Below are 57,671 nucleotides of genomic sequence, written 5' to 3' on the forward strand. Positions count from 1 at the left end.
ACGGGCGCGGGCGCGCGCGGCGGACACCCTTCCTTCGGAGCCCGGGCCCCGAAGGATTGGTCATCGGCGGAAAGGATTCGGCGGAAGTGATTCCGGGGGCCTTGAGGAGCTACCCGATCTGGTAGTAAAGTTTCCTAACACAATCGGGAACGCCTCAACTACCCTAGGGAGGCCTTGTGTTCACCCCCCAGCGCAAGTCTTTGGCGATAGCCGTCGTCCTCGGCAGCACGCTCCTCGCCGTACCGGTCACCGCCCACGCGACCGCCCCCGCATCCGCGCCCGCCGCCTCCGGGTCGCCGGTCGCCGCCGCCGCGGCCGTCGGGCTCGACGATCCGGCGAAGAAGGACATCGCCATGCGGATCGTCTCCAGCGCGGAGAACTCCTCCCTGGACTGGAAGGCGCAGTACAAGTACATAGAGGACATCGGCGACGGCCGCGGCTACACGGCCGGGATCATCGGATTCTGTTCCGGCACCGGCGACATGCTCGACCTCGTCGAGCACTACACCCAGGTCAAGCCGGGGAACGTGCTCGCCAAGTACCTCCCCGCCCTGCGCCGGGTCGACGGCAGCGACTCACACGCCGGCCTGGACCCGAACTTCACCGGGGACTGGGCGAAGGCGGCCCGGGACACCGAGTTCAAGAAGGCCCAGGACCACGAGCGTGACCGGGTCTACTTCAACCCCTCCGTCAAGCAGGGCAAGTCCGACGGCGTCGGCACGCTCGGCCAGTTCATCTACTACGACGCCATCGTCATGCACGGCGACGGCACCGACTCCGCCAGCTTCCGCAACATCCGCAAGCGGGCCCTCACCAAGGCCAAGCCCCCGGCCCAGGGCGGCAACGAGACCACGTGGCTGAACGCCTTCCTCGACGCCCGCGTCTGGGCGATGAAGCAGGAGGAGGCGCACAGCGACACCAGCCGCGTCGACACCGCCCAGCGGGTCTTCCTGAAGAAGGGCAACCTGAACCTCAACACCCCCCTCGACTGGAAGGTCTACGGCGACCCCTTCCACATCGGCTGACGCGCGCCCAGCGGTCCGGTCCCGTCCCCTCCCGGGGCCGGGCCGCGGTGTCGCGCCGGGGTAACGATCCGGGTAACGATCCGTGCGGCTCCCGCGGTGGCGAGGAGGCGTGCGGCGGGGACTTTCCGGACTTCCCCGGACACCCGCGCCACTTCAGCGCCCCCGCCGCGGATCCGGTGCCGGAAATCACGAGGTGTGGCCGATTCGCGCCCCCGGGAACTGGCTTGACCCCGCCATAAAGGGAGCTTAAGTTCTGCCCCGGCTTGCTCCACCAGGACGGGCCCGATCCACCGTCCTCTGGGGGGACTCATGAACTACTACACCGACGTTCTGAAGAAGTACGCCGTCTTCTCCGGCCGCGCCCGCCGCCGCGAGTACTGGATGTACGCCCTCATCCACGTTGCCATCGTCGTCGTCCTCGCGATCCTCGACGCCGTTCTGGGCATCGCCCCCGTGCTCGCCGGCATCTACGTGGTCGGCACCCTCGTGCCGTCCCTGGCGGTCACCATCCGCCGGCTGCACGACCTCGGCAAGTCCGGCTGGTGGGCCCTCATCGCCCTGATCCCGATCGTCGGCGGCATCTGGCTGCTCGTCCTGACGGCCACCGAGGGGCAGTCGCAGGCGAACGAGTACGGCGAGAACCCGAAGGCCGTCCACGCCTGACCCATCCGGCCCGCGGGCCGTCGTGCTGAGCGCCGCCGTGGCCGGAAACAGCCGCGGCGGCGCTCTCGCCGTTCCAGGGCACGCGTGACGTGCGTCTCCCACGCTTCACGGCAGGGGGCTGTCCAGACCGGCCCGATCACGAGATATCTTGATGTCGAGCAATGTTGCAGACGAGAGACGCAGACTGTGGAGCGGAGCATCCGGTGACTGACTCGACCATCATCTACACGCACACCGACGAGGCCCCGGCCCTGGCGACGCATTCGTTCCTGCCTGTGATCCAGGCGTACGCGTCGACGGCCGGAGTGCGCGTCGAGACCCGTGACATCTCCCTGGCCGGTCGGATCATCGCCAGCTTCCCCGAGCACCTGGAAGAGGGCCAGCGCATCGCCGACGCCCTCGCCGAGCTCGGCGAGCTGGCGAAGACCCCCGGCGCCAACATCATCAAGCTGCCCAACGTCTCGGCCTCGATCCCGCAGCTCAAGGCCGCGGTCGCCGAGCTCCAGGGCCAGGGATACGCGCTTCCGGACTACCCGGACGACCCGAAGACCGACGAGGAGCGCGAGACCCGCGCCCGCTACGACAAGATCAAGGGCAGCGCCGTCAACCCGGTCCTGCGCGAGGGCAACTCCGACCGCCGGGCCCCGGCCTCGGTCAAGAACTACGCCAAGGCCCACCCGCACCGCATGGGTGCCTGGACCGCCGAGTCGAAGACCAACGTGGCCACCATGGGCGCGAACGACTTCCGCTCCACCGAGAAGTCCACCGTGATCGCCGAGGCCGGCACGCTGCGCATCGAGCACGTCGCCGCCGACGGCTCCACCACCGTCCTGCGCGAGTCCGTACCGGTCCTCGCCGGCGAGGTCGTGGACGCCTCCGTCCTGCACGTGGACGCGCTGCGCACCTTCCTGAACGACCAGATCGAGCGTGCCAAGGCCGAGGACGTCCTGTTCTCCGTGCACCTCAAGGCCACGATGATGAAGGTCTCCGACCCGATCGTCTTCGGCCACGTGGTCCGCGCCTTCTTCCCGAAGACCTTCGCGCGCTACGGCGAGACCCTGGCCGCCGCCGGCCTGTCCCCGAACGACGGCCTGGGCGCCATCCTGAACGGCCTGGGCGCACTGCCCGACGCCGACGCGATCAAGGCCTCCTTCGACGCCGAGACCGCCGAGGGCCCGGCCCTCGCGATGGTCGACTCGGACAAGGGCATCACCAACCTGCACGTCCCGAGCGACGTCATCGTCGACGCCTCCATGCCGGCCATGATCCGTACCTCCGGCCACATGTGGGGCCCGGACGGCGCCGAGGCCGACACCCTGGCCGTCCTGCCGGACAGCAGCTACGCCGGTGTCTACCAGGTCGTCATCGACGACTGCCGCGCGCACGGCGCCTTCGACCCGTCCACCATGGGCTCGGTGCCGAACGTCGGCCTCATGGCCCAGAAGGCCGAGGAGTACGGCAGCCACGACAAGACCTTCGAGATCGCCGCCGCGGGCACCGTCCGCCTCGTCGACGCCGCGGGCGACACGGTCCTGGAGCAGGAGGTCGCCGCCGGCGACATCTTCCGCGCCTGCCAGACCAAGGACGCGCCGATCCAGGACTGGGTCAAGCTCGCCGTCACCCGCGCCCGCGCCACCGGTGACCCGGCCGTCTTCTGGCTGGACGAGGACCGCGCGCACGACGCGCAGCTCATCACCAAGGTCAAGACGTACCTCGCCGACCACGACACCGAGGGCCTGACCCTCAAGATCCTCTCCCCGGTCGAGGCCACCGCCTTCTCCCTGGAGCGCATCCGCCGCGGCGAGGACACCATCTCGGTGACCGGCAACGTGCTGCGCGACTACCTCACCGACCTGTTCCCGATCCTGGAGCTGGGCACCAGCGCCAAGATGCTGTCGGTGGTCCCGCTGATGAACGGCGGCGGCCTCTTCGAGACCGGCGCCGGCGGCTCCGCGCCCAAGCACGTGCAGCAGCTCGTCAAGGAGAACTACCTGCGCTGGGACTCGCTCGGCGAGTTCCTCGCGCTGGCCGTCTCCTTCGAGCACCTCGCGACCACCACCGGCAACGCCCGCGCCCAGGTGCTGGCCGACACCCTGGACCGCGCGACCGGCACCTTCCTGGGCGAGGACAAGTCGCCGAGCCGCAAGCTCGGCGGCATCGACAACCGCGGCAGCCACTTCTACCTCGCCCTGTACTGGGCGCAGGAGCTGTCCCGGCAGATCGACGACCCGAAGCTGGCCGCCGCCTTCGACCCGCTCGCCAAGACGCTGGCCGAGTCGGAGCGGACCATCGTCGACGAGCTGATCGCGGTACAGGGCTCCCCGGCCGACATCGGCGGCTACTACCAGCCCGACGCCGCCAAGGCCGCGAAGATCATGCGCCCCTCGGCGACCTTCAACCAGGCCATCGCCACCCTCGGCTGAAGCAGGTAGCCGTCTCCGGACGGCAGTGACACGACGTTCCGCCCCGGCCGGCCCCGTGCCCGGCCGGGGCGGACCCGCGTCCGGCGCCGGCCGGGCCGTGCGCTAGCGTTCGCCACCGGTGATCCAGGGGGGTTCTGTGGCACGCGGTTCCGACACGTCCTGCGCGGGCATCGGCTGCGCGGGCTTCCTGCTGCTGGCGGTCGTCGTGCCGACCGTCGGGTACCTGCTGGCGCTCCCGCTGGTCCTGCCCGACCTGCTGGCCGAGCAGACACCGCCGCAGCGGCTGCACGGTTTCGGCCAGTACCTGGTCGTCTACGCCTTCCCGGTCCTCACCGCGCTGGCCCTCGCGCTGTACGCGGGCCGGGGCCGGCGCCGGCGGTCCGTGTGGTGGCCGGCCCCGGTGCGGGCGGCCGGCCTGCTCGCCGCGGTCGCCCCGGTGCTGTGGTGGGTGGAGGGCAGGGTCGGTGACCTCCCCGCCTGGAACGTGCGGGCGGTCGCCGAAGGCACGGCCGCCGGGCTGGTGGCGCTCGCCTTCGTGGGCGCCGTCCGCAGGTGGGGCGGCTCCCGCTGGCTGGGCGGCGGCCGCCCGTGGGGCGGTTTCCGGCTGCGGCGGCGGACCCCGGCCGATCAGCGCAGACCGGCCGCGGGGGAGATCTGGCTCGCCATGGTCCCGCTGCGCGAGGACCCCGAACGGCAGCTGCGCCACTACTGCGTGGTGCTGGCCACCCACGCCGGTCACGCGGACGTCGCCCAGATCACCAGCAAGGACAAGGACGGACGGTCCGACCACATCTGGCTGCCCAACGACGGCTGGGACACCACGTCCGGCCGGGACCACTGGGTGGAGGTCGGCCGGGAGCCGCGCCGGGTGGAGTACGGGCTGTTCCTCACCTCCCGCCCCCAGGGGTCCTGCCCCGCCGAGGTGTGGCGGGAACTCGGCCGGCGGCCGGGCTGAGGCCTGCGGCGGGCCGGGGGCCGGTCCGGGAGCCGGGCCGTCCGGTCCCGGGTCAGAGGTCGGCCGCGACGCGGAAGCCGATGTTCCCGGCCGAGCTGTCCGGGGTGTTGCGGGTGCGGGCGGCGACCCGGTAGCGGTTGCAGTACGAGTCGTGGCACATGTGCGAGCCGCCCCGCATGGACCGTTCGGGCCCGCCGGGCCGGAAGGACTTGGCGGGGGCCGTGCCCGCGTAGCCGTCCGCGCGGGTGTTGTGCGCGGGGACGGTCTGCTTGGGCTGGTCGTCGGTGACGATCAGCAGGATGTTGGGCCGGGCCGCGGCCGTCGTCGTGCCCGCCGGGCGGGCGAAGGCCGTGACGGACGTGGCGGAGGCGGCCACCGCGGCCGCGCCGGCGAGGAAGCCGCGCCGGCCGACGCCGCCTACGGGGCGGGACGCGCGGGGCGTGCCCGGTGCGCCGGGGGTGCCGGGGGTTCCGGACGCGCGGGGGTGCTCGTGCTCGCTCACGAAGGGTCTCCTGTACGTGCGGGGGCGGGTGACGTACGTACCTGGGCCCCGGCAGCCGTACGTCGCCGGAACCCGCAGGTCAGACCCTAAGGGCGGGCTGTGGCAGCACGGTGGCGGCCTCATGGCGGCTGTGTGCCGCGTACGTAACGCGGTCCGGTGTCGGAGCCGGGTCAGAGCCGGGTCGGAGCCGGTGTCACCACCGGTGTCAGAGCCGGTGCACCCGCTCCTGCCCGATGCCGAGCGGGGACCGTCCCGCGGCGAGGATCCGCAGCCCCGGTGCCACGGAGAGCAGGTCCCGCAGCCAGGCCCGCGCCTGCGGGCCGAGCAGGTCGGCGCCGTCGAGGACGAGCAGCATGTCCCGTTCGGCCAGCCATGACGCGGCGTTCGCCGTCCCGCACGGCGGGAGGGGCGTTTCGGGTACGCGGCCGAGCGCGGCCGTGAGCTCCCGGGTGCCGTGGACCCCGGCCGACGGCTCGAAGGCGACGACGGCCACCCCGTCATAGAAGTTGGACGCGATCCGCCGTGCGATCTCCCGCACCAGCAGGCTGCGCGGCTCGCGGAACCCCCCGGTCACGGTCACCACCCGCCCCCTCCGGACGGCGGTGAGCAGCCGGGACAGCTCGGCGGAAGTGGCAGCCAGTGTCCCCGTGGATCCGGTTTCCCCCATCGGCACGATGCCCCCCATTGCATGCGTGACCAAGCGCGGCAAGCGTGCTGGTTCGAGCCGCGTGTCGACGATTATGCGCCAGCTGAGCCGGAAGGCCAGGGGAATGTCGCATTCCGGAGAAGGGCCCCGCAGAGCGACCGGCCGCGGTGGCGGACGGGGACGGGGGAGCCGGTCGCGACACGGGGTCCGCCGGCCCGGTCCGCCCTGGTCCGGTGCCGAACGGTGCCGTCCTTCGCCGTCCTTCGCGGTCCTTCGCCGTGCTTCGCCGTGCTTCGCCGTGCTTCGCGGTGCGTTCCGTACGCGACCGGCGTCCGCCGGATGCGGGAGCGCACGTAGACGACGCACGGCGCCGGGCTCCGGGCCGCGAACTCCCGCGGCCCGGCGGGCCCCTGGGCAGGGCGCGACGCCCGGCCGGCCGGCCCGCGGCGCGCAGGGAAGGGAAAGGAGTTGCGCGTGCGTGGGCGCGAGGTCGGGAAGGCGGCCGTGCCCGCGCCGCGCCGGGGTCGTCACCGCACCGGCCGGATTAGCCCCGGCAAAGCGGTCGGCGTAGTTCCCGTGCGCCCCGTGACGTACGTGTCCCCGTTCCGGCGCCTGGGAACGGTTGTCCGGACGGCGGCAATGGGCTCTACTGCTGTGCAGCCCCCACTCGGGGCATATTCCCGGGGAGGGACCACGATGACAGCGGACCGGCGAGCAGGGCGACGGACCGGCCGGCGGGCGGACCGGGCGGCGCAGCCCGTCTCGCACCGCCGCAGACCGGCGCTCAGGAGACGGGGCCCGCTGGTCGCCCTCGTGTCCGGCTTCCTCCTCGTCGGCGTCTGCGCCGCCACCGGAATCGCCTGGGACCCCACGGCGGCCGACGTGCGCGGCAGTTCGGCCCCCGTCGCCGGCGTCCCCTGGTCGGCCGGCCCCGACGCCGGCCCCGGCACCCCGGCGCCCGCCACCCCGGAACCGGCCCGGAGCCCCACCCCGGGTACGTCCCCCGGCGGCACGGGCGCCCCCGGGGGCGCCACCGCCGGCACCGGGGGCGTCCGCACCGCCGGAGCGCTGCCCTTCGACATGCCCCAGCCGGCGGCCCTCCGCTCGGGCGCCGCGGGCAAGAAGCTGGTGTTCGCCCACTACTTCACCCCGTACCCGCTCTCCCTCGACAACGTGAGCGCGGACGCCGACTACTACACCCGCAACTACCTGAACCCGGACGGCGAGAGCGGCAAGCACGAGCGGTACGGCGGCCTGCTGCGCGACCGGCCGCTGCCCGTCCAGCCGAAGAGCGGCGACTGGGAGTACGCCAACCTCCAGCAGGAGGTGCGCACCGCCCGCGCGGCGGGCATCGACGGGTTCACGCTCGACATGCTCTCCCTGTCCGGCAAGAACTGGGAGCGCTCCAACCAGCTGATGGCGGCGGCCCGTTCGGTGGACCCGGCCTTCAAGATCATGCTGATGCCGGACATGACCTCCCTGAAGACCGATGATCCCGGCGTGCTCGCCGACGCCATCGCCGCGCTCGGATCCGCGCCCGCCGCCCACCGGCTCCCGGACGGCAGGCTCGTCGTCTCGCCCTTCAAGGCCGAGGCGAAGAGCGCGGCCTGGTGGACCGAGGTGATGGGGATCCTCAAGTCCAGGCACGGCACGCGCACGGCCTTCGTGCCGCTCTTCCTCGACTTCGGCGCCCACAGCGGCGACTTCGCCCCCATCAGCCACGGCTTCTCCGAGTGGGGCAGCCGCAGTTACGTCGGCCAGGAGAGCAACACCCGCGACGTCAAGCGGGCGCACGACATGGGCAAGATCTGGATGCAGCCGGTGTCCGTCCAGGACGCCCGCCCCAACCAGGGCATCTACGACGAGGCCGGCAACACCGCGACCCTGCGCGCCACCTGGAAGCACGCCATCGACGACGGCGCCGACTGGGTCCAGCTCGCCACCTGGAACGACTACTCCGAGGGCAGCCAGTTCGCCCCCTCCCTGCACAACGGCCACGCCTACCTGGACCTGACCTCGTACTATCTGACCCGGTTCAAGACGGGCGCGTGGCCCGAGATCGTCCGGGACACCCTCTACCTCACCGCCCGCACCCAGTTCGCCCAGGCCGACCCGACGGGCGACCAGTCGCTCCTGATGTCCCTGCGCAAGGGCAGCGCCGCGCCCCGCGACACGGTGGAGGTGCTCAGCTTCCTCGCCGGACCCGCCGTGGTCCGTACGGCCGTCGGATCCGCGAAGGACTCCCACGAGGCCCCCGCCGGGGTCCACTCCGAACTGCTGCCGCTGAAGGCGGGCGCGTGCTCCGCCGAGGTGGTCAGGGACGGGAAGACCGCGACCGGGGTGGAGCTGCCCTACCCGGCGGACCGCACCGTGCAGGTCCAGGACCTCCAGTACCACGCGGCCACCAGCGGCCGCGGGACGTAGGCCCCGGGCCGTCCCTTCGCCCGGGAGGCCCCGCCGGTTCGGCGGGGCCTCCCCCCGTTACCTGGCGGCTGCCGGCCCCGGCCCCGGCGGTGGCGGGGACCCCGGCCCGGCCGGGCCGCCGCGCCCGACCGGGGGAGGCGTTGGGGGCTACCGGCGGCGGCCGCGCCGGGAGAGGATCACCACGACAAGCCCCGCCCCGCCCTGGGAGGCCCCGTGCCCGATCCCGTCCGTCCCGAGGGGGGCCCGGCCGGGCCCCCGCCCGCCACCGCACCGCAGCCCGGCGGCCGCCCGGCCGGCGAGCGCCCCGAGGGCCCGCCCGGCGGCGGCCGGCCGACGGTCCCGGCACGGGTGTTCCCGGGCGCCGAGGGGCTGTTCCGCCTCGACCCCGCCGTCGCGCACCTGAACCACGGCTCGTTCGGCGCGGTCCCCGTCCCCGTCCAGGAGGCGCAGGCCGCGCTCCGGGCCCTGGCCCACGCCGACCCCGACGCGTTCTTCCTCGGAGTCTGCGACCGGCTGGCCCAGGCCCGCGCCCGGATCGCCGCGCACCTCGGCGCCGACCCCGACGGGCTCGCCTTCATCGCCAACGCCACCGAGGGGGCCAACCTCGCCCTCGACGCGATCCCCTTCGCCGCCGGCGACGAGATCCTGGTCACCGACCACGGCTACGGCACCGTCGTCGCGGCCGCCGCCCGCCGCGCCACGGTCACCACCGTCGCCCTCGACCCCCTCCTGCCCGACGAGGACGCCGTACGCGAAACCGTGCTGGCCGCGCTGACGCCCCGTACCAAGGCGGCGCTGCTCGACCACGTCAGCTCGCCCACCGCCCGCCTCATCGCCTCGCCCCGGCTCCTCGCCGACCTCCGGGAACGCGGAGTCACCACCGTCGTCGACGGAGCCCACGCCCCCGGCATGCTCGCCGACCCCCTCGCGGGCGGCGCCGACTTCTGGTTCGGCAACCTCCACAAGTGGGGGTACGCCCCGTCCGGCAGCGCGGTCCTCGCCGTCGCCCCGGAGCACCGCCACCGCGTCCGCGCGCTCGTCCCCTCCTGGGAGGACCAGCACGGGTTCCCCCGCTCGGTCGAGTACCGCGCCACCGCCGACTACACCGGCTGGCTCGCCGCGCCCGAGGGCCTGGACCTCCTCCAGCGCCTCGACGCGGCCCGGGTACGGGCCCACAACAGCGCGCTGGCCGCCCACGGCGCGTCCCTGCTCGCCGAGATCCCCGGGATCACCCCGCTCCCGCACGGCGAGGGCCTCGCCATGCGGGCGCTGCTGCTGCCGGCCGGCACCGCCGAGACACCCGAGGACGCCGTGGCCCTGCGCGAGGAGATCGCGGCACGGCTGCGCGTGCGGGTGCTGGTCTGGCCCCGGCCGGGCGGCGGCGGCATCCGGATCTGCGGGCAGGTCTACAACCGGCCCGAGGAGTACGAGCGCCTCGCCGCCGGCCTGCCCGCCCACCTCGGCCGCGCCTGAGGGGGCGGGGGTCCGCTCACCTCAGCCGCGCCTGAGCAGGTAGGTGTCCATGATCCAGCCCTTGCGGGCGCGGGCCTCGGTGCGCAGCTCCTCGATCCGCCCCGCGACCTCGCCGAGCTTCCCCGACACCAGGATCTCGTCCGGGGTGCCGACGTAGGCCCCCCAGTAGATGAACAGGTCCTGGTCCAGGTGGGCGGTGAAGGCGTGCCGGGCGTCCAGCATCACCACCACGTCGTCCACCCCCTCCGGCCAGCCCTCGGCCAGCCGCCGCCCGGTGGTGATCTGCACCGGGCGGCCCACCCGGTTCAGGTTCGTGCGGTGCCGGGCCAGCAGCGAGGACACGCTGCTGATGCCCGGCACCACCTCGTGCTCGAACGCCACCCGGCCCTTCTCCAGCACCTCGTCGAGGATCGCCAGGGTGGAGTCGTACAGCGAGGGGTCGCCCCACACCAGGAACGCCCCGGTCTCGCCCTCGGCCAGGTCCTGCGCGATGAACCGCTCGAACAGCTCGGCCCGCGCGCTGCGCCAGCCGTCCACCGTCGGGGCGTAGTCCGCCGGGGTCCGGTCCCGGTCCGGGTCGCGGCCCTCCACCAGCCGGTGCCCCGGGCGGGCGTGCTCGTCGAGCATCGCCCGCCGCAGCCCCGTCAAATCCGCCTTCTCCTCGCCCTTCTCCAGGATGAGGAACGCGTCCGCCGCCCTGATCGCCTTGACCGCCTGGAGGGTCAGGTGGTCCGGGTCGCCCGCGCCTATGCCGATCACTGAGAACTTCTTCACCCCGCTATTCTGCCCGTCATGCGCGTCGCCCTGTTCGTCACCTGCGTCAACGACGCGCTGTACCCGCGCACCGGCATCGCCGTCGTCCGCCTCCTGGAGCGGCTCGGCGTCACCGTGGACTTCCCGGCGGCCCAGAGCTGCTGCGGGCAGCCGCAGTACAACACCGGCTTCCGGCACGAGACGGAGCCGCTGGTGCGGCGCACCGCGGAGGCCTTCGCCGGGTACGAGTACGTGGTCACCCCCTCCGGCTCCTGCGCCGCGATGATCCGCGAGCACTACCCGCGCATCGGGCGCAAGGCCGCCGCCGAGGGCCGCGGCGACGCACTGGCGGAACTGGCCGCCGCGCTGGCGCCGCGCGTGTACGAACTGACCGAGTTCCTCGTCGACGTGCTCGGGGTCAGCGACGTCGGCGCCCACTTCCCGCACACCGTCACCTACCACCCCTCCTGCCACGGCCTGCGGGCCCTCGGCCTCGGGGACCGGCCGCGGCGGCTGCTGGCCGCCGTCAAGGGCCTGGACCTGGTCGAACTCCCCGGAGCGGAGGAGTGCTGCGGCTTCGGCGGGACCTTCGCCGTCAAGAACCCGGACGTGTCGGCGGCCATGGGCACCGACAAGACCGCCGCCGCGGCCGCCACCGGAGCCGAGGTGCTGTGCGGCGCCGACAACTCCTGCCTCGCCCACCTGGAGGGCCTGCTGCGCCGGGCCGGCTCCCCGCTGCGCACCCTGCACCTGGCCGAGATCCTCGCCGCGACCGAGCGGGAGCCCCTCCGATGACGGCCACGCACCTGGGCATGCCCGCCTTTCCGGCCGCCGCGCGGGAAGCCGTACGGGACGACGTGCTGCGCGCCAACCTCCGCCGCGCCACGCACACCATCCGCGACAAACGGGCCCGCGCGGTCGCCGAACTCGCCGACTGGGACCGGCTGCGCGCCGCCGGGAAGGCCGTCAAGGACCACACCCTGCGCCACCTCGACCACTACCTCCTCCAACTGGAGGAGGCGGTCACCGCCGCGGGCGGCACCGTTCACTGGGCGGCCGACGCCGACGAGGCCAACCGCATCGTGACGGACCTGGTGCTCGCCACCGGGGAACGGGAGCTCGTCAAGGTCAAGTCCATGGCCACCCAGGAGACCGGCCTCAACGAGGCCCTGGAGGCGGCCGGGATCGCCGCGTACGAGACCGACCTGGCCGAGCTCATCGTCCAGCTCGGCCACGACCGGCCCTCGCACATCCTGGTCCCGGCCATCCACCGCAACCGCGCCGAGATCCGCGACGTCTTCCGCGCCGAGATGGGCGGATGGGGCCGGCCCGCGCCCGACGGGCTCGGCGACGACCCGCGCGAACTCGCCGAGGCCGCGCGCCTGCACCTGCGGGAGAAGTTCCTGCGCGCCAAGGTCGCCGTGTCCGGCGCGAACTTCATGGTCGCCGAGACGGGGACCCTGGTCGTCTTCGAGTCCGAGGGCAACGGCCGCATGTGCCTGACCCTGCCCGAGACCCTGATCTCCGTCGTCGGCATCGAGAAGGTCGTCCCCACCTTCCGCGACCTGGAGATCTTCCTCCAGACCCTGCCGCGCTCCTCGACGGCGGAGCGGATGAACCCGTACACGACGATGTGGACCGGCACCACCGACGGCGACGGACCCGCCGCCTTCCACCTCGTCCTCCTCGACAACGGCCGCACCGACACCCTCGCCGACGAGGTCGGCCGCCAGGCCCTGCGCTGCATCCGCTGCTCCGCCTGCCTGAACGTCTGCCCCGTCTACGAGCGCGCCGGCGGCCACGCCTACGGCTCCGTCTACCCCGGCCCCATCGGCGCCATCCTCAGCCCCCAACTGCGCGGCACCGACAGCGAGATCGACGCCTCCCTGCCGTACGCCTCCACGCTGTGCGGGGCCTGCTACGACGTCTGCCCGGTCGCCATCGACATCCCCGAGGTCCTCGTCCACCTCCGCGAACGGGTCGCCCAAGGCGGCCCGGTGACCCGCGACGGCATCCGCGTACGCCTGCGCCCCGCGCACGGCCGCACCGCCGAACGGGCCGCGATGCGCGCCGCCCGCCTGCTCCTGGACCACCCGGGCGCGCTGCGCGCGGGCGAACGCCTGCTGGCCCGCGCCCGCCGGATGCGCCCGCGCCGCCTGCCGGGGCCGGGCCGGGCCTGGACCGACACCCGGGAGCTGCCCGAGCTCCCCGCGGAATCCTTCCGCGACTGGTGGACCCGAGAACGGGGGACCCCGCAGTGACCTCACGCGACGTCGTCCTGGGCCGCATCCGCCGGGCGCTGGGGGAGCGGGGCCCGGGTCCGCGGCCGTCCCCCGGCCCCGCGGGGGCCGCGGAGATCCCCCGGGACTACCTCGCGGTGCACGGCGCGCGGACCCCGGCCGAGACCGTGGACCTCCTCGCCGCGCACCTCGCCGAGTACCGGGCGCGGGTCCACCGCACCGACGAGGACGGCCTGCCCGCGCTGCTGGCAGACCTGCTCGCGCGGCGCGGCGCCCGGACCGTACTCGTCCCGCCCGGCCTGCCCGCGCACTGGCTCGCGGCGGCGGAACCGGCGCACGTACAGGACCGCGCCGAGTCCACGGCGCGGCAACTGGACGCCGTGGACAGCGTGGTGACCGGCTGCGCCCTGGCCGTCGCCGAGACCGGCACCCTCGTCCTCGACGGAGGCCCCGAGCAGGGCAGGCGCCGGATCACGCTGATCCCCGACCACCACATCTGCGTCGTCCGCGTCCCCGGCCAGGTCGTGGACTCCGTACCGCGGGCCGTGGCCCTGCTGGACCCCGCCCGCCCGCTGACCTGGATCTCCGGACCCTCCGCCACCAGCGACATCGAGCTCGACCGCGTGGAGGGCGTCCACGGCCCCCGCACCCTGGACGTCGTCCTGCTCGGCGCACAATAGGCGCATGCCCTCCCACATCGCCCTCACCGCGCTCCTCGTCCACGACTACGACGAGGCCATCGACTTCTACACCAGGGCCCTCGGCTTCGACCTCGCCGAGGACACCGCCCGCCCGGACGGCTCCCGCTGGGTGGTGGTCCGCCCGCCCGGCGCCAAGGAGTCCGCACTGCTGCTGGCCCGCGCCAAGGACGACGCCCAGCGCCCCCGCGTCGGCGACCAGACCGGCGGCCGCGTCGGCTTCTTCCTCCACACCGACGACTTCGCGCGCGACCACGCCCGGATGACCGCCGAGGGCGTCCGCTTCCTGGAGGAGCCGCGCCACGAGGCGTACGGCTCCGTCGCCGTCTTCCAGGACCTGTACGGCAACCGCTGGGACCTACTCCAGCCCGCCGCGTAGCCCCGGCGCCTCGGCGGCGGCGTCCACGGCCGCCCCGCCGTCCACCCGTTGGGCCAGCTCCCCGGCCCACCGGACCAGGCCCGGCACGTCGACCCCGTACGCCGCCCCGTCCAGCCCCTCGATCCCCGCCGCCCCGCGCCGCAGCAGCCGCGCCCCGCCGACCGCGTTCCCGCGCGCGGCGTGCGTCAGCCCGACGGCGAGCTGGGCGAGCCCCCGCCACAGCGGCGCCGCGGCCACGGGCCCGGACTTCCAGGCGTCCTCGAACACCTCGTGCGCGTGGAAGGGCATCCCGGCGTCCAGCAGCCGCTGGGCCTCCCGGACCGTCTGCGCGGGCGACCGCACCACGCCCTCCGGCTGCCGTCCCACGCCGCCCGCCCCGTAGGCCAGCGGCCGCCCCAGCCCGTCCCTCGGCCGCGCGCTGCGCGCGCGGCCCTCCTCGTCCCGATCCCGTGTGTTCACCCGCCCATCCTCGCGGCCGCCGATTACCCGTGCATGCACACCCCTCTGCGTGGGGTAATGTTCTGCATGTGCCGCCGGGACGGGGGAAACCCCAGGTCGGAAGCACATCGGGACGTGGCGCAGCTTGGTAGCGCACTTGACTGGGGGTCAAGGGGTCGCAGGTTCAAATCCTGTCGTCCCGACTCGAGAGAGTCGCAGTTCGAGGGGCCGCTTCAGAGAAATCTGAAGCGGCCCCTCGGCCGTTTTCCGGACCCGTGCGGGGGTGGGTTCCGATCGTCCGTGCGGGGCAAGCGCAAGGTGGGGGATCCCGCTCCGCGCCGCGCACCGGCCGGGCGGCGGGCGAACCGGCGACGAGAGGAGCGGCTGTGAGTGAGGCAGGTCCGTTCGTGGTCTTCGCGAACTTCCTCTCCGACCTGGCGGTCGACCTCAACGAGGGCCGGGTCCTGGCGCAGTGGGCGCAGCAGGCACCGCGGAAGGCGTGGCTGCTGCGGCCCGGCGACGTGCTGATCACTCCCGTACCGCTGGGCCGGGAGTTCCTGCGGTACGTGTACGACCTGACGCAGGTGTCTCCGGATTCGGTGACGGTCGTCGAGGTACCCCCGTCCGGCGCCGTCCCCCTGGCGCGGGCGGTGCGCGAGGCCGGACTCGCCGAGCACGTCCGGGCCCTCGCCGGCGACCGGGGCGCGGCGCTGCTGCCGACCGCGCTGGACGCGTCGGCGATCACCTTCGCCCGGGACCTCGGCCTCACGGTGCACCCCTACCCGACGGTCGAGGCCGCCGAAGCCGCGCTGAAGACGACCATGCTGCTCAACACGAAGGCCGGGTTCCGCGAGACGGCCGGACACCTGGGCATGCGGCTGCCCGCGGGGCGGGTGTGCCGGCGCCCCGAGGTAGAAGGGGTGGTGCGGGAGTTCCTGCGGAGCTACGAGGGGGTCGTGGTCAAGCCCGACCGCTCGGCGGGAGGCCACGGGATGCGCTTCCTGTCCCGCGACGACCTGAACGGCGGCGCGTCCCTGGTCCTGGACACGGTCGGCGGCCCCCTGGGGACGTGGGTCGTGGAGGAACGCCTCGACGTGGCCGAGTCGGTCAGCGTCCAGCTGGACACCACCCCCGCCGGGACGCGCGCCCTGTTCAGCGGGGCGATGCGTACGACGCGGGGCTCCTTCACGGGGTACGTCTCGCCGCTGCCCGCGTCCTGCGCGCACGTGGCCGGCGAGCTGGAGGCCTGGGGGACGGCCCTGGGCGGCCATCTGGCCGGCCACGGCTTCGCCGGACCGTTCGGGCTCGACGCGCTGGTGGACGCGCGGGGCGAGGCGTACGCGAGCGAGAGCAACATCCGGCGTACGGCCACCACCACACCCCACGCCATGGTCGTCCGGCTGACGAAGGCGCAGGCCGCGGCGGGCGCGCCCGCGGCCTGGTCGGTGGCGAAGGGGCGGACCCGGCACCCGTTCGACTTCGAGGGGGCCCTCGGACGGCTGCGCGAGCACCACCTCGCCTTCGATCCGGCGAGCGGCGAGGGCGTGGTCCTCTACGCGGACGCCCCGCCCGACGGCCGCTCATGGCGGTACGCGGTGATCGCCGGAAGCACCGCAGACGTGCGGGAGCAGGAAGCCGCGCTGGCCGAAGCCCTCGAGTTCGAAGTCCGCTGACCCCGCCCCGCCCACTGACCCCGCCTCCGCTGCCCCGCACGGGCGGGTGTGAACCGCACAGCACGACGCCGGTCCCGGCACCCGAGAGGGGTGCCGGGACCGGCGTCGCAGGTGCCCGATCAGGCGGGGCGGCCGCCGAACGGGGCGCCGGTGCCGTAGTACGTGCCCAGCTCCTCGTGGTAGCCGGCGTTTCCGAGGTGCTGGTCCCGGTGGAACTCGGGGGCGTCCTTGATCTGCTCCTTGGTGCGGTCGACGTAGACCTTCTTCTCCTCCGCGTCGATCCGCACGACCGTGCTCGCCGGCAGGAGGACCTCCTTGCCGAAGATCCATACGCCGGTGTCCACGACCAGGTAGGCGTCACCGACCTCGTCGGAGTGCTTGTCGACCTTGCCGATGCCGCCATCGGTCGCCTCGACCTTGTAGCCGGTCAGGTCCGTACCGGCCAGGTGGCCGGCGGTCGACGTGTAGCTCCACACATGCTCAGTCACGCGAAAACAACTCCTCTTGTACAGCGGGGGACGGCGGGGAGATGAATTCCCCGCCCGGTCCTCCTCGTTCCGTGCGTCGTATCGCGGCGGTCCGTGTGTTCCGCCTGAACTCCGCATGCCCCGCATTCACTCCTCCACACACCCCGGATCAATTTCCGGTTCCGGGACGGTGATGTACGGATATCCGGGCCGTACACGACGACATGGCGGTGGCCTGCGCCCCCTTCGTGAAGGGGGCGCAGGCCACCGCCATGCAGTGTCCGAACTGCCAAGCCGTCGTCGCGGCGGCTACCAGCGGTACCAGCGGCCGCTGCCGCTCTTGGGACGGGCGACAAAACCGATCAGCCACAGGATCAGGACTGCGATAGCGACCCACCAGAGAATCTTCAGTGCGAAACCCGCGCCGAAGAGGATCAGTACCAGCAGAAGAACGAGAAGCAGGGGAACCATAGTTATCAACCTCCGAAGCGCCTTCTGCCCGACCGAACCCAGGACATGCATGGGATTCCCCTTTTGTTTCCACCTCCAGGGAGGGAGGACACAGAGGGGGCGGATCCCGCCGGTTTGTCGGCGCCGCGTGCGGAGGCGGGTGGGCCCCGTACGCCGTACGGCTCAACCGGCTGCTCGGGCGGCCCCCCCCGGCGGGGAGAAGACACCTCCCGCCGGGGCGAATTGAGCCGATCGGGTCCTGTATTCGGCTGATCCTCTGAAGATCGACGGGATTCCGGGTGGGGCGCCGCACCGAGGGCAGTCGCCCCCTGTCGCCCGTCGCCGCGTCGCCGCGTCGCCACGTCGCGAGCGAGCCGACGGGCCGACGCGCCGACCGAGCACAGGAACAGGACCCGTGATGAGCCCCACCAGCCCCAGTACCAGCCCCAGTACGACGGCGACGGCCACGTCGATCGCGCCCGGCCCTGCCCTGGTTGCCGGTCGCGGCGGGCTTTCCGGCGCCGTGGTGGAGGCGCTGCGTCACGGTGGCCCGCCGGACTACGCCCCGGGAGCGGTATTGAAGGCCGACCCGTGGGGGGAGGACCTCCAGCTGGCCCTCTACCTGCTCTACGAACTGCACTACCGGGGCTTCGCGGGCGTGGACGACGAACGGGAATGGGACCCGGACCTGCTCCGGCTGCGCCAGGCCCTGGAAGCCCGCTTCCTGCACGCCCTGCGCACCGATCTGTCCGCGGCGCCCGCATCGGTGGACGAGGCCTTCGCCCCGCTGCTCGTGGAACCCGCCGACCCCGCCGGCAGCCTCAGCCACCGGCTCGCGACCCGGGGCGAGCTGTGGCAGCTCCGCGAATACGCCGCCCTGCGCTCCCTCTACCACCTCAAGGAAGCCGACCCGCACCTGTGGGTGATCCCCCGGCTGACCGGCCGCGCCAAGGCCGCCATGGCCGCCATCGAGTACGACGAGTTCGGCGCGGGACACCCCGACCGGATCCACGCCCGGCTTTTCGCCGGCCTCATGAACGACCTCGGCCTGGACCCCGCCTACGGCCGCTACCTCGACCAGGCCCCCGCACCCCTCCTCGCCACCGTCAACCTCATGTCCCTCTTCGGCCTGCACCGCGCCCTGCGCGGCGCACTCGTCGGCCACTTCGCCTGCCTCGAGGTCACCTCCCCACCCGGCTCCCGCCGCCTGGCCAAGGCCATGCACCGCTGCCAAGCCGGCCCCGCCGCCGAACACTTCTACACCGAACACGTCGAAGCCGACGCCGTCCACGAACACGTCGTACGCCACGACGTCATCGGCGGCCTCCTCACCGACGAACCCCACCTCGAACCCGACATCGCCTTCGGCTGCGCCGCGACCCTCCACCTCGAAGACCGCCTCACCCACCACATCCACACCGCCTGGGAACAAGGACACTCCTCACTCCGCACCCCGCTGCCCGAGCGCTGACGGCTCCGCGCCCGGCGGACGCGGCGCCGGATGGCGCGGTCACCCGGATGGCGCGGTCTCCCGTACGGCCGGTCCACCCGTACGGGCGCGTGCCCGGAGGGTTTCGGGCGTGCAGGACCGGTTACGCGCTCCTTATGACGCCTACGAAGCCGGCGGACCCGCCCACCGGGCAGGTGCCCCATAGCCTGAGTCCCCCGATCCCCGCTGACGGCCCCCTGCCCAAGGACCACACCCAGGCGATCCTGGAGACCACCAAGCTGGTGGCGGCGCTGCTGAAGCGGTCAGGGCCGCCGTTCGCGCTCGCCGGCAGCGTGGCCGCGTTCGCCCACGGACTGCCGGCCCGGTTCCAGCACGACACCGACTTCTGTGTCCGGCCCGAGGACGCCGACGCGGCCGTCAAGGCCCTGGAGGAGGGCGGGATCGAGATGCGCCGGGCCCCCGAGGACTGGCTCGTCAAGGGCCGCTCCGGCGGGGAGGAGATCGACCTGATCTTCGAGCTGGCCCGGCGGCCGGTGAGTACGGAACTCCTGGAGCGGGCGGACGTCAAAGCGGTGGACTCGGTGTGGATGCCCGTCCTCGCACCCACCGACCTCATGGACAGCCGGCTCGCGGCCCTCTGCGAGCACTACTGCGACTTCGGCGACCTGCTGCCCATGGCGCGCATGCTGAGGGAGCAGATCGACTGGGTCCGGCTGGACCGCGCCTACCGGTCGGAACCGCTGCCCGACGCGTTCCTCCACCTCCTGGAGCGGCTGCGCGTCATAGACGACCGCGGCGCCGCACGGTCCGCGCACGACGGGCCGGCACGGAAGGGAACCTCATGACCTCGCACGACATGGTGGAGTACCGCATCGCGCACCTGCTCGACCGGCTGGCCCGCGAGGACCTCGCCGAGCTGGGCGTACGGGTCGAGGCCCACGGAGCGGGCGTCCTGGTCCGGGGCGGCGTCTCCAGCCCCGAGTGCCGGGCGGAGGTCCTGCGCTTCGCCGCGGAGGAGCTCGCCGGGCTGGAGTGGCGCGAGGACGTCACGGTCTGCCGCCCCGGCCCGCCCGACCACTCCGAGGAGCTGTCGTGATCCGCGTGGCAGCCGTCGGGGACATCCACCTCGGCCCCGGCAGCGCGGGAGCCCTCCGGCCCGCCTTCGCCACCCTGGGCGACTGCGCGGACCTCCTCCTGCTGGCCGGCGACCTGACGCGGCACGGCACCCGCGAGGAGGCACGGGTCGTCGCCGGCGAGGTGGCGGGACTCGGCGTCCCCGTCATCGCGGTGCTCGGCAACCACGACTATCAGAGCGACCAGGAAGAAGCCGTCGCGCAGGAGCTGACCGCCGTCGGAGTCCACGTCTTGGAGGGCACGGGAACGGTCCTCGACGTCGGCGGTACGAAAGTAGGCGTCGCCGGGACCAAGGGCTTCTGCGGGGGCTTCGCCGGACGCAGCGGCAGCGAGTTCGGCGAACCGGAGATGAAGGCGTTCATCCGGTACACCCGCACCTGCGCCGACGGGCTGGCCGGGGCACTGCGCGAGCTCCGGGAGGGCGGCTGCGACCTGCGCATCGCCCTCACCCACTTCGCACCCGTGCCGGACACGCTCGCGGGCGAGCCGCTGGAGATCTACCCCTTTCTCGGCAGCTACCTCCTCGCGGAGGCGATGGACGAGGCGGGAGCGGACCTGGCCGTCCACGGACACGCGCACTCCGGTACCGAGCACGGCATGACGGCGGGCGGAGTCCGGGTGCGCAACGTGGCGATGCCGGTCATCGACCGGGCCTTCGCCGTCTATCACCTTCCGGGCCGCGTGGAGGCGCCGGCGGGTCCGTGACGGCCCGCACGGTGGCGGCCCCGCCCTTGTTCCGCGGGCGGGGCCGCCACCGTGTGCCGGAGCGTGCTCCGGGCCGTCCGGCTCCAGGCCGTCCCGGCTCCGGGGGGACGTGCGACGGGGCCGGGACCGCGGTGCGGTCCCGGCCCCGTGCGCGAGAGGCGTCAGTGCTTGAAGGTGTCCTTGACCTTCTCCTTGGCTTCGCGCGCGTCGCCCTTGGCCTGCTCGGTGCGACCCTCGGCGGTCAGTCGCTCATTGCCCGTCAGGCGGCCGGCGGCTTCCTTGAGCTTGCCCTTGGCCTGCTCGCCCTTGGCCTCGGTCTTCTGCTCACCAGACATTGCCGATCACTCCCTGTGCGGTAGAAAACGTCTTACGCACCCTCGTATGACCGGCGAACTCTCCTTGAAACGGGCCGGTCCGGCCTTTTCCTCCGGCGCCGTGTCAGGAGGGCGGGTACGGGGCCGCGGAGGCTTGTCCGGCGAGCCGCGCGACGAGGCGCCCGTCAGGCGCCCGGTACGAGTGGGTGTTCCCGCGGTTGGTGGGTAGTCGCGCCGTGACAGCGGCGTACGCGAACGAGGAAGGGACACCCCGATGACCGACCAGCCCCACAGTCACGAACCCACCCCCTCGCCCGAGGAACCGCGCAACCGGACGGAGCACACCCGGGACGAGTTCGGCCGGCGCATCGAGGCCCTGGCGGGCGTGGCGGGCGAGGCCGACGTCACGGCGCGGGCCGAGGAGGCGGCGGCCGGGGCACAGGACAGGGCCGTCACGGCGAAGGAGCAGGCCGTGCGGAAGGCGGCGCTGGTCACCGACCAGATCCGCGACACGGCGGGACAGGCCGCGCGCCTGGTGAAGGACACGACCCCGGACGCCGTACTGGACCAGGCGGCTCACGCGTCCCGGCTGGTGGGCCAGGCCACGGCCCGCGCGGGCCGGTTCGCGGCGGAGAACACTCCCGAACCGGTTCTCGACAGGGCCGGGCAGGCCGCATCCGTGGCGCGGGCCAACAGGACTCCGCTGCTCGCCGCCGGCGCCTTCCTCGTCGTGTTCCTGCTGGTGCGGCGTGGCCGGGGGCGCAAGTGAACGCGGCCAAGATCGCCTACAAGCCGGTCGGACTGGCGCTGGGCGCCGCCAGCGGCATGATCGCGGGGATCGCCTTCAAGCAGGCCTGGAAGCTGATCGAGGGGGAGGGTGACGCCCCCGACGCCACCGACGAGGACCGCTCCTGGAAGCAGATCCTCATCGCCGCCGGCCTCCAGGGGGCGATCTTCGCCGTCGTCAAGGCCACCGTGGACCGGTCCGGTGCCGTGGCGACGCGGCGTGTGACGGGCACCTGGCCGGGCTGAGCGCCGACCGCCGCCCGCCCCCGGAGGGGCGGGCGGCCGGCCGGGTGCGCGGCGCCGTACGGAGCGGCGGAGCCCTGCGCCAACCACGGGCCCCCGGAGGCGGCCCCGCGCACGCCGCGCACCCCGAACGCGCCGCACATGCCGCTCGCCGCGTTTCACCTCAGGGCCCGGCCGGACTTCCCCCCGGCCGGGCCCTGCCCGCGTGGTGTGCCCCGCCGGGCCGCCGGCGCGGGTTCAGCGGGCCAGCAGCTCGTCGAGGAACGCGTCGGCGTCGGAGGTCTCGGCTCCGGGTGCGGCGACCGCGTACGTCTCGTCGAGGAACCGGGCCATCGCGCGGGCGTCGAGGAGCAGGATCGCCCCCTGCCCGCCCGGGGAATCCCGCAGTTCCACGCGGACGGCCTCGCCGTCGGGCGTCCACTGCGGCCGGAACGCGACGTCTCCCTCGCCCACCGGGCGGTGGAGGCCCTCGGCCGGCATCTGGCGGTCGAAGCACCAGGACGGCAGGCCCGCGTACCGGGTGACGAACCGCGCCCGCACCGCGTACGGGTCGGCGCGGTCACAGGAGAACCGGCCGAGCAGGGGGACGACGTCCCCCGTAGCCGCCTGGAGGCGGACGCTGATCAGGGCGGCCACAGGGGACATCAACACGGGCCTCCGGGAAGGGGCTGCTCAGCCGCCTCCCGTGTGCCCCTTCTCCGGCGAGCCACGCTGCGCCGTCCGACTGAACCGCCGAACCGGGCTGTTGAGCCGCGCTTCCGAGCGGTACGGCTGAGCAGCGCCCATCAGCGGCGCCGTCCCCGCACGGGTGGTGCACCGCCCCGGCTCACGCCGGTTCGGTGGCCTCGGTGAACGTCGCCACCACCGGTCTCAGTGCTCTGTCCCACTCGGGCATGCGCCACCTCCGGGATGCCGTATGCCCGGTCGGGCCCGGTCAACGCGGCCACGGCCGGACCTGCGGCGGAACCGGGCTCAGCGCCTCAGGACAGGTCCATGTGCAGCCGTACGGTGGTGCCGTGCTCGTGGGTGTCGATCTCCACGAGGTCGCACAGCTGGCGCACCGCCCACAGCCCGTGGCCCCGTCGCCGGGCCGGGTCCGGCGGAAGGTAGCCCGCGTACCAGTCGGCTCCGGTCCGGCCGGGGTCGGTGACGTCGCACACGATCCGGTGACCGGAGCGCCCCAGCGTGAGCAGGCCGTGGCCGGCGCCGTGCTGGACGGCGTTCGTGGCGACCTCGTTGACGGCGAGCACGAGCCGCCGCGCCCCGGAAGGGGACATGCCCAGGGAGACGGCGGCCTCCGCCACGAAGGCCCGTGCCCGGCCCAGATCGGCCCCGAACCGCTGCTCGGCGGCCGCCCGGCCCGGTGCCGGAAACGGTGCCACCGGCCGCTTCCAGGCCCCGCCCGGCGTGGTCGGCGCGACGTAGCGGTCGCTCGGCCGCGGGCCCGGGCCGGTCACCAGCTGGGGGTGGGTCCGCAGGGCGTCCCGGACCACCGGGGCGGGCAGGGACCGGGTGTCGTAGGGGCACACGATCCATGCCGGGCAGGGGGCGAAGGCGAGGTTGATCGCCGCCTCGTACCGGGTCCACTCCGCCGTCTCGACCGCGTCGCGACCGTGCCACACCGGTTCCCCGATCACCCGCACCCGCCGGTGCCCGCCCTTCACCGTGTGCCGCTCGACGTAGCGGTGGTACGCGCTCAGCGTGCGGCCCGGACTCCGGTACCAGCGGTCGGACGGGACGAACTCCACCTGGCCGGCTGCATCGCCCAGCTCTTGGCGCAGCAGGTCGATGTTGGCTTCGGTGGTCACCGCGAGGACGGCGTCGTCCGCGTGGAGGCCGTCCAGGCAGAACGGCACGGTCGAGGCCAGGAACGCGTCGTCGGTGCCGTAGACCAGCGCCTGGTGGATCAGGAGCGAGCCCTCGTCGGGCCGAGGGACCGGGGGGACCGGGGGGACCGGGGGGACCGCCGGGGGGATCAGGGTCATGACGCCGTCTCCCGGGCGGTGACGATGAGGGACGGGGTCTCGTCCCAGCCGACCATGCCGACCACCTGGCACAGCAGCGGGGCGAGGTCCACCACGTGCAGCCGGCGATCCGCCGGAAGCCGCCCGGCCGCGTGAGCCAGCGCCCGTACGCCGGCCAGGTCGATGAACTCCAGGGCGCTCATGTCCACCCACACGTCCCCCGACCAGTCCAACGTGGTCTCCAGCGCGGCGGCGAGCGCGTCGGTGGCGCGGTAGTCCACCGTGCCCACGACCCGCAGGGACCGCTGCCCGGCCCGGAAGCCGGGCACCAGCCGCAGACCGGGGGCCGAGTACAGCTCGTCCATTTCCACGGCGCCGGGGTGGCAGCGGTCGAACGCGTCCAGCGCGTGCGGACCGAAGCGGCGGGCGTCGTACTGGCAGATCGCCGACGCCGGCTGCCCGGCGAACACCTCCGTGACCCGCCTCTCGTACCGTTCGAGCTGATCGGTTCCGGGTACGTGGCGCAGTGCCCAGCCCATCTCGCCGCTGACCCGGAAACCGCGGTACCCGGCCGTGAGGGAGTCCCGCACCTCCTGCCGCAGGGCGCGGGCCAGGGCCTCGGCGTCGAACGAGCCCGCCGCCAGGTAGCTCTCCTCGGCGGTGGTCACCCGCAGCTGGCCGCTCGCCAGCGCCCGCTGCGGATCGGCGCCCGCCGAGCCGAACCAGCTCAGCACCTCACGGGGATCACGCCGGTCGGCGAAGTACAGCACGCGCTCCCCGAGCTCCAGCCCCGCGGACACGTAGGCGGTGACCACCCGGCGCTGCTCCGCGTCGTCGGCGAACGCCAGACACAGGTGGTCACCGTGGGCCATGTCCTGGACCCGGCGTTCCCTGTCCGCCCGCGTGGTCATCGGAGAGCCACAGTCTTCACCGTTCCATCCCCAGCCCCGCCGGTGCCCGTTACGGCTCCGCTGCGTGGAGCCCCGCCGGACACTCTAGGGGGTGTCGTCAAACGCCTTCCTGCCGTGCGGCGCCCCTCACGCACGCCCGCCTTTCGGCCCGGTGCCCGGCGGGCACCGGGCGCGGGTGGCCCGGCTGCTCACCGGTCCCGTACGTGCACCGGCGGCCGGGGGCATAGCCTGGCTCGGGCACGCTCGAACCTTCGGGCGGATCCTGGGTAGAGGGAGATGGGGCAGGGATGGTCGAGCCGGCGGTTGCAGCGACGGGCGTGAAGGTGTCAGGGGCGGTGGGAGAGCCGGAGCTGCGTCAGCTCCTGGCCGGCCTGACGGCCGTCCGGGACGGTGATTTCGGCACCCGCCTGCCCGACGAGGCCGACGGACTGCTGGGGGAGATCGCCACCGTCTTCAACGGCATGGTCGACCAGCTCTCCCTGTTCACGTCGGAGGTGACCCGCGTCGCCCGCGAGGTCGGAACCGAGGGAACCCTGGGCGGTCAGGCCGAGGTTCCGGGCGTCTCCGGAACGTGGGCCGACCTGACGGACTCCGTCAACGCGATGGCCGGCAACCTCACCACCCAGGTACGGGACATCGCCCAGGTGGCGACCGCCGTGGCCCGCGGTGACCTGTCGCAGAAGATCGACGTGGCGGCCCGGGGCGAGATCCTGGAGCTGAAGGACACCGTCAACACGATGGTCGACCAGCTGTCCTCCTTCGCGGACGAGGTCACCCGGGTGGCGCGCGAGGTCGGCAGCGAGGGACGGCTCGGCGGTCAGGCCGAGGTGCCCGGCGTGGCCGGAGTCTGGCGCGACCTGACCGACTCGGTGAACTTCATGGCCGGCAACCTGACCGACCAGGTCCGCAACATCGCGCAGGTGACGACGGCGGTCGCCAAGGGCGACCTGTCGCAGAAGATCGCCGTCGACGCCCGCGGCGAGATCCTGGAGCTGAAGAACACCATCAACACGATGGTCGATCAGCTGTCCGCGTTCGCCGACGAGGTCACCCGCATGGCCCGGGAGGTCGGTACGGACGGCCGGCTCGGCGGGCAGGCGGACGTGAAGGGGGTCTCCGGCACCTGGCGGGACCTGACCGACTCGGTGAACTTCATGGCCGGGAACCTCACCGCGCAGGTCCGCTCGATCGCGGAGGTCGCCACCGCGGTCGCGCAGGGCGATCTCTCGCAGAAGATCCGGGTCGACGCGCGGGGCGAGATCCTGGAGCTGAAGACGACGATCAACACGATGGTCGACCAGCTGTCGGCGTTCGCCGACGAGGTCACCCGCGTCGCCCGGGAGGTCGGTACGGACGGCCGGCTCGGCGGGCAGGCGGACGTGAAGGGGGTCTCCGGCACCTGGCGGGACCTGACCGACTCGGTGAACTTCATGGCCGACAACCTCACCGCGCAGGTCCGCTCGATCGCGGAGGTCACCACCGCGGTCGCGCAGGGCGATCTCTCGCAGAAGATCCGGGTCGACGCCCGGGGCGAGATCCTGGAGCTGAAGGAGACCATCAACACGATGGTCGACCAGCTGTCCGCGTTCGCCGACGAGGTCACCCGCGTCGCCCGGGAAGTGGGCACCGAGGGCAACCTGGGGGGCCAGGCCACCGTACGGGGCGTCTCGGGCACGTGGAAGGACCTTACGGACAACGTCAACGTGATGGCGTCGAACCTGACGGGGCAGGTGCGGTCCATCGCCCAGGTGGCGACGGCCGTGGCCCGTGGCGACCTGTCGCAGAAGATCATGGTGGAGGCGAAGGGCGAGGTCGCGGCGCTGGCCGGGGTCATCAACACGATGGTGGACACGCTGTCCGCCTTCGCGGACGAGGTCACCCGCGTCGCGAGGGAGGTCGGAACCGAGGGCCGGCTCGGGGGCCAGGCGCGGGTGCCCAACGTGGCGGGGACCTGGAAGGACCTCACCGACAACGTCAACTCCATGGCGAACAACCTGACCGGGCAGGTCCGCAACATCGCTCTGGTCACGACGGCGGTCGCCAACGGTGACCTGTCCAAGAAGATCGACGTCGATGCCCGGGGCGAGATCCTGGAGCTGAAGACGACGATCAACACGATGGTCGACCAGCTGTCCTCCTTCGCGGCGGAGGTGACCCGTGTGGCGCGTGAGGTAGGCAGCGAGGGCAGGCTGGGCGGTCAGGCCGAGGTCGAGGGCGTGTCCGGTACCTGGAAGCGGCTGACGGAGAACGTCAACGAGCTCGCCGGGAACCTGACCCGGCAGGTCCGTGCGATCGCCGAGGTCGCCAGCGCCGTCGCCGAGGGCGACCTGACCCGCTCGATCACCGTGGACGCCTCCGGTGAGGTCGCCGAGCTGAAGGACAACATCAACTCGATGGTCGGCTCGCTCCGCGAGACGACCCGCGCCAACCAGGTACAGGACTGGCTGAAGTCCAACCTGGCGCAGATCTCCGGCCTCATGCAGGGCCACCGCGACCTCGCCGTCGTCGCCGAACTCGTCATGGACGAACTGGCGCCCCTGGTCGACGCCAGCTACGGGGCCTTCTACCTCGCCGAGGAAACCGACGGCGAGACCTGGCTCTCCCTGATCGGCTCGTTCGGACGGCCCGCCGACCGCCCCGCCGCCCAACGGGTGCGATGCGGGGAGACCCTGGTGGGACAGGCGGCGCGCAGCCGCCGCATCCTCACCACCGACAACCTGCCGCCCGGCTACCTGATCTCCTCCGGACTGGGTGCGGCCACGCCCGCGAACCTCATCGTGCTGCCCATCCTCGTCGAGGACCAGGTCCTCGGGGTCATCGAGCTCGCCACCTTCAGCAGCTTCACCCCCGTGCACCGCGACTTCCTCGGACGCCTCATGGAGACGGTCGGGGTCAACGTCAGCACCATCGTCGCCAACGCGCGTACGGACGAACTCCTCGGCGAGTCGCAGCGCCTCACCGGCGAACTGCAGGCGAGGTCGGAGCAGTTGCAGGTCCAGCAGGACGAACTCCAGCGCTCCAACGCCGAACTGGAGGAGAAGGCAGCCCTCCTCGCCACGCAGAACCGCGACATCGAGACGAAGAACCTGGAGATCGAGCAGGCCCGCCAGGAACTCGAAGACCGGGCCCAGCAGCTGTCGCTCGCGTCGAAGTACAAGTCCGAGTTCCTCGCCAACATGAGCCACGAGCTGCGCACACCGCTCAACAGCCTGCTCATCCTGGCCCAGCTCCTCTCGCAGAACCCCAGCCGCAACCTGACGCCCAAGCAGGTGGAGTACGCCGGCATCATCCACTCCGCCGGGTCCGACCTCCTCCAGCTCATCAACGACATCCTCGACCTGTCGAAGGTCGAGGCGGGCAAGATGGACGTCAACCTGGAACGGGTCTCGCTCAAGCGGCTCCTCAACTACGTCGAAGCCTCCTTCCGGCCGCTGACCAGCCAGAAGGGCCTCGACTTCGACATCATGAGCTCGGCCGGCGTACCGGTCGACCTGCTCACCGACGACGCGCGGCTCCAGCAGATCCTGCGCAACCTGCTGTCCAACGCGGTCAAGTTCACCGAGAGCGGCCGGGTCCAGCTGCGGATCGAACCCGCGAACGCCGGGGAACTGCCCGTCGAGCTGACCCGGGCGGGGTCCGTCGTGGCGTTCAAGGTCGTCGACACGGGCATCGGCATCGCCGAGGAACAGCTCGAGGTGATCTTCGCGGCGTTCCAGCAGGCCGACGGCACGACCAGCCGCAAGTACGGCGGCACCGGACTGGGGCTGTCCATCACCCGGGAGATCGCCCGGCTCCTCGGAGGCGTGGTCACCGCGAGCAGCACGCCGGGCGAGGGGTCGACGTTCACGCTGTACCTGCCGGTCTCGCGACCCGACTTCGTCGAGCGGGACGCGGAGGTCCCCGCCCTGGAGCCCGCCGCCTCCGCCGCCGCCGCCCGGCCGGGCGAAGGCGCCACCGAGGCGGCGCAGGGCCGCCATCCCCGACGGCTCCTGGTGATCGAGGAGCGCAGCAACGGTCTGCTCAGCCTCGTCGCCGAGAGCGCCGCGTCCGATCTGATGGCCGGGCGGGCCACCGCGGGACCGTCCGACCAGGTCGAGGTGGTCGCCGCCGTGACCGCCGCGGACGCCGCCGCCGTGCTCGCCCAGTCCCCGTTCCACTGCGTGGTCCTCGAACTGGGCTCCAGCGGCGAGGCCTTGAGCTTCCTCCAGGCCATGGCGGGGGACTCGGCCCTGGCCTCCCTGCCGGTGCTCGCCCACGACAACCGGCGCATGACCGGAGAACAGCAGCGGGAAGTGGCCCGGCACGCGACCGGTCAGCGCCTGGAAGTGCTCTCCAGCCTGGACGAACTCCGCGAACGGATCACCCTGCACCTGTCGGTGGACCGGCTCGGGGACGTCCTCCCCCTCGTCCGGTCCGACGGCGAACCGGCCCCGGCGCAAGCCGCGTACATCGACCCCAGCCTCGCCGACCGGTCCGTCCTGGTCGTCGACGACGACCCGCGCAACCTGTACGCGATCAGCGGCATCCTCGAACTCCACGGCATCCGGGTCCTGCACGCCGAGAACGGGCGCAAGGGCATCGACACCCTGATGAGCACCCCGGGCATCGACCTCATCCTGATGGACGTCATGATGCCCGAACTGGACGGGTACGCCGCGACCGCGGAGATCAGGAACATGCCCCAGTACGCGGACCTGCCGATCATCTCGGTCACCGCCAAGGCCATGCCCGGCGACCGGGAGAAGAGCATCGCCTCGGGATCGAGCGACTACGTCACCAAGCCCGTCGACGCGAACGACCTGATCGCGCGGCTCCGCCGGTGGCTCCTGCCCCAGGACACCTCGGGTTCCTCCCGTGGCTGACCTTCCCGCCCCCCTCGACACCACGGAAGAAGCCGACGTCAGGTGAGCAACGCCCACGACGACTCCGGAGCCCCCGGGCACCCCCTTCCCCAGCCCGGGCACACCGGCGCTCCGGAGGGCCCTGCCGCGCGCCGCGCGGGCGAGCGGGGGACCGGGGCGACGGCCGGGGAGGCGGGGACCGCGGGAGGTCCGCAGGATGCGGGAGTTACCGGGGATGCGGGGGATCCTCCCCGCGCTCAGCAGGCGAGCGGGGTGGGACGGCTCGCCGCCACCGTGGAGCGGTTGCGGCAGGAGGCCCTGGAAGCCCAGTGGGCCGCCGACGGGCGCGCGCTGATCGAGATGGCCAAGGGGATCCTCGTGGGCCGGCTGGGGTGCGGGCCCACCGAGGCGTCCCGGCAGCTCACCCGGCTGGCTGAGCAGTCGGGCGCCACCGTCCTGGGCCTGGCCGTCGACGTCATCAACCAGGCCGCCCGCGACCAGGTCAGCGAGATCGCCGAGCAGTTCCTGAAGTCCGCCGACGCGGAGCCGTCCGACGCGCGGGAGCCCGCCCCCGCCGTCCGGCTGCGGTCCGCGGAGAGCCGCGTACTGGCCGCGACCGACTCCCAGGCCGTCGCCACCGCCCTGCTGGAGAACGCGCTCGGGCCGCTGGGCGCGTACGGCGTCGCCATCTGGCTGGTGGGTTCCGACTCCTCGCTCGCCCTGGTCGGTCAGGCCGGGTTCACGGATGAGGAGGCGGGCCGCTGGCGATACGTTCCGCCGGAGGTGGCCACCTGCGCCCGCCTGGCGCTGCACAGCCGGGACCTCACGGTGCTGCCCAGTCTCGCCGACGCGGGGATCCCCACCATCGGCCGCCGCCAGCACCCCGACGGCGGACGCGTCGTGGTCCCGGCGGGAACCGGGGGACGCATCCACGGTGTGCTCGAAGTGAGCTGGCCGGACCGGCTGCCGCCGCAGCCGCCGCAGATCCTGCGGCAACTGTCGGCCCTGGCCGAGCTGTGCGCCCACACCCTCGAGGAACGGCCCCCCGAGGAGCACCCCCGTGCCACGGGCCCCTCACCCCTGGCCGGTGTCGCGGAGCTGACCGACCTCGCCGACCACCTCTACGACCCCGTACTGGTCCTCACCCCCCACCTCGACGCGGGCGGGCAGCTGTCCGACTTCCGCATCCACCACACGAACCACCGCTTCGTCGACCCCGCGGGCCGTCCCCGCTCGCTCGTCGCCGGCGCGTACTTCCTCGAGGCCTACCCCGCCGCCGCCGAGGCCAACGGCCTCTTCTCCAAGCTGGAACGGGTCTACGCCACCGGGGAGCCCTGCCAGGCGCCGCGCACGACCCTGACGGCGTTCGTCGGGGAGGTACCCCTCACCTCCGTCGCCGACGTCAGCATCAGCCGGCACGGCGCCGCCCTCCTGCTCATCTGGAAGATCGAGGACGAGACCGCACGGCTGGCCAGCCTCCTGCAACACGCCCAGCGCCTCGGCCGCGTCGGCGGTTTCGAACAGGACGTACGGACCGGCGCCATCACCTGGAACGGTCAGCTGTTCACCCTGTTCGGGCTCGCCCCGACCGCCTCTCCCGTCCCCCTCGAAGACCTGGCCGCCCACGCCCACCCCCACGACGTGAACTCGATCGGCCGGTTCCTGCGCACGCTCCTGCACCGGCTGCGCGAGTCCTCGGTGGACTTCCGCCTGAGGCGTCCCGACGGCATCATCCGCCACATCCGGATCGTGGCCGAACCCGTCCTGGACGACCTGGGGCAGCTGCGGTCCGTACGGGGCGCCTGCCAGGACATCTCGGCGCAGCACTGGACCGAGGTGGCCCTCGCCGCGACACGTGACCAGCTCGCCAGCAGCGAGGCCGAATCCGCGGACCGCACCAAGCTCGCCCTCCAGCTCCAGCAGGCCATCATGCCGCCCGCCCCGGCGCCCCTGGAGGTCGCCGGCATCCGCATCGCCGTCCGCTACCGTCCGGCGGAGACGCAATCGCTCGTCGGCGGCGACTGGTACGACTCGGTCGTGCTGCCCGACAAGAAGATCCTCATCAGCGTCGGCGACGTGGCGGGCCACGGCATCCAGGCGGCCACCGGCATGGTCGTCCTGCGCAACGCGCTGCGCGGCCTCGCCGTGACCGGCGCCGGGCCCGCGCAGCTGCTCTCCTGGCTGAACACCGTCACGTACCACCTCACCAGCTACCTCACCGCCACCGCCGTCTGCGGGATCTACGACCCGGCGACGCGCTCGCTCCGCTGGGCGCGCGCCGGACACCTGCCGCCCGTCCTGGTACGGGGGACGGACGCGCGGTCCTTCCCCCTCACCTCCGGGGCGCTCCTCGGAGCGCTGCCCGACGTGGTCTTCGCGGAAGAGGAGGTGCAGCTGGAACGCGAGGACGTGCTGCTCATGTACACCGACGGACTCGTAGAACGGCGGGACGCCTCCGTCACGGACTCCCTGGCGCAGCTCCTCGAGGTGGCCTCGCGGCCCGCGGACTCGCTGGAGAAGCGCCTCGACAACCTGCTGACCTACAGCGCCTCCGACACCGACGACGACACGTGCCTCATCGGTGTCCAGGTGCGCTGATCAGCCCGCGGCGGGCCCACCGGGCGTCCCGTCGGCCAGATCGCCGGCGCAATCGTGGGCGGGATCGACGTCAGGATCGCCGGCGGGATCGTCGGCCAGCGCGATGGCGGCCGTGACCCGCTTGCCGGCGCCCTCGGGCCGTACGCGGAACGTCCGGGCGGCGGCGATGACGATCTCCAGCCCGTGCTGGCCGACCCGGTACGGGTCGGGCGTCAGGACGGCCGGAGGCGTCGGGCTGCTGTCCCACACGCTGACCTCGACGCAACCGTCCTGGACCCCCAGCCCGAGGAGGTAGGGCCCGGGCGCGTACTTGCGGGCGTTGGTGACCAGCTCGCTGACCACCAACTCGACGGTTTCCAGCGCACGTACGGACACGGCAAGCCCGTGCTTGTCCTGTACGTCCGCCAGGAACGAGCGGGCCAGCGCCCGCGCGGCCGCGACCCTCTCGGTGCCTTCGAACGCGGCGGAAACCGATATGGAGCGATGGGTCCACATGTACCGGCCGCTGCCCTCCGCCGACTCGTACGCCGGTCCCGTCCTGCCTGCCCGGCGCGCACACCCGCCCGGGGACGTCTTCCCGGGCATTCTACGGAGGGCGGCGGTCCACCCGGCCCCGGGGTACCGGCGGACCCGGAGTCACTCCATCCTGCGGCGGTCCGCGTCGCTCCAGGCGCGGGTGTCACGCGGCTGGACGTACGGCTCCTCGTCCTCGGGCATCCCGCCCGCGATCGCGCGCTGGCGGGCCATCTCCGCGTCGAACTCCAGGCCGAGGAGGACGGCGAGGTTGGTGATCCACAGCCACACGAGGAAGACGATCACACCGGCGACCGTGCCATACGTCTTGTTGTAGGAGGCGAAGTTCGCGACGTAGAACGCGAATCCCGCCGAGGCGATCATCCAGATCACCAGGGCCAGGAAGCTGCCGGGGGTCACCCACTTGAGGCCGCGGCCCTTGGCGTTCGGGGCCGCCCAGTACAGGAGCGCGATCATGACCGTGACGAGGAGCACCAGGACGGGCCACTTCGCGATCGACCACACCGTCAGGGCGTGGTCGCCGATCCCCAGGGCGGCGCCCGCCTGCCGGGCCAGGCCGCCGGTGAAGACGACGATCAGCGCGCTGGCGCAGGCGAGGACCATCAGCGTCACGGTGAGCGCCAGGCGCAGCGGCAGGACCTTCCACACCGGCCGGCCCTCGGGGATGTCGTAGACGGCATTGGAGGCGCGGATGAACGCGGCGATGTAGCCGGAGGCGGACCACACGGCCACGACCAGACCGACGACCGCCAGCAGCGATCCGATGCCGCTGCGGCCCTGGAGCTGTACGACCGCGTCGCTGATCACGTCGCGGGCGGAGCCGGGAGCCAGCTGTTGCAGGTTGTCCAGCACCTGCTTGGTCGCCGACTCGCCCGCCATGCCCAGCAGGGACAGGAGAACCAGCAGGGCGGGGAAGAGCGCCAGGACCCCGTAGTAGGTCAGGGCGGCCGCGCGGTCGGCCAGCTCGTCGTTCGTGAACTCCTTGGCCGTCCCGCGCAGCACGGCGAGCCACGACCGCCCCGGGAGGGCGGAGGGCTGATCGGGGGCCCGCTCCTCCACCCGGGGGCCCGGGCCCGCGCCGACTTCCGCGCCGGTGCCGTCGTTCCTGCCCGCGCCGGTGCCCGCGCCGTCGCCCGCGCCGGTGTCGGGACGCGCGTGCTCGCCGTCCCGGTCCGCCTTCGAGATGTGTTTCATACCCTGCGGCTTTCCCGTTCCGCGGCAGTCATGTCCGTACGGGGACACCGGCCGCGGGCGACGGGACGCGCCGGGTTCACAGCCAGCCGTTGCGGCGGAAGGCGCGGTAGAGGGCGCCCGACGCGCCCGCCATGAGGCAGACGGCGAGCGGGTAGCCGTACGTCCAGCCGAGTTCCGGCATGTGCTCGAAGTTCATGCCGTAGACGCCGGCGACCATGGTCGGGACGGCGAATATCGCCGCCCAGGCCGAGATGCGCCGCATGTCGTCGTTCTGCCAGGTGCCCACGCGGGCCTGCTGGGCGTCCAGGACCGAGTTCAGCAGCTCGTCGAGGGTGCGCACCTCGATGTCCGTGCGGTGCAGGTGGTCCGCGACATCGCGGAAGTACGGAACGATCTCCGGCGGATGGTCCTCCCGGCCCAGCCCGCTCAGCAGGCCGTTCAGGACGGGGACGAGCGGCTGCACCGCGTCACGGAACTCGCGGACCTCCCGCTTGAGGGAGTAGATGCGCTCGGTGTGGTCGACGCGCGCGGTGGAGAACACCTGGTCCTCCAGCCGGTTCAGCGCGCTGCGCACCCGGGCTGCGGCGTCGCTGTAGGCGTCGACGATGACGTCCAGGACGGCGTGCAGGGCGGCCAGGGAGCCGAGGTGCGGCATGTCGGGGTCGGCCCCGAGCCGGCGGGCCGCCTCGGGGCAGGGGTCGACCGTCCCGTGCCGGACGGTCAGGAGGTAGCGGGGTCCGGCGAAGAGCATCATCTCGCCCGTCTCCACCGCCGACTCCTCCTCGACGTACCAGAGGGTCTTCAGCGCGACGGCCAGGACGTCGCCGAAGCGCTCCCGCTTCGGGCGCTGGTGCGCGTGCACCGCGTCCTCGACGGCCAGGGGGTGCAGGCCCAGCTCCTCGGCCAGCTGGACGAGTTCGTGCTCGGACGGATCGACCAGGCGCACCCAGCCGAACTCACCCTCGCCGAGCCCCCGCAGCCGCTTCAGCACCAGCTGGCAGTCCTCGTCCTCCACCTGGCACTCGACGGTCTCCGACCGGTCCGCCCGCTTTCCGTACACCACGCATTCCATCTCCCGCGCATGCTTCGACGCTCGCGTTTCATGCGCGGGTGTCCCGCACGGCATGTCCGAATGTGACAGGGAATCGTCATTGCGGCCGCGGACGGGTGAGCCGAGGATGGGGGCATGTCCCCTTCGCACCGGGTCGTCATCGCGGTCTTCCCCGATGTCGACCTCCTCGACGTCACCGGCCCGGCCGAGGTGTTCGCGCTGGCCAACCGTGAGACCGCGGGCCGCGCCGAATACCGGGTCCGCCTGGCCGGACCGGTCGCCGGCGAGGTCCGCACGTCGGCGGGGGTACGGCTGCTCACCGATCTGACCTTCGACGAGGTGGGCGGGCAGGTGGACACCCTGCTGGTGCCCGGCGCGGTCGACATGACCGGCGACGGACCGGTCGCCCGCGTCGACACCGAGGTCGTGGAATGGGTCAGGGCGACCGCCCCGCGGGCCCGGCGCGTGGCATCGGTGTGCGTCGGAGCGCACGTACTGGCCGCGGCGGGACTGCTCGACGGGAAGACGGCGACCACCCACTGGTCGACGGCCGCCCAGCTCGCGGCCGACCACCCGGCCGTCACGGTCGACCCGGACCCGATCTTCGTCCGCACCGACCGCGGCCGGCTGTGGACCGGGGCCGGGATCAGTGCCTGCCTCGACCTCGCCCTCGCCCTGGTGGCCGAGGACCTGGGGGAGGAGGCCGCCCTGTCGGTGGCGCGGCAGTTGGTGATGTACCTCAAGCGCCAGGGCGGCCAGAGCCAGTTCTCCGTACCGCTCAGCCGACCAGCCTCCGAGCGGCGCGACATCGACGCACTGCGCCTGTGGATCGCCGACCACCTGGACGAGGACCTGTCCGCACCGGCCCTGGCGGCCCGTATGTGCCTGAGCGAACGGCACTTCGCCCGGGTGTTCAAGCAGGAGACGGGCACCAGTACGGCCGACTACGTCGCCGCGGCCCGGGTGGAGGCGGCCCGCCGGCTGCTGGAGAGCACCGACCTCTCCCTGGAGCAGGTCGCGGCCGTCGCCGGCTTCGGTTCGGCCGAGACCCTGCACCGGGCTTTCCGACGACAGCTCGCCACCACCCCGGGCGCCTACCGCCGCCGCTTCCGCACCCGGACCTCCTGACCCGGGCCGCCCCGGCTGCCCCGAACCTTCCCGGGCCTTCCCGGACCTTCGGGCCGGACTTTCTGTTTCCGCCCCACGGGACGGCACCGCCATGCCCGGAACCCGCTGTGACCCGAGCCCGCCATGCCCCGAACGCTCTGTGACCCGAACCCCCTGTGAAAGGCTCCCGATGAACGCGATCCGCCCCTCCACGACCCTGCGCGACGTGATCGGCCTGGACAGCCGGCCGCCCCGCCTGGCCGAGTCCGCCCTGATCATGATCGACTTCCAGAACACCTACCGCACCGGGGTCATGGCCCTCGACGGCGCCGAGGAGGCACTCGCGGCGGCCGCCCGCCTGCTGGACCGCGCCCGTACCGCCGGCATCCCGGTCGTCCACGTCGTCAACGATGGCGGGGAGGGAACCCCGTACGACATCCGGGCCCGCATCGGGGCCGTCAGTGACGAGGTGGCCCCGGCGGACGGTGAACCGGTCGTGGTGAAGCGGTTCCCCAACTCCTTCCACGCCACCGAACTGGAGAAGACGCTGCGCGACCTGGGGATCACCCCGGAAGGCGGCACGAGCCTGGTCCTGGCCGGTTTCATGACACACATGTGCGTCAGCCACACCGCCCAGGGCGCCTTCAATCTCGGCTACCGGCCGACCGTCGTCGCCGACGCCACCGCCACGCGGGCCCTCACCGCCCCCGACGGCTCCGTCCTGCCCGCCGCCGTCCTCCAGACCGCCGCCCTGACCACGATCACCGACCTGTTCGGCACCGTCGTCCCCACCGCCGGCGCCCTCCCCGCCTGACCGGGCCCTGCCGGCCGGACCCCGCCACCGACCCCGCCGGAAGCGGGGTCGGCGGCGGCCATGTCGGTGGCCGTGCGGAGGGTCGATCCTCCGTACGGTTCTCGTCAGGCTCCGTCACACCGAACCCGCCCGCCCGCCCCGCCCGCGCCGCTTCGCGGGCGGGCGCAGGCGTATCGCCGCGGCTTTCGGGAAGGGGCAAGGACAGGATGAAAGGGTGATGCCGGATGGTTGGCGGAGCGGACAGTGAGCGCTTCACCGTCGCGGTGCGGGCGGTGGACGGTGCCGTGGTCCTCGAACTGGCGGGGGAGCTGGACCACGACACGGCCCAGCCCCTGCGCGAGGCCTTGGACGCGGCGGTCACCCCGGGTGGCCGCCTTCTGGTGGACCTCGCGGGGCTGGGGTTCTGCGATTCCACCGGCCTGAACGTGCTGCTCCACAGCCGGCTCACGGCCCGGGAGGCCGGCGCCACCCTGGAACTGGCCGGGTTGCGCGGATCGGTCTCCCGGATGTTCCGGATCACCGGCGCGGACGGGGTGTTCCCCGTGCACGCCAGCGTGGCGGAGGCACTGGACCCGGCCGCCGGTCCACCCGGCTGACGGGTACCGCGGCCGGTACGGACACGCAGACGGCTCCGGCCGGCCGCCACTCTCGACTCGAGGAGTCCGATCTCCATGGAACAGCGGGGGTCACCCGGCAGGACCTGGTACCTGGGGCTGGACGGCACCACCGACGTCGTGACGCGCAGCCGCGACTTTGCGCGCCGGGCCCTGACCGCCTGGCGCTGGCTCCCGGCCGCCGAGGAGGAGGAGCAGGCGGCCGCCGACGACGTCCTCCTCCTGGTGTCCGAGGTGGTGGCCAACGCCTGCCTGCACGGCGGCGGCCCCGGGTCCCTGGTGCTCGACTGCACCGAGGATCGGCTGCGGATAGAGGTGACCGACGCGAACCCCGCGCCGCCGGTACCCGAACGCCCCCCGTCCCCGGCCCGGCGCGGGCGGCCCGGCGGGCACGGCCTGCTGATCGTGGAGCGGCTGGCCCGCAGCTGGGGGTCCCGCCCCCGGGCGGGCGGGAAGTGCGTCTGGGTCGAGGTGGCCGTCCCCTCCCCGGTGCTCCGTGCCTGGTCGGGTGGATGACGCCTCGGCAACTCCCGCTCGCGCAGGGTCCGCTCGGGGGCGAAGCCGCAGGGCAGCACCAGCAGCACGCCGGGCCGGGCCTCCCGTACGCCGCCCAGGTCATCGGCAGCGTGTGTTCCCCCGGAGGGAGACGATGCCGGTGGAGGTGGGAAGCAGGGAGACGATGCGCATGCCCCGACCCCGAGGAGGCGCGGACATACTGGCGGGGTGAAGATCGAAGACGACAACGCCGTCCTGTTCGACGTCGAGGGCCGCACCGGTGCGGTCACCCTCAACCGGCCCGCAGCCCTGAACGCCCTCACCCACTCCATGGTCATGCGGATCGACGAGGCCCTCACTGCCTGGGAGCACGATCCCGCCATCGCGCAGGTCCTGATCCGCGGTGCGGGTGAGCGGGGGTTGTGTGCGGGCGGGGACATCCGGGCGATCCATGAGGACGCGCGGGTGGGCGGGGGTGCGTCGGCGGGGTTCTGGCGGGACGAGTACCGGTTGAACGCGCGGATCGCACGGTTCCCGAAGCCGTATGTGGCGGTGATGGACGGGCTCGTGATGGGCGGTGGGGTCGGAGTCTCGGCGCACGGGAGCGTGCGGGTGGTGACGGAGCGTTCGCGGGTGGCGATGCCGGAGACGGGGATCGGTTTCGTGCCGGATGTGGGCGGGACGTATCTGCTGGCTCTGGCGCCGGGAGAGTTGGGGACGCATCTGGCGCTGACGGGTGCCGTGGTGGGTGCGGCGGACGCCGTGCTCTGCGGGCTGGCGGATCATTTCGTGCCGTCGGACGGGCTGGCGGGGCTGGTGGCGGGTTTGTCGGTGGCTCCGGTGCGGGAGGTGCTGGAGCGGTACGCGGCGGTACCGCCGGCGGGTGTGCTGGCTGAGCGGCGGGGGTGGATCGACGCCTGTTATGCGGGGGATTCGGTGGAGGTGATCGTGGAGCGGCTGCTGGCGCATGGTGATCCGGCGGCGAAGGAGGCGGGGGCGACGATCCTGGCGAAGTCGCCGACGGCGGTGAAGGTGACGTTGGCCGCGTTGCGGCGGGCGGCGTCGCTGGGGCCGTTGGAGCGGGTCCTGGAGCAGGAGTACCGGGTTTCGTGCAACGCGCTGGGCTCGGCAGATCTGGTGGAGGGGATCCGGGCGCAGGTCATCGACAAGGACCGTGCCCCGCGCTGGTCCCCGGCCACCCTCGGCGAGGTCACCGAAGCCGACGTGGCCCGCTACTTCACCCCCCTCGGCGCCGACGAACTGCGCCTCCCGGACGCCGCGCCCGGGGCGGGTTCCGGCCACGCCTGAGCCGGGTTCCGGCGCGGGCCGTCCGGAACCCGGCCCGCGCCGGACGCGAAGCCGAGCGAGGCGACGCGAGTCGACGCGAGGCGAGTCGAAGCGATGCCAGTGACGCGATGCCAAGTGATGCGATGCCACGCGATGCCAAGTGCTGCGCGGGGTGTTCCGTGTGTTCCGTGCCCTTGGGGCTACGAGGAGACGTACTCCCGAAGGTGACGGGCCGTCAGCGTGTCCGAACCGGCCACCAGAGCCGCCGGAGTGCCCTCGAACACCACCTCGCCGCCCGCGTGCCCGCCGCCCGGCCCGATGTCGATCAGCCAGTCCGCGTGCGCCATCACCGCCTGGTGGTGTTCGATGACGATCACCGAGTTGCCGTCGTCGACGAGCCGGTCCAGCAGCGCGAGCAGCTTGTCGACGTCGGCCATGTGCAGTCCGGTCGTCGGCTCGTCCAGGATGTACGTCGAGGACTTCTCCGCCATGTTGATCGCGAGCTTGAGCCGTTGCCGCTCCCCGCCCGACAGGGTGTTGAGCGGCTGCCCGAGCCGCAGGTAGCCCAGCCCCACATCGCCCAGCCGGCCCAGGATCGCCCGGGCCTGGCCGGTGGTGAAGAACTCGCGGGCCTCAGCCACCGGCATGTCGAGCACCTCGCTGATGTTCTTGCCCCGCAGCTCGTATCCGAGCACCTCGGGCGTGAACCGCTTGCCCTCGCACTCCTCGCAGACCGAGGACACGCCCGCCATCATCGCCAGGTCCGTGTAGACCAGCCCGAGGCCGTTGCAGTTCGGGCAGGCGCCCTCCGAATTGGCGCTGAACAGAGCCGCCTTGACCCCGTTGGCCTTGGCGAAGGCGGTCCGGATCGGGCTCAGCAGCCCCGTGTACGTCGCCGGGTTGGACCGGCGCGAGCCTCGGATCGGCGACTGGTCGGCGACGACCACCCCCTCCTGCCCGGCCAGGTAGCCGTGGATCAGCGAGCTCTTCCCGGAACCCGCGACCCCGGTCACCACCGCCAGCACCCCCAGCGGCACGTCCACGCTGACGTCCTTCAGGTTGTGCAGATCGGCCCCCTTGACCGACAGCTGCCCGCGCGGGGCGCGCACCGACTCCCGCAGCCGCGCCCGGTGTTCGAGGTGCCGGCCGGTGAGCGTGCCGGACGAGCGCAGCCCGTCGACGTCGCCCTCGTAGCAGAGCTCGCCACCCGCCGTGCCCGCGCCCGGGCCGAGGTCCACCACGTGGTCGGCGATCGCGATGACCTCCGGCTTGTGCTCCACGACCAGCACCGTGTTGCCCTTGTCGCGCAGCCGCAGCAGCAGGTCGTTCATCCGCCGGATGTCGTGCGGGTGCAGGCCGATCGTGGGCTCGTCGAAGACGTACGTGACGTCCGAGAGCGAGGAGCCGAGGTGGCGGACCATCTTGACCCGCTGCGCCTCCCCGCCGGAGAGGGTGCCCGAGGGGCGGTCCAGGCTGAGGTAGCCCAGCCCGATCTCCACGAGCGAGTCCAGCAGCTCCCGCAGGCTCGTGAGCAGCGGCGCCACGCCCGGGTCGGCGAGCCGCCGGACGAACGTCGCCAGGTCGCTGATCTGCATCGCCGAGCAGTCGGCGATGTTCAGGCCGTCGACGCGGGAGGTGAGCGCGGCCGCCGATAGCCGGGTGCCCCCGCAGTCCGGACAGTCCGTGAAGACCACGGCGCGGTCCACGAACGACCGGATGTGGGGCTGCATGGCCTCGCGGTCCTTCGCGAGGTACGTCCGCTGGATCTTGGTGATCAGGCCCTCGTACGTGAAGTTGTTCGAGCCGACCTTGACCTTCACCGAGTCCTTGTGCAGGAAGTCCGCCCACTCCTGCTCGGTGAAGTCCTTCAGCTTGGTGTCGGGGGAGTAGAAGCCCGAGCCCGCCATGACCTGCCAGTACCAGGAGTCCACCGCGTAGCCGGGCACGGTGATCGCGCCCTCGTTGACGGAGAGCTCCCGGTCCACCAGCTGGTCGACGTCGATGTCGGAGATCTGGCCGATGCCCTCGCAGCGCGGGCACATGCCGTCGGGGGTGTTGAAGCTGAAGGCGGTGGAGGTGCCGATGTGCGGGGTGCCGAGGCGGGAGAAGATGATCCGCAGCATGGTGTAGGCGTCGGTGGCGGTACCCACGGTGGAACGGGAGTTGGCCCCCATCCGCTCCTGGTCGACCACGATCGCGGCGCTCAGGTTGTTCAGACCGTCCACGTCCGGCCGGCCCAGGGTCGGCATGAAGGACTGGATGAAGGCCGTGTACGTCTCGTTGATCATGCGCTGCGACTCGGCGGCGATGGTGCCGAAGACGAGGGAGGACTTTCCGGAGCCCGAGACGCCGGTGAAGACGGTGAGGCGGCGCTTGGGAATGTCCAGGGAGATGTTCCGCAGATTGTTCTCCCGGGCTCCGCGGACCTGGATGACCTGGTGGCTGTCGGCGTCATGGTTGTCGGCGTCGATCTGCACGGAACTCCTCGCGGTGGCGGCGGCGCGGCTTATTTTGTACACCGTACTCTATACGCTGTAGTGAGTTCCTGGCCGAGGATTGAAGGAGCCCGTATGGCGAAGGACCGGAGCGGCGCGGGCGACCCCGTCCGCACCCTGCGGCTGCTCTGGCGCGAACCCGGGCAGGATCCGCCCGCGCGGCGCGGACCGCGGCAGGGCCTGACCGTGGACGCCGTCGTACGGGCCGCCACCGACCTCGCCGACGAGGAGGGGCTGCCCGCGCTCACGATGCGGGCGCTCGCCCGCCGACTCGGCGTGACCCCCATGACCCTCTACACCTACGTCCCGGGCAAGGACGAGCTGCTCGACCTCATGCTCGACGAGGCCTACGGGCACATGGACCGGGGGCGGCGCGACCCCGGCGAGCCCTGGCGCTCGAAGGTCACCCGCGTAGCCGAGGACAACCGCGCCCTGCTCGTCCGGCACCCGTGGATCGCCGACCTCGCCGTGACCCGCCCGCCGCTGGGCCCCGGCGTCATCGGGAAGTACGACCGCGAGCTCGCGGCCTTCGACGGGATCGGCCTGAGCGACTCCGAGATGGACGCCGCCCTGACCCACCTGCTCGGCTTCGTCCACGCCAACGCCCTGGCCGCCGCCGACGCGGCCGCGCACAACAGCCGCCAGAGCGACGACGAGTGGTGGGCCGTCAGCGCCCCGCTGCTGGAGCGGGCCATGGACCCCGAGCGCTACCCGCTGGCCGGCCGCGTCGGCGGCACGGTCGGGGCCTACGACCCCGAGGCGGTGTGGGCGTTCGGCCTGCGGTGCGTGCTGGAGGGGCTCACCCGGATGGTCGAGGCTCCCGCCCCGACCGCCGGCCGGGGCTGAACCTGGCCGCCCGCGCGGGACCGGGGCCGTCCCCCCGGCCTGCCCGGAGCGGCCCCGGCGGCCGGGGCGTTCCCGGCGTCCGCGTCGTCCCGGCGTCCGCGCCGTCCCGTGCCGGGGTCAGCGGTAGCCGGTGGCGTCCGCCGGGTGGCCCGGGTCCTGGACCTCGACCATGTACCGCCAGGCGTCCGGGCGGCTCCCGTCGACGTCGGTGAAGCCGTACTCCCCGGCCAGCTGCCCGCTGGAGAGCGACTGCCCGTTCCAGCGCGCCACCTCCGGGTCCGCGGCGAGCGCCGCGACCGCCCGGCCCACGTACGCCGGGGTCTCGGAGATGCCGAAGTGCGGGACCTTCTCGAGCGCGTCCCGCCAGTTCGCCTCCGTCACGCCGAAGGCGTCGAGCATCATCTCCGACCGCAGCCAGCCCGGGGTCAGCGCGACCGCCGTCACCCCGTGCGGCTCCAGCTCGTGGCCCAGCGCGAACGCCATCCGCAGCACGGAGGACTTGGCGATGTCGTAGAAGAAAGAGACCCGGTAGCGGCTCGCGTTGTACTCGGCCGTGCCGTCCGTCATCTCCACCACGAGCCCGCCCGGCGTGCGCAGCAGCAGCGGGACCGCGAAGTGGCTGGTGATCGCGTGGGTCTCGACCGCCAGCCGCAGCAGCCGCAGCCCCTTGTCCAGGTCGTGCTCCCAGACCGTGCTGTCCCACTCGAAGAGGAGCTCACCACCCCAGATGTCGTTGACCAGGACGTCCAGGCGGCCCTGTTCGGCATCGATCCGGCCGACGAGTGCCTCGACCTCGCCCGGCACCAGATGGTCCGCGACCACCGCGATGCCCCGACCGCCCGCCGCCGTCACCAGCTCGGCGGTCTCCTCGATCGTCTCGGGCCGGTCGTACTCCGAGCGCCGGTCGCGGGTGCTGCGACCGGACACGTACACGGTCGCGCCCTGCGCTCCCAGCTGGACCGCGATGCCGCGGCCCGCTCCCCGTGTCGCCCCGGCCACCAGGGCGACCCTGCCCTCCAGCGTCCGCTGTCCGTTCGATGTGCGCTGTACGTCAGACATGCCCCCGACCCTACGTCGCCCCGTCCGCCTCGGGCCCGCCGAACGCGGAGGTCGCCGCCAGGGCGGTCAACAGCCCGCAGGCCGCGGCGGCCAGCGCGGTGCCGGGGCCCCACAGGGTCCAGGCGGCCCCGAACAGCAGCGAACCGGCGAACCGGGCCAGAGCCTGCGCGGTCTGGAGCACGGCGAGACCGGTGGTGCGCAGCCCCGCGGGCAGCAGCGGCGCGGCGGCGGCCATCAGCACCCCGTCGGTGGCCGCGTAGAACAGCCCGAGCAGTCCGACGACGGTCACGCCCGCGCAGGCGAGGGCCGGGCCGGCGGGCAGGGGCGCCAGCAGCAGCAGGCACGCGCCGAGCAGCAGCAGGTGCCCGCAGAGGAAGACCCGCCGCCGGCCCAGCCGGTCGGCGAGCCGGCCCGCGGGCACGGCGGCCAGCAGGAACACGGCCGCCGTGCCGACGGGCAGCAGCGGGAACCAGGCGAGCGGGAGGTCGAGCCGCCGCTGGAGCAGGAGGTAGAGGAAGGCGTCGCCGACGGTGAACACGCCGAGCGCGGCGGCGGTCAGGCAGAGCCGCCGCAGCGCCGGCAGGCGCAGCAGGCTCCGGACGGCGCGCCCTGGCGGCGCCGCCGGGGCGGTGGGGGCGGCGGGGGGAGACGGGTGGTTCGGGGGAGCGGGCGCCTCGCGTACGAACAGCACCAGCAGGACGACCCCCAGGACGGCGAAGCAGCAGCTCACGGTGAACACGGCGGCGTACCCGTCGGCCGCGACCCACAGCACCCCGAACGCGGCCAGCGGCCCCAGCAGTGCGCCCGCCGTGTCCATCGCACGGTGGACGCCGAAGGCGCGGCCCTGCTCCCCGGGCGCGCAGGACAGCGAGATCAGCGCGTCGCGGGGGGCGGTGCGCAGGCCCTTGCCGGTCCGGTCGGCGGCGAGCACCGCCGCCACCGACCAGGGGGTGGTGACGGCGAGCAGGGCCGCCTTGCAGGCGGCGGAGAGCGCGTACCCGGCCCCCGCGACGAGCTTGCGCCGACGGGTGCGGTCGGCGACCCGCCCGCCCAGCAGCCGCAGCAGCGCGGTGGCGCCGTGCTGGAGCCCGTCCAGGGCGCCGAAGGCGAGCGGGGACATCCCGAGTCCCGCCATCAGGTACAGCGGCAGGACGGCGGTGACCATCTCGGCGGACACGTCCGTGACCAGACTGACCAGGCCGAGCGCGAGGACGGTGCCGGGGACGGCCCGCACGGGGCCCCCGCGGGGCGGGGTGTCCGCGGCGATGTCCGCCGCCCTGCTGGTCGACAGGTACACGGAGGCCTCCCTTAGAACCAGTTGAGGGTGAGGGGGAAGGTGGTGGTGTCGGTGGTGGGGGTGGTGTCGGTGGCGGTGGCGGTGATGCGGAGGGTTCCGGTGGCCCAGGGTTTGCCGGTGATGCGTCCGGTGGCGGGGTCGAGGGTGAGGCCCCAGGGGAGTCCGGTGGCGGTGAGCTGGATGGTGCAGGTCTGGTTGAAGGCGCAGGTCCGGGGGCCGGGGTCGACCAGCTTCAGCCCGCCGGGAGAGGAAGTCGGGGTCGGGGTGGGGGTCGGGGTCGGGGTCGGCGTGGGCTCCGTGGAGGCGGTGAACACCTCGCTGATCGGCTGGACGTTGGCGGCGTTGCCCGCGTGCGTCGCCGTGCCGAAGAGGTCTTCGAAGGTCCGGAGCAGGTGGTGGTGGTTGAAGGACGTCGCGTACCTGCCCGGCTTGACGTTCGCTCCGTGGAAGACCGTGGCGATCTGGTTGGAGCCCAGGTAGTTGTCCTCGTCCCAGGTCAGCACCAGCAGGCTGTTGTTGGCCTTCGCCCACTGCGCGTACGCGTCGAGGTGGGTGCGCGTCCAGGTGTCGCCGGTGGCGACCGGGCAGGAGTGCATGTCGTTGCACTGGTTGGGCACCACGAACGACAGGTCCGGCAGCGCCGCGAAGTCACCCTGCGGGAACTGCGCCCAGGTCTTGCCGGTGTTCAGCGGCACGTTCTTGAAGGCGAACCACGGATTGTGCTTCTGCGCGTACTGGCCGCTGGAGCACGCGGTGGAGCCCTCGGCGGGCAGGTCCTCGTTGTACGTCGCGAACGTCTTGCCCGCCGCGATCAGTTCCTGCCCGAGGTTGGGCGCCGTCATCGACTGCGGGGTGTAGCAGCCGTCGCCGGTGATGCCCTGGGTGGAGCCGGAGAAGAGGTTGAAGTAGTTCGGCTGGCTGGGGTGGGTCAGCGCCTTCATCCCGGTCAGGCTCGCGCCGCCGTTGGCCAGCTGGTTGATGTACGGGGCGTTCGCGCTGCCGATGATCTCCCCGTACTGCTTGTTCTCGTAGACGACGACCACCACGTGGTCGTACGCCGGCAGCGCCGCCGCCGCCGCGGCCGCCACGGCCGCGTCCGCGCGGGCGCGCCCGGTGCCCTCGGCGGCCTGGGAGGCGGCGATGGTGAACGCGGCCAGCAGGCCGAGCGCGCCGAACCCGGCCACGAGCGCGGACCGGACGGCCCTGCGTCTCGCTGCCGCGGGCGGCGGGGGTGGGGACGGGGCTGAGGGTGGGGGAGGGGGTGGGGTGACGGGCATGGGTGGTGCCTCCTCGTGGTGGTCGCGGGACCCGCGGCATGGCGGGCCCCGGGGTGGGGGTGCGGAGGTGCGAGGGTGTGGGGGTGTGGGGGTGTCGGGCCGGGGTCGCCCCGCCGGGGTCCCGGGCGACCGAGGCGCCGCCGAGGCCGTGACCGCGAGGTCCGGGCCCGCCCGGTGCCCCCGGCGGCCTGGAGTGCGGCGGCCGGGTCGCCGGGCCGACGGGTCCCTTGGGGTTACTGGGGTCCTTGGGGTCGCGGGGTTGCCTGGGCGTTGGGCCTGTGGGTCCCTTGGGGTTGCCGGGGTCCTTGGGGTCGCGGGGTAGCCGGGGCGTCGGGTCGGTGGGTCTTCGGGGTCTGGGGGCCTGTGGGTTCCTCGGGGGTCGCCGGGGTCGGTGGGGCCTCGGGGTCGGCCGGGGCGGGGGTATGCGGGCTGCCCGGGATCGGGGCGGCGCCAGCCCCGGGCAGCCCGGCCGCCGCGGGGTGGCCGGCCGCCGCGGGGTGGCCGGCCGCTATTGCTCGCGGCGGGCCGGGCCGGCCACGGCGATGTTCAGGAACCGCGGTACGGGTCGCCCCCGTTCGCGGAACTCCGCCGCGACGGCGGTGCGCACCGCCGCCAGCCGTGCCTCGGGCAGCAGCACCAGCACGCCGCTCCCCGGCCGCGGGCCGGGCGGCCAGGCGCGCAGGGCTCCGGCGCGCCTGGCGCAGGCCACCGCCCGGGCCAGCTCCGCCCGCCGGTCTGCGCCGCCCGAGCGGCCGCGTACCGCCATCAGCACCAGGCGGTCCCGCGTGGCCGCCGGGTCGAAGGCGACGTATCGCGGGGGCCGGGCGTCCCGGCCCGGCAGCACGGCTTCGCCCGGGCGGGCGAACAGCGCCGCCCGGCGCAGCGCCGCGTCCCCGTCGGGCAGAGCCCGGGCCAGCAGGCGGGCGAGGTGCGCGCGGTCGGGCTCCACGCCCGCCGGCGTGTGGACGTCGGCCACGGCCAGCGCCAGCGCGCAGTCCGCGGGCTCCGCCGTGGCCAGCCCGGCGGCCGCCGTGAGCGAGCCCTGAACGTGCAGGTCGGTCCCGCCGCGCCCGAACCCGGCCCGGGCGAGGGCACGCAGCAGGGCGTACGGCCGCACCGCCCAGGCGGGCGTGTCCGGCGGCGGTCCGGTCAGGGCCAGCGGTACGTCGCAGCTGTCCGCGGGGTGGGCGAGCGAGCTGAGCCGCACCAGGCCGTCGGTGCGCGGCGCCGCGGCCGCGGCCACCGGCCAGCCGGCCGCCGCGACCACTCCGGGGGAGTCCAGGTGGAAGGCGTACGGGGCGCTCCAGACGGCGGCCGGGGGCCGGCCGTGCGCGGACTCCAGGGCGTAGGCGACGAGCCGGAACAACGGGTCGGCGGTGGCCCGCCGCGCGATCCCGCCCTCGGCGCCCCCGGCTGCCCCCGCTGCCCTGTCGTACCCGGTGCCCCCGGCGTAGCTGGTGTCCCTAGTGCCCCCAGCGCCCCGGGTGGCCCCAGCGCCCCTGTCGTACCCGGTGCCCCCGCCGTCCCCGCCGTCCCCTGTGGACCCTGTGGACCCTGTGGGCCCTGTGGCCCCTTTGGCCCCGTCGTCCCCGGTGGACCCGGGGGCCCTGTCGTACCTGGTGGTCGCGGCGGACCCGGGGGCCCTAGTGCCCCCAGCGCCCCGGGCGGCCTCAGCGCCCCCGGTGGCCTCGGTGCCCCCGTCGTACCCAGCGCCCCTGTCGTACCTAGGGTCCCCGGCGGCCCCAGCGCCCCCGGCGCCCCCGCCGGGCTCCGGGCGGTTCGGGGTGCCTTCGGTGGGGCCCGGCGCCGGGTGGCGGGGGGCGGGCCCGGCCGGGCCCGCCGGGTCCGCGGCGGCCCGGCCCGCGCGGCCCGGCCCGGGCCGGGCCGCCAGGGGGGGCACGGCACCCTCCCCGGGCCCGGGCGCCGCCGTGCCTCCGGGGGGCCGGGGGGCCGGGAGCCGGGTCATCGGGGGGCCTTGCGGGCCAGCAGGCGGTAGGCGTTGCCGCCGTCCGCGCGCCGGGCCGCCGCCGAGCGCAGCGCGTCGAGCACCGCCGCGCCGACGAAGCAGGGCAGTGCGGCGGCCCGTACGGCGCGGGCGAGGGCCCGCCCGCCCGGACCGGTGGCGGGAGCCCACGGCCGGTCCGGGTCCGGGGCCAGCCGGGTCGTCGTCAGGGCCACGGCGCCGAAGAAGTCGTTGCCCTGGTGGGCCGGCCCGTGCTCCTCGGCGAGGACCGTGAAGCCCCGGTCCGCCAGCGCCTCGCGCAGGTTCCCCGCCGGGATGAGGTGCTGGTGCTGCGGCTGGAACCACGGAAGCCAGGCCGGGCCGAGCAGCCGGGCCATGCGCGATTCGGGGTCGGGGAGTTCGATGGCCAGGAACCCGCCGGGGGCGAGGACGGCGGCCGCCGCGTCCAGTTCCGCGAACGGGTCCCGGGTGTGCTCCAGGTAGTGGTACATGCTCACCACCTCGTACTGGCCGGCCAGCTTCTCGGCGAACTCCGGGAACTGGCCCTGGTAGCCCGTCTCCACCCAGCCGCGCCGCTCCGCTCCCCGAACGCCGTCGCCCATGTCCAGCCCGTCGAACCGGGTGCCGGGCCAGACGGCCCGCGCCGCGTTGCAGAAGTGCCCGTGGCCCGTTCCGACGTCGAGCCAGGACCCCGGGACCGTGTGCGGCCTCAACATCTCGGCCCGGCCCCGGTAGGCGGCGCCGAGCCGCCCGAAGACCGTGCCGGCGCCCTCGCCGCCCCGCCCGTCGTAGAAGTCGCGGTAGTAGAACTCCAGCCCCTCCGGGCTCAGCCGGGGGTTCTGGAAGACGTGCCCGCAGTCCCCGCACCCCTCCAGCGTGAACCGGCCCGGCTTCCCCTGGAGCAGGTCCGGCACCCGGACCCGTACCGAGAGCTCCCGGGAGCCGCACCACGGACAGTCCGGCCGCCTCGCCTCCAGGAACCGTTCGGTACCGGCGGCCAGTTCGGCCCGGTACGCGGCGGCCCGCGTCCCGTCCGCCGCCTCGTCCGCCGCCCCCGCCCCGGTGGTCCGGGCGACGGCCGCCGCGGTACGCAGGGCCGTGCCGAGGGAGCGCACCGGCCGGGCCGCGGTCGCCGGCGCCAGATCCGCCGGGCGCAGCGGGGTGCCCGGGCCGCCGAGGGCCAGGTACGGCTGGAGCCAGTACAGCCCCGCCGCGGCCGCCCCCCACCGGCCCTGCCGTACGGCGACGCCCGCCAGCAGGGCCAGCCCGGCCAGCTGCGCGGCGGCCAGCGCCCCCGGCGGCAGCCCCTGGGCCCGCAGTTCGGCCGCCCGGACCGCCCCGTTCACCCCGCCCGGCCCGTCGGCCGCGGCCCGACCGCAGCTCAGCCCCGGGGCGATGGCCAGCCCCGTGGCGCCGGGGGCGTACTCCTTCAGCCGCCGGATCAGCTCCAGGAGCCGTACGGGCTCGGGCGCCGGCCCGGCGGGATCCACCCCGGCCCGCGCCAGCACCCCGTCGGACACGAGCACGGCGTACCCGGCGCCCCGGCCCTCGCCGAGGCGGTCCTCCCGGTAGCGGGCGGGATCGACCAGCCGCAGCAGCCCCAGCGCCCGCTCGGCGCCGAGGTCCCCCGGCAGCAGGTCCAGTACGGCGAGACCCTCCCGGTCGGCGTGGGCGCACGCGGCGAGGAAGGTGGCGGCGTCCGCCTCGACGCCGCGGGCCGTCAGCAGCCGCCAGCCGGAGGCCCGCGGGACCCCGGAGGCCGTACCCGCCGGCGGCAGGGGCAGCACCGCAACGGCCCGCAGTCTGCGGCCGGCCCGTACGGTGCCCGCACCGAGCACGGCCAGCAGCGCCGCGGAGGTCCACGGGATCCGGACCGGCGGGCGGCCTCGGCCCGGGACGAGCGGGGATGGCGTCATAGCAGCTTCTCCAACCGGTCGGCCGCGGCGGCGGCACCGCCCGCCGCGGCGAATGAGGCCTGGATCCGCCGGGCGCCCCGGCGGGGGCCGGGTTCGTCCAGCACGGCCGTGAGCGCGTCGCGCAGTTCCTCGGCCCGGGTCCGGCCGAACCGCACCCGGACCCCGGCGCCGGCCGCGACGACCTGCCGGGCCACGATGGGCTGGTCGTCGCGGATCGGCGCGACGACCAGCGGCAGCCCGTGCGCGAGGGACTCGCACACGGTGTTGTGCCCGCCGTGGCAGACCACGGCGTCCAGGTGCGGCAGCAGCTCCAGCTGCGGCACGCTCTCCCTGAGCAGGACGTTCGCGGGCACCGACCCGCCCGGCGCGACGGCCCCCACCAGCGCGGCCGGGGCCGCGAGCACCAGCTGGACCTCCCCGGCCAGCCGTTCGGCGGCGCCGAGCACGGCGCCGTAGAACCGGCCGCCGGCCTCCTGGTTGAGGGTGCCCAGCGATACGAGGACCCGGCGCCGGCCCGGGTCCAGCCGCCACCACGGGAATCCGGGCGCGGCCGGCCGGGCGCCGAAGGCGGGGCCGACGAAGGCATAGTGCGACGGGAACTCCTCGTCCGGGCCCACCAGTTCACGGCTGGAGAACACCAGGACCAAGCGGTCGGAGAAGAGCGGGTCCCAGTCCGCGACCGCACCCCGGGCGCCGGCACCGCACTCCTCGAGCAGGCCGGACACCTGGCCCGCCACCCACTCCCCGACCTTCGGGAAGTCGGCGAAGGGACGGGTGAGTTCGGCGGAGGTGCTGGCGGAGGTCACCCACGGCACCCCGAGCCGCCGCGCGGCCAGCGGCCCGGCGAGGGCCTGCTGATCGGCGACCACCAGATCCGGCCGGAAGGAGCGGACCGCCTCCGTCACTCCCGGCACCATCGCCCGGGCCAGAGGGACGAGCGCCTCCTCCCACAGGAAGCGCAGCGCGCCGACCCCGCGCAGATCGCGCCAGCGGGCGTGCAGCAGCGCGTACCCGCCGCCCGTCTCCTCCCCGGCCGGCAGGACGCGGGCCTGCGCCGGCAGCAGCCGGGCCAGCGCGCCGGCCGGCCCGGTCCAGGCGATCTCGTGGCCCCGGGCGGCCAGTTCGGCACCGACCGCCACGGTCGGATTGACGTGCCCCGCCAGCGGCGGCACCGTGAAGAGCACCCTCATCGGGCCGACGCTCCCGCCCGCGGCCGCGCCGCCGCCCGCACGGCCGCCGCGGCCGTCGCGTCGAGGTGGGCGAGGACGGCCGCCCGCAGCACTCCGCTGCTCTCCTTCAGCACGTCGTGGCCCAGCCCCGGGAGGATCTCCAGCCGGGCCGCCCGAGGGGCGTGGCGGGCCAGCTCCCGCGCACCCGGGACCAGTTCGGAGTGCTGCCCGCACACAATCAGCAGCGGGCAGGCCAGTTGGGCGTAGTCCGCCGGGGTGAAGGTGCGGCCGGCCGCCACGTCGTCGATGAGGGAGGTGCGGTTGAGCAGGTCGTCGGCGATAGCCGTGAGGTGGGCGGCCTTGCGCAGGCGCAGGGTGAGCAGCTCGGCGGGGACCGGGCTGTCCTCCAGGCTGAGCGCGGCCGCCGACAGGGTGTCCACCATGTTCTCCGTCCAGGCCCCGTCGAGGAGGGGTTCGAGGAGGGTGAGCCCCGCGACCCGGTCGGGCCGGGCGAGGGCGGCGTGCAGGGCGAGCGTCCCGCCGTAGCTGTTGCCGACCAGGTGCACGGGGCGCCGCCCGAGGTCCAGGGCGCCGAGCAGCGCGAAGAGGTCGCGTACGGCGGTCCCGGTGTCGTAGCCGGTGGGCGGGCGTTCGGTGCGGCCGTGGCCGCGCAGGTCGTAGAGGACGGTCCGGTGTCCGGCCAGGGCGACGGGGACGGCCAGCGGGCAGTAGAAGGATGACAGGTTGTCGACGACCAGCCCGTGCAGGAACACGACCACGGGGCGGCGCGGGTGGTCGGGGCCGACGGCGGGCGGCTGCTGGACGTGGAAGCGGACCGGGCCCGCCGGGACGAAGGCCACGGCGGCTCAGCCGTCCGTGGCAGGCGCGCCGGAGGCACCCGCCGCGGTCCGGGCGAGGGAGTCGGGGCCGGCCGGGCTCCGGGCGGGGGAACCGGGTCCGGCCGCGGTCGGGGTGGGGGTGGGGGTGGGGGAGCCTGCGCCGGGCGCGGTCGGGGTGGGGGAGCCGGCGCCGGGCGTGGTCCGGGTGGGGGATCCCGGGGCGGCCGGGTTCCGGGCGAGGGAGGCGTGGGTGATCCGGCCTATGTGGGTGACGAGTTCACCGACGGACATGGCGAGGATGGCGTCCATGTCCTTCTCGGCGAGGAAGCCCATCAGGTCGACGCGGGAGCCGTAGCGCTGGTGGAGCAGCTCCGCGAGGGCCACGAACTCGATGCTCTCCAGGGCCAGGTCCTCGTTGAACGTCGTCTTCATCGTGACCTCGTCCGCGAGGAGGTACTCGTCACCGACGATCTCCACGAGCATGCCGGTGATCTCGGCGAGGATGTCAGCTGCCATGACTGGTCTCCGTGAGGTGGAAGGGGACGGGGGGCGCCGCCGCGGGGTGGGCGGTCCAGGCGACGACGTGGTCGGCGGGCGGGCCCCCGACGAGGGCGGTGCGGACCGGGCGGGGGTGCCCGTCGGGGGACAGCACGCGCAGTAAGCCGGAGTCCGGGTCCCGGGCCACCCGCCAGTCGCGCGGCCGGCCGCCGAGCCCCGTACCCGCGGCCTTGGCCGCCGCCTCCTTGGCGCACCACAGGGCGGTCAGCGCGGCCGGCAGGCCGGTGCCCTCGCGGGCGGCCAGGTCCTCGGCGAGCCGGAGTTCGTCCGGCCCGAGCGCGACGCGGACCAGCGCGCCGGGGTCCCCGGTCACCGGCTCCACGTCGATCCCGACGTCCAGGGACGGATGGGCGAGGGCCACCGCGACGCGGTCCTTGTGCGCGATCGACAGCCGGAACCCCCCGACCAGCGGCCCCCCGGCCAGGGGCCGGCCCGCCGGATCGTTGCCGACCGGCACCTCCGCCGGGAACACCGGCCCCGCCCCGCCCTCCCACAGGAGTCCGCGCAGCGCGTCCTTGGCGGCGATACGGCCCAGCAGCCAGGGCGACCGGGCCCGCGGCGCCAGCCGCTCGTAGGCGACGCGCTCGGTGGCCCCGAGGTAGCGGCGCATCACCAGCTCCTGCGAGGCCGGGTCGGTCCAGCGGCGCCGGGCCAGGCACCAGCCCGCGGGCTGCGGTTCACCGATGCCGCACACCTCGGGGGTGAACTTCATCGGCCAGACCCGTTCGTCGGCCCCGAACCGGCGGTACGTCCAGCCGTCGATCCGGGCCCACACCCCGCCGTCCGCGCGCCGCAGCTCCAGGTCGCCGCGGACGGTCAGCTCGCGGACCTCGCGGATGCGGGCCGTGGCGCCGACCAGTTCGCCCGGCGCCGGCGGGGGACCGGCGTACCGGACGCGGTCCACGGTGGCCGGGAACACCAGCCGGTCCACGGGGAGCCGCAGCTGCATCCAGTGGCCGAACAACTGCCCGGCGGCATCGAGCAGCGCCCCCGGATCGGGGAGCGCCCGCAGCACGCCCTCGATGCCGTCCGAGCCGACCGTCCGGACCTCGTGGACCCCGGCGAACCGCGGCCCGTGGAACATCCACCGGTCCCGGTAGAGCGCCTCGGCGCTGACCGGAGCCGGACCCGGATCGGACAGCGGGGCCGGGTCGGGTGCGGGCAGCTCCCCGTACCGGGCGGCGAGCAGGACGACGGTGTCCGCGTATCCGCCGAGGGAGACCCGTACCCGGCCCGGGCCGTCGTCCCGGACGGTGACGTCGACGTCGACGGCCGGTTCGACCGGGAGCCACCGCAGGGCCCGCACCTGTTCGTGGCCGACGACGCGCAGGCCGGGCGGGGCGTGCCGCAGGGCGGCCCCGGCCGCGAGCTCCAGCATGGTGGTCATCGGGACGACGGGGAACCGGTCGGAGTCCTCCGCCCAGCCGTCGGGCTGGAGGTACACGCAGTGGTCCCGTACGCAGGGCAGTGCGGCGAGCGAGAGGCGCAGCCGCTCCACGCGCGGGGCCCCGGCCGGTACGGGCATCCGTACGGGTACGGGCGCCTCCACCGGAGCCGGCCGCGGCGGGGGCGCGGCCGACCAGGCCTCGGTGACGCTCAGGGCGGCCGAGCGGGCGTCGTCGAGGACCGCGTCGAGCGCGGACAGCAGCACGGGCCGGGGCACGGCCGGTCCCGGCGGCGCGGAGGCTCCCGGCGGGGCCGTTCGCAGGCCGCCCAGGGCGGTACGGGCCTCCGCGCCGAGGCGGACGAGCGGCGAACCGAGGTCGAGCGGCACCACCCGCCCGGCCGGGGCCGGACCGGCCGGAGCGGCGCCGGCCGGAGCAGGAGCGCCGTCTCCCGGAGCAGGGCCGGCCGGGCGTGCGCCCGGCGCCGTGGCGTCTCCGGGCCGGGACGCCGGCGCCACCGGGCACGCCGACACCAGGTCCCAGCGCGGTTCGAGCCCCTCGGCCCACAGGGCCGCGCAGGTGCGCCGCAGCGCCGCCAGGCCCGGCAGCCGGGGAGAGGCGGTGGAGACCGACAGGTGGGGCCGCTCGCGCAGGGTGTCCTCGACGAACCCCGGCAGGCCCCCCGGGCCCAGGGTGACGAAGGTGCGCACCCCCGCGTCCTCGTACAGCCGCAGCACCAGCTCGCGGAACCGCACCGGCTCCAGCAGGTGGCGGACCACCAGCTCCCGCACCGCGTCCGGCGCGGCCGGGAACGGCGCCCCGGTCGTCGCGGACCAGACGGGCAGGGTGCCGGGCCGCAGCGGCAGTCGGCCGAAGGCGGCGCGGACCTGGCCGAGGTACGGCTCCCACATCGGGGTGTGGAAGCCCGACCGGAACGGGAGTTCCTGGCCGTGCACCCCCTCGGCCCGCAACCGGCCCACCACATCCGCCACTTGGCCGGGGTCTCCGCACACCACCGACTGGTGCGGGCAGTTGTCGTGGCTGACCACCACCCGGTCCAGGCCGTGCAGCGCCGCCTCCGCGCGCCGGGCGCCACACCCCAGCGCCGCGTACACCAGGTCCGGCACCTTCACCGAGCCGGGCCGCAGGGAGTCCAGGAACGTGTCGGCCGCGTCCTGCGGATACATTCCGCCCGCGACCATCGCCGCCCACTCGCCCAGGCTGTGGCCCGCGAGCACGTCGGCCCCGATCCCCACCGCGGGCAGCGCCCGGGCGAAGAACCGGCCCGTGGCGATCGCGTCCAGCGCCCGCCGTTCCAGCGCCCCGTCCCGGGTCAGCCGGGGCCGGTCCAGGCCGAGCCGGTCCGCGACGTCGTCCAGGACGGGGGTGAACTCCGGTTCCAGGCCGGGGAAGAGGAACGCCACCCGGCCGCCCAGCGGCTCCGGCGCGAACCACACCTCCCCGCGCCCCCGCCAGGGCCGGCCGCGCGCCACGACCTTCGCCGCCAGCGCGAGCCGCTGAGGCGTCGGCCCGGCCACGGCGAGCCGGCACGGCCCGTCCCCGCCGGACACCGGGGCCCCGGCGGCCAGCCGGGCCGCCAGCTCGGCCGGGTGGTCCGCCGCCATCAGCAGGACGTCCTCCCGCGCCGCCGGCCCCACCGGCGCGGCCGGGGCGCCCAGCGGCAGGAAGCGCCGTACGGGAACGGCCGGGCGGGCGGCGCCGGGAGCCTCCTCCAACACCACGTGGGCGTTGATCCCGCCGAAGCCGAAGGCGTTGACCCCGGCCCGGCGGGGCGCCGGGCCGCGCTCCCACGGCTCCGCCGCCGTCACCGGCCGCATCCGGGTCCGGGCGAGACCGGGGTGCGGCTCCTCCAGGTGCAGGGTGGGCGGCAGCACCCCCTCGTGCACCGCGAGCGCGGCCTTGATCAGACCGGCCATGCCGGAGGCCTGCATGGTGTGCCCGAGCATCGACTTCACCGAGCCGAAGCCGATGCCCCGGCCGCCCGCCTCCGGAGGACCGAACACCTGGGCCAGGGTGTCCAGTTCGGCCGTGTCACCGACCGGGGTGCCCGTGCCGTGCGCCTCCAGCAGCCCCAACGCGCCGGCCGCCCGGGGATCGAGGCCTGCGTCCTGCCAGGCCCGCTCCAGCGCCCGTACCTGGCCCGCGACGAGGGGGCTCATCAGGCTGGCCGCCCGGCCGTCACCGGCCACTCCGGTGCCCCGGACCACCGCGTAGATCCGGTCGCCGTCCCGTTCCGCGTCCGCCAGCCGTTTCATCAGCACCACCCCGGTGCCCTCGGACAGCAGGGTCCCGTCGGCCCGCCGGTCGAACGGCCGGATCCGCTCGGTCGCGCTCAGCGCCCGCAGCTGCGTGAACACGCTCCACAGCGTGGCGATGTGGCAGTGGTGCACCGCCCCCGCCACCACGGCGTCACAGCGGCCGCCGGCCAGCAGCCCCACCGCCTGGTCCACCGCCAGCAGCGAGGACGCGCAGGCAGCGTCCAGGGTGTAGGCGGGGCCCCGGAAGTCCAGCCGGTTCGCCGTCCGGGCGGCCGTGAAGCTCGGCACGAGACCGATCGACGCGTCCGGCCGCTCCGGGCCCAGCGCCTCCTGGAACGCCGACCGCACCGCGGCGATCCGCCGCTCGCCCAGTTCGGGCACGAGATCCCGTAAGGTCTGCGCCAACTGGTGCGCGGTGCGCACGCGTTGGTCGAGCCGGGCGGTGGCCACGCCCATGAAGCCGCCGCGCCCCAGCACCACCCCGATCCGCGCGCGGTCGGCCGGCAGCCGTGAGTCCCCGCCCGCGTCCGCGACTGCCTCGGCCGTGGCGTGCAGGGCCAGCATCTGGTCCGGCTCGGCGCCCTCCACCGCGGCCGGCATGATCCCGAACCGGGTCGGGTCGAAGGCGGCGAGCCCGTCCACGAACCCGCCGCGCCGGCAGTAGAACCGGTCGCCGACGGCCGGCCCGGCCGCGCCGCCCGGGTCGTAGTACACCTCCGGGTCCCAGCGCCCGGGCGGGACGTCGCCGATGCAGTCCGTACCGGCCAGGAGGTTGCGGCGGTAGGCGGCCAGGTCCCCCGCACCGGGGAACACCGCGCCCATCCCGACGATCGCCGCGTCCGTCGGGCGCGGACCGTGTCGGCCCCGGTCGTCAGCCACGGCCCCCGCCCTCCCCGGCCATCAGGACCACCTGTACGTCGTCCCCGTACGTGAGTTCGGCGAGGAGCGCCTCGGTGCCCGCCTCCGGCGCGATCAGCGCAATCCCGCGCCGCGCGTACGCCCGCTCCAGCTCGGGGGTGACCATCCCGCCGGACTCCGCCGCCCAGGGACCCCAGTCCACGGACAGCACGCGCCCCGGGAAGGACTCCGCCCAGGCGCGCGCGAGCCCGTCGAGGGCGTCGTTCGCCGCGGCGTAGTCGCTCTGGCCCCGGTTGCCGTACACGCCCGCGACGCTGCCGAACAGGACCAGGAAGCGGGGTGGGGGCACCGGCCCGTGCTCGGCGGCCGCGGCTGCCAGGTGGCGGGCACCGGTCACCTTCGTGCGGAACACCTCGGCGAACGCCTCGGGCGCCTTGTCGCACAGCAGCCCGTCGCGCAGGATCCCGGCCCCGTGGACG

At 74.0% G+C, this 57,671-nt stretch carries 48 protein-coding genes, 1 tRNA gene and 1 pseudogene (1 of these 50 running past the window's edge); 26 read left to right on the forward strand and 24 right to left on the reverse strand.

The genetic code is table 11. From position 1 onward, the window contains the following. Positions 1–176 precede the first annotated feature (176 nt). From OTB16_RS21260 to OTB16_RS21275, 4 genes are all read left to right on the forward strand, one after another. A complete protein-coding gene (locus OTB16_RS21260; protein ID WP_267721980.1) occupies positions 177–1,025 on the forward strand; it encodes a chitosanase in 849 nt (282 codons plus the stop codon). Between the two features lie 309 nt (positions 1,026–1,334). After that, positions 1,335–1,688, forward strand: coding sequence for a DUF805 domain-containing protein (locus OTB16_RS21265; protein WP_267721982.1), 354 nt, complete (start codon positions 1,335–1,337; stop codon positions 1,686–1,688). A gap of 203 nt (positions 1,689–1,891) precedes the next feature. Continuing rightward, the gene (locus tag OTB16_RS21270; protein ID WP_267721983.1) at positions 1,892–4,111 is read left to right on the forward strand and encodes an NADP-dependent isocitrate dehydrogenase; all 2,220 of its coding nucleotides are present in this window, start codon (positions 1,892–1,894) and stop codon (positions 4,109–4,111) included. A 136-nt stretch (positions 4,112–4,247) separates the two neighbouring features. Further along, complete coding sequence (locus OTB16_RS21275; protein WP_267721984.1) at positions 4,248–5,066, forward strand: hypothetical protein; 819 nt, start codon at positions 4,248–4,250, stop codon at positions 5,064–5,066. A 52-nt stretch (positions 5,067–5,118) separates the two neighbouring features. Here the strand turns inward: OTB16_RS21275 and OTB16_RS21280 are convergent. Both OTB16_RS21280 and OTB16_RS21285 read right to left on the reverse strand, forming a co-directional pair. Then, a pseudogene (locus OTB16_RS21280) lies at positions 5,119–5,331 on the reverse strand (SUMF1/EgtB/PvdO family nonheme iron enzyme); the annotation flags it as partial. A gap of 442 nt (positions 5,332–5,773) precedes the next feature. Then, positions 5,774–6,268 (reverse strand): hypothetical protein, encoded by a 495-nt coding sequence (locus OTB16_RS21285; protein WP_267721986.1) that lies wholly within the window; start codon positions 6,266–6,268, stop codon positions 5,774–5,776. A gap of 759 nt (positions 6,269–7,027) precedes the next feature. Between OTB16_RS21285 and OTB16_RS21290 the strand changes: the two genes are divergently transcribed. After that, positions 7,028–8,638, forward strand: a complete 1,611-nt coding sequence (locus OTB16_RS21290; protein ID WP_267721988.1) for a glycoside hydrolase family 71 protein — start codon at positions 7,028–7,030, stop codon at positions 8,636–8,638. A 213-nt stretch (positions 8,639–8,851) separates the two neighbouring features. Beyond that, on the forward strand, positions 8,852–10,111 hold the full coding sequence (locus OTB16_RS21295; protein ID WP_267721990.1) for an aminotransferase class V-fold PLP-dependent enzyme: 1,260 nt from the start codon (positions 8,852–8,854) through the stop codon (positions 10,109–10,111). 21 nt (positions 10,112–10,132) lie between these two features. On the opposite strand, the gene cobF is transcribed toward OTB16_RS21295, so the two are convergent. Then, complete coding sequence (cobF, locus tag OTB16_RS21300) at positions 10,133–10,885, reverse strand: precorrin-6A synthase (deacetylating) (RefSeq protein WP_267721992.1); 753 nt, start codon at positions 10,883–10,885, stop codon at positions 10,133–10,135. Positions 10,886–10,903: 18 nt separating this feature from the next. Here cobF and OTB16_RS21305 point away from each other — a divergent pair, with 18 nt between their 5' ends. The 4 genes from OTB16_RS21305 to OTB16_RS21320 are packed head-to-tail and all read left to right on the forward strand — an operon-like array spanning position 10,904 to position 14,181. After that, positions 10,904–11,659: a (Fe-S)-binding protein gene (locus OTB16_RS21305; protein ID WP_267721994.1), complete on the forward strand. Its 756-nt coding sequence runs from the start codon at positions 10,904–10,906 to the stop codon at positions 11,657–11,659. After that, the gene (locus tag OTB16_RS21310; protein ID WP_267721996.1) at positions 11,656–13,125 is read left to right on the forward strand and encodes a lactate utilization protein B; all 1,470 of its coding nucleotides are present in this window, start codon (positions 11,656–11,658) and stop codon (positions 13,123–13,125) included. Before OTB16_RS21305 ends, OTB16_RS21310 begins: the two co-directional genes overlap by 4 nt. Next, on the forward strand, positions 13,122–13,784 hold the full coding sequence (locus tag OTB16_RS21315; RefSeq protein ID WP_267721998.1) for a LutC/YkgG family protein: 663 nt from the start codon (positions 13,122–13,124) through the stop codon (positions 13,782–13,784). Before OTB16_RS21310 ends, OTB16_RS21315 begins: the two co-directional genes overlap by 4 nt. Positions 13,785–13,788: 4 nt before the next feature. Next, positions 13,789–14,181 (forward strand): VOC family protein, encoded by a 393-nt coding sequence (locus tag OTB16_RS21320; RefSeq protein WP_267722000.1) that lies wholly within the window; start codon positions 13,789–13,791, stop codon positions 14,179–14,181. On the opposite strand, the gene OTB16_RS21325 is transcribed toward OTB16_RS21320, so the two are convergent. After that, on the reverse strand, positions 14,161–14,640 hold the full coding sequence (locus tag OTB16_RS21325; RefSeq protein ID WP_324290168.1) for a DUF309 domain-containing protein: 480 nt from the start codon (positions 14,638–14,640) through the stop codon (positions 14,161–14,163). The genes OTB16_RS21320 and OTB16_RS21325 overlap by 21 nt on opposite strands. A gap of 108 nt (positions 14,641–14,748) precedes the next feature. Between OTB16_RS21325 and OTB16_RS21330 the strand changes: the two genes are divergently transcribed. Together OTB16_RS21330 and OTB16_RS21335 are read left to right on the forward strand one after the other, a co-directional pair. Then, positions 14,749–14,822, forward strand: a tRNA-Pro gene (locus OTB16_RS21330). A gap of 183 nt (positions 14,823–15,005) precedes the next feature. Continuing rightward, positions 15,006–16,292 carry a preATP grasp domain-containing protein gene (locus tag OTB16_RS21335; protein WP_267722004.1) on the forward strand — a complete coding sequence of 429 codons (1,287 nt, stop codon included), beginning with the start codon at positions 15,006–15,008 and terminating at the stop codon, positions 16,290–16,292. Between the two features lie 119 nt (positions 16,293–16,411). Here the strand turns inward: OTB16_RS21335 and OTB16_RS21340 are convergent, their stop codons facing one another. After that, positions 16,412–16,780, reverse strand: a complete 369-nt coding sequence (locus tag OTB16_RS21340) for a PRC-barrel domain-containing protein (protein WP_267722005.1) — start codon at positions 16,778–16,780, stop codon at positions 16,412–16,414. Between the two features lie 288 nt (positions 16,781–17,068). Continuing rightward, positions 17,069–17,230: a hydrophobic protein gene (locus OTB16_RS21345; RefSeq protein ID WP_267722007.1), complete on the reverse strand. Its 162-nt coding sequence runs from the start codon at positions 17,228–17,230 to the stop codon at positions 17,069–17,071. Between the two features lie 397 nt (positions 17,231–17,627). Here OTB16_RS21345 and OTB16_RS21350 point away from each other — a divergent pair, with 397 nt between their 5' ends. The 4 genes from OTB16_RS21350 (at position 17,628) to OTB16_RS21365 (ending at position 20,498) form a co-directional block, all read left to right on the forward strand. Next, a complete protein-coding gene (locus OTB16_RS21350; protein WP_267722008.1) occupies positions 17,628–18,680 on the forward strand; it encodes an iron-containing redox enzyme family protein in 1,053 nt (350 codons plus the stop codon). Between the two features lie 134 nt (positions 18,681–18,814). Continuing rightward, positions 18,815–19,504, forward strand: coding sequence for a nucleotidyltransferase family protein (locus tag OTB16_RS21355; RefSeq protein WP_267722009.1), 690 nt, complete (start codon positions 18,815–18,817; stop codon positions 19,502–19,504). Then, a complete protein-coding gene (locus OTB16_RS21360; RefSeq protein ID WP_267722010.1) occupies positions 19,501–19,755 on the forward strand; it encodes a hypothetical protein in 255 nt (84 codons plus the stop codon). The genes OTB16_RS21355 and OTB16_RS21360 overlap by 4 nt, the downstream gene beginning before the upstream one ends. Then, complete coding sequence (locus OTB16_RS21365; protein ID WP_267722012.1) at positions 19,752–20,498, forward strand: metallophosphoesterase family protein; 747 nt, start codon at positions 19,752–19,754, stop codon at positions 20,496–20,498. Before OTB16_RS21360 ends, OTB16_RS21365 begins: the two co-directional genes overlap by 4 nt. A gap of 161 nt (positions 20,499–20,659) precedes the next feature. Here the strand turns inward: OTB16_RS21365 and OTB16_RS21370 are convergent, their stop codons facing one another. After that, a complete protein-coding gene (locus tag OTB16_RS21370; RefSeq protein WP_267722013.1) occupies positions 20,660–20,833 on the reverse strand; it encodes a CsbD family protein in 174 nt (57 codons plus the stop codon). A 253-nt stretch (positions 20,834–21,086) separates the two neighbouring features. Here OTB16_RS21370 and OTB16_RS21375 point away from each other — a divergent pair, with 253 nt between their 5' ends. Further along, the gene (locus OTB16_RS21375) at positions 21,087–21,581 is read left to right on the forward strand and encodes a hypothetical protein (RefSeq protein ID WP_267722015.1); all 495 of its coding nucleotides are present in this window, start codon (positions 21,087–21,089) and stop codon (positions 21,579–21,581) included. Further along, entirely contained in the window at positions 21,578–21,844 is a 267-nt protein-coding gene (locus tag OTB16_RS21380) for a DUF4235 domain-containing protein (RefSeq protein WP_267722017.1), read from the forward strand. The genes OTB16_RS21375 and OTB16_RS21380 overlap by 4 nt, the downstream gene beginning before the upstream one ends. 234 nt (positions 21,845–22,078) lie before the next feature. Here the strand turns inward: OTB16_RS21380 and OTB16_RS21385 are convergent, their stop codons facing one another. The 3 genes from OTB16_RS21385 to OTB16_RS21395 all read right to left on the reverse strand — a co-directional run bounded on the left by OTB16_RS21385 (position 22,079) and on the right by OTB16_RS21395 (position 24,716). Continuing rightward, entirely contained in the window at positions 22,079–22,486 is a 408-nt protein-coding gene (locus tag OTB16_RS21385) for an SsgA family sporulation/cell division regulator (protein ID WP_267722019.1), read from the reverse strand. A gap of 335 nt (positions 22,487–22,821) precedes the next feature. Further along, complete coding sequence (locus OTB16_RS21390) at positions 22,822–23,826, reverse strand: sensor histidine kinase (RefSeq protein WP_267722021.1); 1,005 nt, start codon at positions 23,824–23,826, stop codon at positions 22,822–22,824. Next, a complete protein-coding gene (locus OTB16_RS21395; RefSeq protein ID WP_267722022.1) occupies positions 23,823–24,716 on the reverse strand; it encodes an MEDS domain-containing protein in 894 nt (297 codons plus the stop codon). The genes OTB16_RS21390 and OTB16_RS21395 overlap by 4 nt, the downstream gene beginning before the upstream one ends. Positions 24,717–25,051: 335 nt before the next feature. Here OTB16_RS21395 and OTB16_RS21400 point away from each other — a divergent pair, with 335 nt between their 5' ends. Both OTB16_RS21400 and OTB16_RS21405 read left to right on the forward strand, forming a co-directional pair. Continuing rightward, positions 25,052–29,578, forward strand: coding sequence for a HAMP domain-containing protein (locus OTB16_RS21400; RefSeq protein ID WP_267722024.1), 4,527 nt, complete (start codon positions 25,052–25,054; stop codon positions 29,576–29,578). A gap of 252 nt (positions 29,579–29,830) precedes the next feature. Beyond that, positions 29,831–32,155, forward strand: a complete 2,325-nt coding sequence (locus tag OTB16_RS21405; RefSeq protein WP_267722025.1) for a SpoIIE family protein phosphatase — start codon at positions 29,831–29,833, stop codon at positions 32,153–32,155. Here the strand turns inward: OTB16_RS21405 and OTB16_RS21410 are convergent, their stop codons facing one another. From OTB16_RS21410 to OTB16_RS21420, 3 genes are all read right to left on the reverse strand, one after another. Continuing rightward, the gene (locus OTB16_RS21410; protein ID WP_267722027.1) at positions 32,156–32,650 is read right to left on the reverse strand and encodes an ATP-binding protein; all 495 of its coding nucleotides are present in this window, start codon (positions 32,648–32,650) and stop codon (positions 32,156–32,158) included. It lies immediately after the preceding gene. A 141-nt stretch (positions 32,651–32,791) separates the two neighbouring features. Continuing rightward, a complete protein-coding gene (locus tag OTB16_RS21415) occupies positions 32,792–33,883 on the reverse strand; it encodes a YihY/virulence factor BrkB family protein (protein ID WP_267722028.1) in 1,092 nt (363 codons plus the stop codon). A gap of 76 nt (positions 33,884–33,959) precedes the next feature. Further along, positions 33,960–34,943: a magnesium and cobalt transport protein CorA gene (locus tag OTB16_RS21420; RefSeq protein ID WP_267722030.1), complete on the reverse strand. Its 984-nt coding sequence runs from the start codon at positions 34,941–34,943 to the stop codon at positions 33,960–33,962. Positions 34,944–35,069: 126 nt separating this feature from the next. Here OTB16_RS21420 and OTB16_RS21425 point away from each other — a divergent pair, with 126 nt between their 5' ends. The 5 genes from OTB16_RS21425 (at position 35,070) to OTB16_RS21445 (ending at position 39,272) form a co-directional block, all read left to right on the forward strand. After that, positions 35,070–36,062, forward strand: coding sequence for a GlxA family transcriptional regulator (locus OTB16_RS21425; RefSeq protein WP_267722032.1), 993 nt, complete (start codon positions 35,070–35,072; stop codon positions 36,060–36,062). A gap of 169 nt (positions 36,063–36,231) precedes the next feature. Continuing rightward, positions 36,232–36,855, forward strand: a complete 624-nt coding sequence (locus tag OTB16_RS21430) for an isochorismatase family protein (protein WP_267722033.1) — start codon at positions 36,232–36,234, stop codon at positions 36,853–36,855. A gap of 224 nt (positions 36,856–37,079) precedes the next feature. Next, entirely contained in the window at positions 37,080–37,451 is a 372-nt protein-coding gene (locus tag OTB16_RS21435) for an STAS domain-containing protein (protein ID WP_267722035.1), read from the forward strand. Between the two features lie 75 nt (positions 37,452–37,526). Further along, positions 37,527–37,985, forward strand: coding sequence for an ATP-binding protein (locus OTB16_RS21440; RefSeq protein ID WP_267722036.1), 459 nt, complete (start codon positions 37,527–37,529; stop codon positions 37,983–37,985). A 213-nt stretch (positions 37,986–38,198) separates the two neighbouring features. Beyond that, complete coding sequence (locus OTB16_RS21445; protein WP_420717772.1) at positions 38,199–39,272, forward strand: enoyl-CoA hydratase/isomerase family protein; 1,074 nt, start codon at positions 38,199–38,201, stop codon at positions 39,270–39,272. A gap of 179 nt (positions 39,273–39,451) precedes the next feature. Here OTB16_RS21445 and OTB16_RS21450 read toward each other — a convergent pair whose 3' ends face one another. Continuing rightward, positions 39,452–41,728, reverse strand: coding sequence for an excinuclease ABC subunit UvrA (locus OTB16_RS21450; RefSeq protein ID WP_267722038.1), 2,277 nt, complete (start codon positions 41,726–41,728; stop codon positions 39,452–39,454). Between the two features lie 93 nt (positions 41,729–41,821). Here OTB16_RS21450 and OTB16_RS21455 point away from each other — a divergent pair, with 93 nt between their 5' ends. Continuing rightward, positions 41,822–42,592: a TetR/AcrR family transcriptional regulator gene (locus OTB16_RS21455; protein ID WP_267722040.1), complete on the forward strand. Its 771-nt coding sequence runs from the start codon at positions 41,822–41,824 to the stop codon at positions 42,590–42,592. Positions 42,593–42,709: 117 nt separating this feature from the next. Here OTB16_RS21455 and OTB16_RS21460 read toward each other — a convergent pair whose 3' ends face one another. From OTB16_RS21460 to OTB16_RS21505, 10 genes are all read right to left on the reverse strand, one after another. Next, complete coding sequence (locus OTB16_RS21460; protein ID WP_267722041.1) at positions 42,710–43,651, reverse strand: SDR family oxidoreductase; 942 nt, start codon at positions 43,649–43,651, stop codon at positions 42,710–42,712. Positions 43,652–43,661: 10 nt separating this feature from the next. Further along, a complete protein-coding gene (locus tag OTB16_RS21465) occupies positions 43,662–44,948 on the reverse strand; it encodes an MFS transporter (protein ID WP_267722042.1) in 1,287 nt (428 codons plus the stop codon). 11 nt (positions 44,949–44,959) lie between these two features. Next, a complete protein-coding gene (locus OTB16_RS21470) occupies positions 44,960–46,132 on the reverse strand; it encodes an alkaline phosphatase family protein (RefSeq protein ID WP_267722043.1) in 1,173 nt (390 codons plus the stop codon). Between the two features lie 601 nt (positions 46,133–46,733). After that, a complete protein-coding gene (locus OTB16_RS21475) occupies positions 46,734–47,591 on the reverse strand; it encodes a galactokinase (RefSeq protein ID WP_267722044.1) in 858 nt (285 codons plus the stop codon). A 596-nt stretch (positions 47,592–48,187) separates the two neighbouring features. Then, on the reverse strand, positions 48,188–50,104 hold the full coding sequence (locus OTB16_RS21480; RefSeq protein ID WP_267722046.1) for a class I SAM-dependent methyltransferase: 1,917 nt from the start codon (positions 50,102–50,104) through the stop codon (positions 48,188–48,190). Next, complete coding sequence (locus OTB16_RS21485) at positions 50,101–51,294, reverse strand: glycosyltransferase (protein ID WP_267722048.1); 1,194 nt, start codon at positions 51,292–51,294, stop codon at positions 50,101–50,103. The genes OTB16_RS21480 and OTB16_RS21485 overlap by 4 nt, the downstream gene beginning before the upstream one ends. Then, a complete protein-coding gene (locus tag OTB16_RS21490) occupies positions 51,291–52,133 on the reverse strand; it encodes an alpha/beta fold hydrolase (protein WP_267722049.1) in 843 nt (280 codons plus the stop codon). Before OTB16_RS21490 ends, OTB16_RS21485 begins: the two co-directional genes overlap by 4 nt. Positions 52,134–52,139: 6 nt before the next feature. Continuing rightward, positions 52,140–52,628 carry an acyl carrier protein gene (locus tag OTB16_RS21495; RefSeq protein ID WP_267722050.1) on the reverse strand — a complete coding sequence of 163 codons (489 nt, stop codon included), beginning with the start codon at positions 52,626–52,628 and terminating at the stop codon, positions 52,140–52,142. After that, on the reverse strand, positions 52,618–57,213 hold the full coding sequence (locus OTB16_RS21500; RefSeq protein WP_267722051.1) for a type I polyketide synthase: 4,596 nt from the start codon (positions 57,211–57,213) through the stop codon (positions 52,618–52,620). The genes OTB16_RS21495 and OTB16_RS21500 overlap by 11 nt, the downstream gene beginning before the upstream one ends. After that, positions 57,206–57,671, reverse strand: partial view of a type I polyketide synthase gene (locus OTB16_RS21505; RefSeq protein WP_267722053.1) — the final stretch only. Its footprint extends 6,647 nt past the window's final position; 466 of the gene's 7,113 nt are visible here — the last part of the coding sequence; the start codon falls outside the window, past its right edge; the stop codon is at positions 57,206–57,208. Before OTB16_RS21505 ends, OTB16_RS21500 begins: the two co-directional genes overlap by 8 nt.

Source organism: Streptomyces antarcticus, from assembly GCF_026627255.1.
GTDB lineage: Bacteria > Actinomycetota > Actinomycetes > Streptomycetales > Streptomycetaceae > Streptomyces > Streptomyces antarcticus.

Coding starts and splice junctions, on each gene's coding strand:
- OTB16_RS21320 (WP_267722000.1), top strand. CDS start 13,789: ATGCCCTCCCACATCGCCCTCACCGCGCTCCTCGTCCACGACTACGAC.
- OTB16_RS21430 (WP_267722033.1), top strand. CDS start 36,232: ATGAACGCGATCCGCCCCTCCACGACCCTGCGCGACGTGATCGGCCTG.
- OTB16_RS21265 (WP_267721982.1), top strand. CDS start 1,335: ATGAACTACTACACCGACGTTCTGAAGAAGTACGCCGTCTTCTCCGGC.
- OTB16_RS21305 (WP_267721994.1), top strand. CDS start 10,904: ATGCGCGTCGCCCTGTTCGTCACCTGCGTCAACGACGCGCTGTACCCG.
- OTB16_RS21455 (WP_267722040.1), top strand. CDS start 41,822: ATGGCGAAGGACCGGAGCGGCGCGGGCGACCCCGTCCGCACCCTGCGG.
- OTB16_RS21415 (WP_267722028.1), bottom strand. CDS start 33,883: ATGAAACACATCTCGAAGGCGGACCGGGACGGCGAGCACGCGCGTCCC.
- OTB16_RS21440 (WP_267722036.1), top strand. CDS start 37,527: ATGGAACAGCGGGGGTCACCCGGCAGGACCTGGTACCTGGGGCTGGAC.
- OTB16_RS21395 (WP_267722022.1), bottom strand. CDS start 24,716: ATGACCACGCGGGCGGACAGGGAACGCCGGGTCCAGGACATGGCCCAC.
- OTB16_RS21350 (WP_267722008.1), top strand. CDS start 17,628: ATGAGCCCCACCAGCCCCAGTACCAGCCCCAGTACGACGGCGACGGCC.
- OTB16_RS21355 (WP_267722009.1), top strand. CDS start 18,815: ATGACGCCTACGAAGCCGGCGGACCCGCCCACCGGGCAGGTGCCCCAT.
- OTB16_RS21485 (WP_267722048.1), bottom strand. CDS start 51,294: ATGAGGGTGCTCTTCACGGTGCCGCCGCTGGCGGGGCACGTCAATCCG.
- OTB16_RS21460 (WP_267722041.1), bottom strand. CDS start 43,651: ATGTCTGACGTACAGCGCACATCGAACGGACAGCGGACGCTGGAGGGC.
- OTB16_RS21390 (WP_267722021.1), bottom strand. CDS start 23,826: ATGACCCTGATCCCCCCGGCGGTCCCCCCGGTCCCCCCGGTCCCCCCG.
- OTB16_RS21345 (WP_267722007.1), bottom strand. CDS start 17,230: ATGGTTCCCCTGCTTCTCGTTCTTCTGCTGGTACTGATCCTCTTCGGC.
- OTB16_RS21425 (WP_267722032.1), top strand. CDS start 35,070: ATGTCCCCTTCGCACCGGGTCGTCATCGCGGTCTTCCCCGATGTCGAC.
- OTB16_RS21360 (WP_267722010.1), top strand. CDS start 19,501: ATGACCTCGCACGACATGGTGGAGTACCGCATCGCGCACCTGCTCGAC.
- OTB16_RS21410 (WP_267722027.1), bottom strand. CDS start 32,650: ATGTGGACCCATCGCTCCATATCGGTTTCCGCCGCGTTCGAAGGCACC.
- OTB16_RS21375 (WP_267722015.1), top strand. CDS start 21,087: ATGACCGACCAGCCCCACAGTCACGAACCCACCCCCTCGCCCGAGGAA.
- OTB16_RS21435 (WP_267722035.1), top strand. CDS start 37,080: ATGGTTGGCGGAGCGGACAGTGAGCGCTTCACCGTCGCGGTGCGGGCG.
- OTB16_RS21495 (WP_267722050.1), bottom strand. CDS start 52,628: ATGGCAGCTGACATCCTCGCCGAGATCACCGGCATGCTCGTGGAGATC.
- OTB16_RS21385 (WP_267722019.1), bottom strand. CDS start 22,486: ATGTCCCCTGTGGCCGCCCTGATCAGCGTCCGCCTCCAGGCGGCTACG.
- OTB16_RS21480 (WP_267722046.1), bottom strand. CDS start 50,104: ATGACGCCATCCCCGCTCGTCCCGGGCCGAGGCCGCCCGCCGGTCCGG.
- OTB16_RS21310 (WP_267721996.1), top strand. CDS start 11,656: ATGACGGCCACGCACCTGGGCATGCCCGCCTTTCCGGCCGCCGCGCGG.
- OTB16_RS21370 (WP_267722013.1), bottom strand. CDS start 20,833: ATGTCTGGTGAGCAGAAGACCGAGGCCAAGGGCGAGCAGGCCAAGGGC.